Genomic DNA, 50,572 nt, shown 5'->3' on the forward strand with positions numbered 1-50,572 from the left:
ATGCGCTCTTCTTCAGCGCGTGCGGCCTCTTCGGTAGCCCGCCGCTCGGCATCCTGCCGGTCGCGTTCCGCCTGAGCGGTGCGCAGAGCAGCAAGCTCGGCAGCATCAGCTTCCTGCTTTTCAGCGATGGAGATCAGCCGATCGAGGGCGGTGAGCGCATCCTGCTTAGCCAGGTCGGCGCGGTCCTGAAATTCTTCCCAAGACGCATCGACGACCGTCTCGTCGACCCTGACGCGTATCTCCTTCAGATCGTCGGAGGCGAGGCCAAGCGGCGTGCTGATGAACGAAAGCAGGGCATCGAGCGCGGACTGGTGCTTTTCGACGCGCGCTTCCTCAGCCTTTTCCCAGTCGGTCAGCGGCTGCCGGAACTTCGTCTGCAGGGCGACCAGGCGCTCTTCGATCTTGTTTCGGGTGGCATCCACCTTCTTCTTGTTCAGGCGCCATTCCTCGGTCAGGGCAAAACCCTGCTTGTCGAGCGCGACCTTGGTCTTTGCGATCTTGTGGGCGAGGGACTTGATCGCGTCCCGTCCAGCCTTGGTCGAGACGTCGGGAACGTGCTCGTTTACCTTCCTCAGGATCGCGTCATAGAGTTTGTCGAATTCCTTCTCGTCGGTGAATGTCGCTACATTCGGGACCGACGGCAGGGAAATGATAAGATCGGTGGAGACGGCTTGATCAGCCATGGGGAATGCTCTCCTGGTTGACGAGTGCGCGCTCCTTGAGGCTCTGCTCAGTCGGCGCGATAGCGATGAAAGTGAGGACGCCGAAGGCGGCCATGGCGAAGATGAGGGTGATCGCCTTGTTGACCGCGTCGGTAAGGCGGACGTGCTCTTCGAAGACAGGGGCGACGCGGCGGTTGATGTCGGCCAAACGGGCTTGGATGTCGGTCATGGTCATCATTGTCCCAACAGCCAAGCGTCGTCGGTCCGCTCACCCATGGCGATTGCCAAGCTGGCAGCGACGGCGCGATCTGCGAATGACGGTTCCTGCTCTTCGCGAAGGTCAATGGCGGAAACGGCGCGGTAGATGCTGACACGGTGGCCGCTGTGCTTGCTGTTGATGTGCATCCGCACGGCGTTATCGGTCGCGAAGAAATTCTTGCACTTGCCGCACAGGAAGTTCATTTGGGTATTAACTTTTCCCATTTTCGTCGGCCCTCACGCGTAGATCTGATCGGAGTCGGTGACGCCCATCTGCTCGCGGGCATAGGCGGCGTAGCGCGATGCCCAGTGCTGGTGGCCGGCGATGCGATCTTTGATGGCGACGACAATCGCCGGGTGAACGCTGATCCCGTAGCGAACATTGCCAGCCTCTTCGGCGGCGTTGAGCTGGTGCAGCGCGGCGAGACGTTCAGCCTTGTTACGCATAGAGCTGATCCTCATCACGGATGTTCATGATCTCGCGGGCGTAGCGGTACCGCTCCGAACGAGCCGCCGTCGCGCCACGCAGCCAGGATGGGCCGCGCCACATGTTGCTTGCGATGAAAGGAGCTGCGAGGCGGGCGTGAGACTGAGCCTCGATCGCCATGTATGCGTTGCAGTCGGCGATGGTGCGGGCTGCGTTCCAGCGAGCGTCGCGCTTGCTCTGCTCAGTCTCGATGTTGCGAGAAACGAACATTGTCAGACTCCTCTCGACTGCATTCTTGAGATTGTGCTCTGATCGACGCCAAATTTGGCAGCGGTGACGCTTTGGGGCTCTTTGCCTCTGACCAATCTGATTTGCTCGCGCTGGGCGTTTGTCAGCTTCGAAATGCCGTTGCGCTCGCCGTGGTTGGACGTGCCGTGCATTTCGCGATCAAACTGATTTTCGGAAGGGCTGGCCCAGCGAAGGTGCCTTGGGTTAACGCAGCCAAGATGACCATTACCGCACGAGTGAGCCGCATGGAGCTTCGCGGAAGACGGTTCGCCGTGAGCGAGAAAGCAAACATATCTGTTTGCTGCCCACGTTTTACCGTCCACTTTGACGGCGCCGTAGCCGCCATGCCCAAATGGCCAAAGTATGCACTCGTCGGTGTCATCCCTCTTCGAGACTTCGACGGCGAAACGCTGCGCCTCTCCCCACATGGCGTAGACGCCGGCTGGCGATCCGTTCCTGAGTAGGCGGTGGTAATGTCTGGAGCAGTATTCCCGGCGCCATGAGGGCCGATCGCAATCTTCGATTTTACAAACGGGCTGCATTCCATCCTCGCGCCGTGGCGTTTCGTTGATGGCTGTAATATGCGTTATGCATTCTTCTTCGTCAAGCATAAAAAATGCGAAATGCATTTATTTGCATGGGGAGTGCACCCGAAAGAAATTCCGCAATCTCATCCGACGGTTAGAGGAAAGCGGGCGCAGAGCGAAAAAACCGACTCGACTTCCGCGTGAAGATTTGCTTTTTAAAGCAGAACAAAAATAGAACAGACAGGAGAGAGAAATGTTGCGTACTGCTCCCGTTGACCACCCGGACGCCATGCGATTGGTGGTTGAGCTTTCGAGCCTATATGTCGCCTGTGATGACTGCGGGCATGCGCGCACGCTGGGGCTATCGAACCTGCGGAGCGCAGCCGATCTCGGTGTTCATAATTACATGCAATTGTGCCGGAAAATTCGGTGCAGCGAATGCCCAAAGACGCCGCCGGCACTGCGAAATCTGACCATCCGGCCAAGGTGGATCGAGCCGATTATGCTTCAGACGGTGGCGTGAAAAACGATCTTATGTACTGAAAACACTTTGTCTGTTTCGAATTCCAGCTCGTTTCGCTCGCCTTCATCCGGGTTGTGCTGCCAGAGCCTGGTCGCCTTTGCGGACTTCGAGATGAAGCGCTTGATGTAGCTCTCGCGGCCGTTCTCTTCATCGGTGATGATCTGCACTACAACATCGTCGCCCTGGCGAACTGGCTCGTGCGGATTCAGCCACACGGTCTCGCCCGCATAATAGCGCGGCTCCATGCTCGTCCCATAGACGCGGACCGCATAGGCACCCTCAACTCCTTCAAGCATCGGCGGCGTAAAGACGCGACCGACTTCCGTGCCGTTGAGCACGAACCGGCCATTAGGTCCTGCCACAGTCTGCCCGAGCAACGGTAGCGACTGATCGCCAGGGAAGGCCTGATATCGGGGCGGGAAACTGGCGTTCGGCTTTGTTGTCTTTGACCCGCTCTTGATCTGAATATGGGTCGGTCCTTCAGGACTATTGATCGTAAGGTCGTCGACCATCGGCCCGTCGCCTTTCGCGCGCATCAGCCAGTCGAGCGATATTTTGTATCGACGCGCATAAAGATCGGCTTCGCGGACAATGCCGCGCGTTCCGTTCTCGTGTTGCGAGTAGGTCGGGTAGGGAACGCCGAGGGATTCCGCAGCTGCCTTTGCGGTTTTGAAGCCCGCGGCCAACCTTGCAGCCTTCAGGCGCTGTCCGATCTCAATGTCATCTGCCATAGGCACGTTTTATCCAAAAGAAAAATGCATTTGGCATTGACTTAAAAGAATGCGTAAGGCATTTAATATGCATGATGCGCGAACAGACCCCCACCAAAGACCATATTGCCAACGCGATGCAGACCTTGGGCCTAAACCAGCCGCGGTTCGCCGACGAGCTGGGTGTTGACCAAGGCACAGTATCGAAGTGGATCAACGGCAAGGCTAATCCTTCAGGTCCGGTCCTGAAGCTTATTGAGCGGATGCTCAAGGAGCACGCAGCATGACCGCCGAAGCCCAGACCATTCCCGATATCATCATCCGTGAAGTCATGGAGCAGGCGCAGGTATTCGCCTCGACCTATTCGCTCGTCGGCGGTCGCTTCGATGACGGTTCCAAAATGCAGCAGGCCGATGAAGAGAAGGCTGAGCTTGAACGGCTCATCCGTCTCGCGATCTGGGCTGGCACGAAAGCGGAGGCTTGAGCCATGACCGCCGACAAGCAGCTCAAAGCCTATATCGATCGCGTCCTCCGTTTGAAGGAAGAACAGGACACGATCGGCGACGACATCCGTGAAATCTATGCCGAGGCCAAGGCTGCCGGCTATGACAAGACCATCATGGGCAAGCTCGTCGCCCACCTGCGCAGGGAGTTGAAGCAGGGTGCAGGCGCGGTCGCCGAGGCCGAAAGCATCTTCGACACGTACCTCAATGCCTATCAGCGCGCATCTGGCATGCAAGTTGCAATCGCGCATACGCATGCGTCCGAGGCTCACGATCCGGAAACCGGCGAGATACTCGAAGACATCGACCCACGCCTCGCCCAGACCATCGTTACCGGCATGCAGACCGAGACCGGCCGCAAGGCGCTGATCGCTGCTGTCGACATCATGATCGCCTGCGAAGATGCGGAAGAACAGAATGCACCAGAGAGGCCCTCGCATAACGATGAGCCATCCCCAGAGGTAGGTCCGCAAGCCGAAGCCTCTCCTGCCGGGACCGGAGCCGGGACGCTTGCGGATCGTGAGGGCCGCCACGAAGGGGAGGCGGCTTCGGTCGACCTCCCCACCAATTCCGAGATCGATCCGACTGAGGATCGCGAAGAAGACCACAGCCTCGACGGAAACGCCGGCGCCAACACAGGAGGCCGTCATGTAGCCGCTAAAGCAAATCGCGCCGCAACGGCCGGGGCTCTCGTTCAAGTCGCTCCGGCCACCAACGGCATCGTCTTTGAGACGTGCCCACCGAAGCCCATGAAGTCGCTGTCCTACGCGCACTGCTTCCCGGAACTTTCGAAGACGGAATATCAGTGCCTCGCTGGTGACATCGCTTTGAACGGCGTGCTTGAGCCGATCGTCCGCATGGGCGACGTCATCGTCGACGGTTGGAACCGATACAACGCGGCTCGATCGCTCGGCATCGAGTATCCGGTCACGAGCTACGGCGGTGATGATGTTCTGCTCGATGTGATCCGCTGGCAGCGCTCTTCCCGCGACTGGACGCCACAGCAGGAACGCAAGATTGCAGCCGCGTTGGCGAAGGTCGTCCCGCATCGCTCCGAAGATATCGCCGCAGCATTTCATCTTGTCGACGAGGAGGAACCCGCATGATCGAAACAAAATCATCCCTCGATATCCATGCCGAAGTTTCCCGTCTCAGCGCAATCACGACGCACGACGGGACGGTCATCATCAATGATCCGGAAGTTGGCTCTGTATCAGGCCGATCTCGTGTCGAAGCCGAGCAAGAAATCGTGCGCCGGAAGGCAGCGCTTAAGGAGAGGGCAGCATGAGCATGTTTCTTGGTCATCTCGGACTGGCGCTGATCGTCGGCGCCTTCTTCCTCTGCACCGTGATGGCTCTGGCGCGCAACTCCGGCGGCATCAGCCGGGAAGAGGAAGTTGAACTCTACAAGAGCCGCTATCCGGCGAACCAGAACTGACGGGTTACCCCCTCCGCCCGTCACAGCTGGTCCAGGTCATTCTCCCGAGCGCCTGGACCAGCAACCCTTATCCGGATCCGCTTATTCGCCAGTCGCATGACGACGGCTTGAGTGGCGGAACCGAGGCTTTCGAAAGGTGCCGAAGCCTCCGGCGGAGAGGCTTCGGCGGCAGGGCTAGGCGGAACGGGTGCCCTGCTGAACTGAACAATTTTGTCGTCCATCGACGGAGTAGAAGATGAAGGCCTTGAGATCAGATTTGACATTTTCATACCTCTCCGAGTGCTTCCATCTGGACGCGGATAGGGGCGTTCTGATTTGGAAGGTTAGGCCGGTTGAGCACTTCGCTTCGCGGCGGGCGATGACGTTCTTCAACAACCACAGGGCGGGCACGGTAGCCGGAACGGTCAAAACCGATGAAGGGCGTGCAAGAGCTGTCGTCCAGCTGAACCGGCAATGCGTTTTCGTTCATCGCGTGATCTACGCGCTGCATCACAGCATCGACATCGATGATGTTCCAGACGTTATCGACCACGAAGACCGGGACACCTTGAAAAATCGTCCGGGCAATTTGCGTGAGGCGACCCCCACTCAGAACAATTTCAATCGGATTTTGCCGTTGGGCCGATCCGGCGTCAGGGGCGTCACCTATCAGCCAAAATTCAAGACTTGGCGCGCCCGCGTGAAGAAGGGCGGACGGGAAATTAACCTCGGCTCGTTCCCGACAAAGGAAGAGGCCGGCGCAGCCTGGAAAGCCGCAGCTGAGACGATCCATGGCGAATTCTTTGCCATCCAGGCGGCGGAAGCCTGAGCCGGAGAGGGTCGCGGACCGATTGGCGTCGGCTTCGTTCCCCTCTCCATCACTATCGATCCTGTGCATCTGAATGCTCCCTCAACACGAGCACCAATCGCACAGGAGACCGACAAGGTGTTGTCAAACAAAGACAAGGAATTGGCAAACAGGGCCAAGGTCATGACTGACGCTTTTTACGCACAAAACCTTTTGAGAGAGGCCTTTCCGGAGAGCCGTTATGGCTCGGTCAAGGGAGCGATATTCGCGGCATATCGCTTCGTCCGTCCGAAGGTCTCGAAAGAACTGACGCCGAGAAGAATTCGATCGATCCGGGAGGGGACAGCCCGTCGGATCGATGCAGAAGAAATGGAAGCGCTCAAGGCAGCGATCATCGAGGAGGCCCACCGTGAGCAACAGGAATTACGCGCCCGTCTGGCTGCGCTGGACAAAAAGGTTGCCGCTTTCAGCGAGAGCGTGGCTGGCCGCGCGGTGGCGGGCGCGGGCGAATAAGTGGGCCGATCGGGCCGAATGGATCATGGGGGACTGACAGTGCAGCAGCTTTCCATGCTCGATCTGATGATGCCACCACCGCCTCCACCGGTGCGCAAGCCGTATGCGCCGCCACCGCGCCGTGACTTTATGACCCGCGCCTATGGTGTCGATACGGTTATGGAGATCGCATTGGATGAGCGCGACCCTATCGAAATAGAGGTCCGCGGCATCCCGACACTCATCAGATTTTCCTCTGTTTTCCAAACCTACGCCGTCAAGCCGCCGGGATCTGCATATTGGTCGGAAACGGGCTTTCACAGCTTTGCCGGTCTTCATCAGATCGCCGGTACCAATGAATATTCTCCCGACGAAATCCGCCAGATCATCGAAGCCATGATCGATAGCAAGCACGGGTGCGGTGGCAAGCTCACCAAGTGGTGGCCGTTTTATTGCCTGCAATGGCGGCAGAGCAAAGATTTTGCCGATCGCAGCGAGCGCTCTTCCACATGGGATCAGTGGGGGTCGGAGAAGCAAGCTGAACATTGGGCCAGTCACGACGCAAAGCAGTCCGCTGCGCTCGAACGCATGGCAGCGGACGGAATCGATCCCGACGAAGTTTGGAGGACGCGCCGATGACCCCTCCCGAAGAGATGATCGCTTGGCTCGACCGTCGCATTGCCTCCGCAATGGCCTGGCTCGACGACCACGGCAAGGGCTCCAAGAAGCCCCGCCCAGACCACGAGATCGAAACCAAGCTCGACGACGTCGCGAAGTTCGAAGAGGTCAAGGCCGCTTATCTGAAGGCTTTGGCGAAGAGGGATGCGGCATGAGCCAGAACACCTCTTCTGCCGTCATGCAACAGCGCAGCGAACCGCACGACAGCCTCGACGATTTCCCGACGCAGCCGTGGGCAACTCGAGCGCTATGCGAGCACGTCCTCTCCGGATGCTATCTCAGGAATAAGACGGTGTGGGAGCCAGCATGCAATCGCGGCCACATGTCGGTGCCGTTGCTCGAATACTTCGGAGCGGTGTGGGCATCAGATATCCACGACTACGGCACGCCCGGCAGCTTCCAGCATGATTTCCTCTTCCCGGTGATGCCGCTGTCGGAATCGCCCGGTTGGATCATCAGCAACCCGCCTTTCCGGCTTGCCGAGCAATTCATTGCCAAGGCGCGCGATCTGGCGACCGAGGGAGTTGCCATGATTGTCCGGACTTCCTTCCTGGAAGGGGTAGGGCGATACGAGAACCTGTTCAGCAAGACCCCGCCGTCGATCGTCGCTCAGTTTTCCGAGCGCGTCCCGATGGTCAAAGGTCGTCTGACCGCGACCGGTTCAACAGCCACATCCTATTGCTGGCTTGTCTGGATCAAGGGCGCTGGTAGCACAAAGCTCGTCTGGATTCCGCCGTGCCGCAAGAAGCTTGAGCGCCCCGAGGACTATGCAGCTTATCGCGAGGTGGCAGCATGACCACCTTCCTCGAAGCCTACGCCATCCACGGGCCTGACGTCGAGCGTATCGCCGAAGCCCTCGGCATCACGCCTCCAGAAGCCGATCGCCTCATCAACGAAGCGCTTGAGCGTCGGCACCAGCAGCGCGTCCAGCGCGGCCGGAGGCGCGCATGACGGAGCGCATGTCAGCCAAACAGTACCGTGAGCAGTTCCTCGAGCCGAAGTCTGTTCCGTCGGCCCGGATCATCATCACCGATATGCCGCCTTCTGCAAACGGGCTCCGCAAGAGCTTTATCAAGGACGGCAAGGTCATCAGCGTCAAGAGCGATGGCTATGCCGACTGGCGGAAGGCAGCGGTCGCAGAGATCACGTCTCAGGCCGTCGGCAAGGTCAAAGGCCCATATCGCCTGTCGATCGTTGCCCAGCGCCATTGGCGCTCGAAGCGCGCCAGGGACATCGACAACATCATCAAGCCCATCTCCGATGCGCTGGTGAAGGCTGGGATCGTCCAGGACGACAGTCTGGCGGAATGTGTCACCGCTCGGTGGGTTGATGACCTTCAAGGTCATGCCGCCGTCATCGATGTCGAGGTGTGTCGATGAGCAAAGAACTCTTCGTCGTGCCGATGGATCTTGAGAGCGCCAACGACTGGGTGTCGTTCTTCCATCGGCATCACCCGCCTGTCGTCGGCCACAAATTCAGCCTCGGTTGCATGAAGGACAACGATATCGTCGGCGTCGTCATTGTCGGTCGACCCGTGTCGCGCGTTCGTGACAATGGCTGGACGTTGGAAGTAACGCGCCTTGCGACTGACGGCACGAAGAACGCTTGCTCGTTCCTATACGGCGCAGCTGCGCGGGCTGGGTTCGCCCTCGGTTATCGCCGGATCGGAACCTACATCCTTGCCAGCGAACCGGGAACGACGCTGAAGGCTGCCGGCTGGCGTCAGATCGGCGAAGTCAAGGGGCGGTCGTGGAGCGCTCCGTCTCGCCCTCGTGTGGATCGCCATCCCACGCAGGACAAGCTGCTTTTCGAGAGGTCCGCATGAGCGAGCGTCCTTTCATGCAGCTCTACGTCTCCGATTTCATCGGTGACACCCTATCGCTCTCAACAGAGCAGATCGGCGCCTACATGCTGCTGCTGATGGCCATGTGGAATGCTGGCGGCCGTCTGCCTGCTGACGAGGCGAAGCTTGCCCGGGTCGCCCGCATGTCAGTCAAGAGATGGAAAGGCATTTCTGATGACTTGATGTCATTCTTCGAGGTCGACGGCGAGTTCGTCCGCCATAATCGCCTGACGAAAGAGCTTCAAAAAAGCGAGAGTAAATCTCAATCGAGAGCCGCCGCGGGGGCAGAGGGTGGGCGCGCTAAAGCATTGAAAGACAACGAGGCGAGGCTGGCAAATGCCATGCCTACGCCACAGCATCTTCCAGATACCATAACCAGAGTTCCTTCGGAAGACGCGCGCGCGCCCGGGATCGATCCTCAATTCGAAAGATTTTGGGATGCCTACCCGAACAAGACCGGCAGGCCTTCGGCGGAGAAAGCATTCTCCCAAGCCATCAAGCGCGCCAGCTTCGACGAGATCATGACCGGTGTCAGCGCCTACGCCGCGAAGACCGATGATCGCCAATGGTGCTCGCCCGTCAGATGGCTCTCCGACGACCGCTGGAAAGACCAGCCGGCAAAGCCGCCCGACAAGCCGCCGGCGCCAAGGCCGGGCACGAACGGCTTATCCCACCTGCAGAAGTTTCAGTCCAGAGAAGAGTACCTAGCCGCCGAAAAGGCGCGAGCAGAACGGAGTTTCAGATGAATTTCGTAGACAGAGAATTCACAAGCGCAGCGGAGATGCGAGCACATGCGGCCGCCGTTCATGCCCGTTGTTTCAATCCTCCCGTGCGGCTCGTCCCGAAGCCTCAATCTATCGTCGAGGAGCCGGCAATCCCGGTCTTTGCCAGGCAGCTTCCGACCTGGGAAGCAGAGGCAACCAGCTTCGACGCCCATGTTGTCCAATGGCGAAACCGAATGGGCAACCAGCCCAAGGCCTACCTGAAGGATCGTTGCCGCGAGCTTGGTATCCCGTATGCGGTTATGGTCGGGAAAGACCGGCGGCGCAAGGTGTCAGACGCCCGTCATGTTCTGGTCTGGGAGATCCACGACAAATTCGGCATGAGCTTCCCGGCGCTTGGCCGCCTGTTCGGTGGCAGGGACCATACGACAGCGCTTTATTCCGTCCGCAAGGTCGAAGCGATGCGGGGTGCAGCATGAGCACCATCACGATCAGCGAAGACGAATTTCTGCGGCTGAAGGAAAAGGCGGGCGAGACGGTCAAGCAAGGTGATCCAGCCCATTGCCGCGAAAACGGCCACACGTGGAAATTCTTCGGTGGCGCCAATGCCGGATGCGGGCGCGATTGCAGATGCTCTATCGACGTCCATGTGTGCGTTGTCTGTGGCGATTGCGACTATGGCGAAACCGAAGAGGCCGACGAGATCCGCGCAAAATGCGAGGAAGAATACGGTCCTTGGCCTTCTGACGAGGAGATCGCAGCATGACCCGTCTCGCTCGAGTCGACATGGATGCCGTCGCTCCGCTTTATCCAAGCGACAAGCTCGCCGGCCGGGTGGCGGGCAGGGGAGAGCATTTCGAATGGTCCCCGCCGTCAACGTCCGTCCATTCTTCTGATCCGATCCCACATAGGGCGCCGACCGCTGCTGAGCGGACAATGCCAGAATTTGTCGATCTGACGGGCATCAAGTCCGGACGGCTCTCTGTGCTTGGCATGGCCGTGGATGTTTCCGCGAACGGTACGCGTTGGGTGGTCCGCTGCGTCTGTGGCGCCTACGAGCTTCGGCGCACGAGATACATCAAGGCTTGCGCAGCTGGCGAGAAGACCGGGAACAACGAGCCGATGTGTGAATCCTGTGCCTACACGAAAAAGCTCAGGCAAGGTTTTCACAATCCGAAGAAGGCGGCAGCGGCAGCGCAGGCGATCATGGAGGCGGCCCGATGAATGACGCTAGGCCTCATCCGCTCAAACATGAAGACGATGAGTTCTGGAAAGCCATCAGGAGGCTCCCGCAGCCCGTCTCGTGTTTCTCAAATGGCGCTTGCTGCCCATGGTGCGGAGGGCTGAACAAAACCGTCACCTTCGGAATGAACAACTGCGAAGAGTGCGGAAAAGCATACGCTTTCGGCTATCCCGACTGGCATAGCGAAAAAGATCCGGTGAGCTGGGTTCCTTTCCCGTTTGCCGAGTTCACCGCTTGCGGCAGCCGAGCAGACCTCATCCCAGAGTTCAAGCCGAACGAACGGCTTCAGCAGATCTACTTCCAAAAATCCGAAGAGCATCTCGGCGTCCACGCCGACATGACCAAGGCAAACTAACCGAGCGGCGGCTCGCGAGAGGAAATGAAAATGGCGGCGATGAAGCTTAAGGAACAGGACACTCGAGATTTTGGCGACATTGTCGCTCAAAGGCGGAGACGACTGGTCGGCAACGACTGGTATGCGATCCGCGCTGCGCCTGGCACACAGCGGATGGCCCGCTATGTCGAGGGTGCACCGATCAACCGCGTTGGAGAGAGCATCATCGAGCGCAATCTCCGCAACGAGGGCATCAGCGTCTATATGCCGGCCTATTGGTACGAGAGCATTCACCACCGAACCCGGAAGGTCATCCAGCGCCGTCTCCCGCTGCTGGTCGGTTATGCCTTCGTGAACCTCGAAAACCTGAACTTCGAGAAGGTGCGCGACGTCGACGGCGTGGTGTGCTTCCTTCGGTCCGAACTCGGTCCGATCAGGTTCAGCGGAGACGATCTGTCCATCATCGCAGCTGAAGAGCTATCGCGCCGGCAGGAGTTCCGCCGCGAACGCATCACCCGAATCCAAACCGAGACGGCCGGCCAGGTGATGCAGCTCCGCGGCAATCTCCGCAAGATCATGCCCAAGGGCAGGGGCAACCGTATCAACCTCAAGGATCAAGCGCTTATCGCCATCAAGGGCATGAAATCGGAGATGCAGAGCAAAGTCATGGGGATGCTGCTGCAATTGGAACAGTTGGAGGCATATGAGGGGCTTGAAACCATAGATCGTGTTGCGTAAGATCGTCAGTGATTTGCGGTGTTCTGTTCGCGGACCCATCTGATGGGGAATACTCGCCGGCCGCATGTCTCTCAAAAGCATCACTTATGCTCATTGGAGAAATGCGCCTTGGCGTTCATCGTTGACGGTGTGGCTCACATCCCTCTTCAGAAATCGAAAGGCCGCGACCGAATGTTCGCGCTTGTCGACGAGGAAGACTACGATCGCGTGTCGAGTTTCAAGTGGTATGCGGTCGCTTCTGGGAAGACCTTTTACGCCAGAGCCACTAGCGGGCTCCTCGCCGCCCATCTGTTCGGGATGCATTCTTTTGTCATGCGGGCCCAAAAGGGACAGCGCGTAGACCACGAAAACGGGAACGGCTTGGACAACCGGAAGGTCAATCTCCGAAAAGCCACAGCCGCTCAAAACGCGTGGAATTCCTTCAAGCGCGACGACCCGTGCAGTTCGAAGTTCAAGGGCGTCATGCTCACCAGTTCGGGGAGATGGGCGGCCTCGATCACTCGAAACGGTGATCATGAGGTAATCGGGCTCTTTGATGATGAAGCCACGGCGGCCCGCGCCTACGATGAAAAGGCGATATTGCTGTTCGGCGAGTTCGCCAAGACCAACGAGGCCATGGGCTTATTCGATGGCGATCGGGCAAGCCGGGTCACGGCATCAGACATGATGTTTGACCCGCGATCGATCGGCGAGTTCAAGGCGGCGACGCCCGGCCGAATTTTCGACGGCAATGAAAACGTCGGAGACCGCGCTGCCGTCGGGGTTGTGATCGGCCTTTGCACGCACCCTCGCACCCGTCAAACCATGTATAGGCTCGATACAGGGGCCAAGGTGCACATGGATGCCTACATGGGCCGGCATCCATCATCCGAGGAACTGGCGTTCATGCGCGCCGGCCAAAAATGAATTGCTTCATGTCGGAGTAGAGCAGCCCGGTAGCTCGCTTGGCTCATAACCAAGAGGCCGCAGGTTCGAATCCTGCCTCCGCAACCAATCAGCCCGTCGCCCGCTCAGCCGGTCGGCGGGCTTTCTCGTCCAACCAAGCAGAAAGGAAAGAGCATGCGAATTGTTCGAAGTCTCCTCTGCGCGGGCCTCGCCATGATGGCGGTCGGCCTTTGCGCAGCGATGCCCGCAGCCGCAGCGATCCCGATCAATGTCAATGTGATCGTCCAGCCTCTGACGGCGAAGGAATATCCGGCGCCGGCCATCGTCGTCGACCATGAAGACGTCTCGATGTTGCCGAGTGTCATGCCAGCGATCGCAGGCGACGGCGGCGGCCGAAGTTCCATCTTCGACGACAGCCTCTCGTTTGACGCCACGTCCACGCTCGTCGAAGCCTACCAGCATATCGACCCTGACATCGCCGGCTGATCACATCCGAATGACGAATACCGAAGAGCTGGGCGATGTCCCGGCTCTTTTTGTCCCGATGTTCATTTCTGCTTCCTCACCCGAGGGCGAAGAAATCAACATCAGATCCGCGTCCGGCGGCTTCCGGACCAACAGAGGAGAAGACGCATGAGCGCACCCACCGTAAGAGCCAAGTTTCGTTGCAGCGGCAAGGAAGGCAACACCTGCTTTTTCCACACCGTCTGGTCTGAAGACATCCAATCGGAGAATGGCCGGTTTACCGTCGCCACCCCATGGGGCGAGCTTCGCATGACCGTCGACAATCCGAGCGCCGCCATCCAGTTCGAGCCGGGGCAGGAATACTACCTCGACTTCACGCCTGCCGCCTGAGATCGGAGAGGAGCGTCCATGTCAAAGACCACCAGGGCGCTCCTCATCCTCGCCGTAGTTGTCGCGGTGGCTTCGTTCGCGGCGACCCTCGTCGGCTGCGTCAGCTACCAGCCGCCCGGGCGGGATCTATGGCGGGCGCTGTAGATCAAAGGCCGGTCGTGATTGCGGTCATTCCGCCTTTCGTCGCGGCAATACCTTTCGCTCGCTCAAGGATAGCGTACCGCTCATCCTGTTCCTTGTGTCGGAACTCTTCTTTTGCGGAGTCCGTGATCCTGTAACGGCCACAGGTATCGCAGATCACCTCGGTAGTATCACCCATTTTGGGCAAAGCCTCCTTGGTAGTTCCTTCGCATACAGGGCAGGTGTTGTTGTTTGTCCAAGTCATCAGCTCTCTCCCAAGGTTAAGCCATGCCAGTCCTAAAAAACGCGCGGCATGAGAAGTTCGCGCAAGAGTTGGCCAAAGGCAAGACAGCAGATGACGCATATGCGTCCGCCGGTTTCAAGCCAGACCGGGGAAATGCATCTCGCCTACAGCATAAAGACAACATCGTACAACGCGTGACCGAGCTTTTGGAGTGGGAGCAGGTTGTCGAGCGGAAAGCCACCGAAAAGGCCATCGAAAAGCTCGCCATCACGAAAGAGCGCGTTTTGGAGGAGCTGGCCAAGATCGGGTTCTCTGACATCCGCAAGGCCATCAAGTGGCAAGGCACGCTTGTCACCGAAGAGGATAACCCAGACGGCGGGGATGTTCTCGTGATCAAGAATGTCGTCACCAACAACGTCCAGCTCGTTTCCAGCGATGACATCGATGACGACACGGCGGCAGCAATCGCCGAGATTAGCCAGAATTCGACCGGCGGCATCAAGCTGAAGCTTCACGATAAGAAGGGTGCGCTGGTCGACATCGGCAAGCACCTCGGCATGTTCGTTGAGCGTCACGAGCACACTGGCAAGGACGGCGCCCCGATACAGACCGAGACGAGAACATGGCGGGAAGTGCTGCGCAGCGAAAAGAGCTAGACGCTACCACCCACCTTACGAACCCCGCCCTTCACGATTTTTGGGAGCAGGTTTTCCTCGGGCAGGCGGACATCGCGGTCCTTCATGGCGGACGATCAAGCTCAAAGACGAGAGACACAGCTTGCCAGTTGGTGCGCCTTGTCGACCACGTCGCCGTCAGGATGCGCGTTCTCTGCATCCGTCGCTTCCAGAACCGTATTCAGGATTCGGTCTATACCGAACTGAAGTGGGCAATCGCTCATCTCGGCCTTGAAGCGGCCTACGACGTTCAGAAGACGACGATCATTCACCGGCGGACCGGTGCGGAGTTCATCTTCTACGGCATCGAGCGCAACCTTGAAGACATCAAGGGCACGTCCGACGTCGATATCCTGTGGGTCGAGGAAGCGGAGAAGCTGACCGAGGACCAGTGGACGGTCATCGGCCCGACGATCCGCAAGGAAGACAGCCTGGCGATCCTGCTGTTCAACCCCAAGCTGGTCACCGATTACGTCTGGAAGAATTTCGTCATCAACGTGCCGCCGCACTGCGTCGTGCGCAAGATCGACTACACCGAGAACCCGTTCCTCTCGCAAAAGGCGTTGCGCGACATCGCTGCTATGCGGGAGCGCAGCCCGGAGATGTTCGAGCACGTCTACGGCGGCGTGCCGCTCGGCGACAGTGAGCTTTCGATCTTCAAGCGGAAATGGCTTGAGGCATGCGTCGACGCCCATGTCGTGCTCAAACTCTCGCTGACCGGTCGGAACATCATCGGCTTCGACCCGGCTGACGATGGTGAGGACAACAGCGCGACGGCCGACAAGATCGGCGGCATCTTCATGGATGCTGAAGACTGGTCATCGGGTAAGGATGAGCTCGTCCAGAACGCCAAGCGCGTCTGGGCCAAGGCGAAGAACGCAGATGCCACGGTGTCATATGACACGATCGGCGTTGGCGCTTTCGTCGGCGGCTACATCGACGAGCAGAACGAAGTGAACAAGGCCAGCGTCGAGCACTTTGCTTTTCACGCCGGTGGCGCGGTCATGGACCCGGATAAGCCGAGCGACGCGCTGAATGCCAACAGCCCGCTGAACAAGGATGAATACCTGAACCTGAAGGCGCAGGCATGGGCCAATACAGCCCGCCGCGCCATGCTCACGTTCAACGCGGTGACGCGGGGCCAATCGATCAAGCCTGAGGACGTGCTGTCGTTCTCGTCTGAGATCGATGCCAAGAAGCTGGACGCGCTCTTCACCGAGCTTTGCGTCCCCTGGTGGGTCGAGACAGAGGGCAAGAAGCGCGTCGTGCCGAAGGCCAAGCTCAAAAAAGATTTGGGCGTGAAATCTCACAACCTGGCTGATGCGGTGATCGCAGCCGACAACGTCAACATCGAAGTCGGTCCGACCGTTGCGATGTTCCTGAGGAATAAGAACCGATGAGCAATGTCCTGAGGCTGGCAAACTACGCCCAGCGCCGGCTCGGCAGCATGTTCCCGGCCTTCTTCCCCGGCGCGAACGTCAAGCATGACTATTACAAGGATTTCGGCTGGCCCGAGACGCTCAGCTTCGACCAGCTCTATCGCATGTACCTCCGCAACGGGGTGGCGACCGCCGGCGTGGACAAGACTGCGCTGAAGACGTGGCAGGACGCGCCTTTCCTCCTCGAGCAGGAGCGTGACGGTTCGGAGAAAGGCAAGAGGAAAGAGACGCCGCTCGAAAAGGAGATCCGCAAGAGGTTCTCTGCGCTGCGCCTGTGGTCCAAGCTGGCCGATGCCGACCGCATGGCGATGGTCGGCGGATATTCCGGCGTGATCCTCCGCCTGAGGGACGGTAAGGTGTTTGATCAGCCGGTCGACACGGTCCCCGGCGGTCTCGATGGCCTCTATAAGGTCGACCCGGTCTGGAAGGGACAGTTGACCGTTGCGGAATACGACACCGATTCTCGATCGGAGACATACGGCGAGCCGGTCATGTACCAGTTCAACGAGGCGGCTCTAACCGGCGATGCGAAGCAGAATCGCCAGCTTCGCATTCATCCCGATCGCGTCCTGATCTGGTCGGACGACGGCACGATTTACGGCCGATCGATCCTTGAGCCTGGCTTCAACGACCTGATCGACATGGACAAGGTCAAAGGCGCGGGTGGTGAGGGCTTCTGGAAGAACGCCAAGTCGGCGCCCGTTCTCGAAGTCGACAAGGAAGCCAAGATTGCCGACATGGCGAAGGCCATGGGCGTCACGGTCGAAGAGCTTGCCGACAAGATGAATGACCAGGTGGCCGACTATAACGCTGGCTTCGATCAGTTGCTGATGCTCATGGGCATGCAGGCGAAACAGCTCAACGTCACGCTCCCATCGCCCGAGCATTTCTATGGCGTGCCGCTCCAGTCCTTCGCCGCGTCGATCTCCATGCCGGTGAAGGTCCTGGTGGGCATGCAGACGGGCGAGCGGGCCAGTCAGGAGGATGCGGACGAGTGGGCTCAGACCTGCATGTCGCGCCGGGCCAACGTCACGCACCCGAACATCATGGAGCTTGTCTCCCGCCTGCAGCGCTTCGAGATCCTGCCGGAGAAAGACTGGTTCATCGACCAAGCCGACCTTACCGAGGCGTCGATGGGCGAGAAGATCGATCGAGCCGTGAAGATGGCCGACGTCAATCAGAAGACCGGTACCAGCGAGTGGGTGTTCACCCCCGAGGATATCCGCGGCGCGGTTGGCTACGAGCCGTTGGCCGAGAGCGACAAGTATCGAGATGAAGCGCCGGATGAAGAAACCGACGCATCTCTCGGAAAGCCCACACCCACAAAGGAATAGTCGACATGCCCCAGGTGCGTGTGAACGTCAGGTCACTGGCGAACGTGAAGGCTGTCCGCAAGGAAAAGCGCAATGGCCGCGATGTCGTGATCGTCCCGAGCGCCACCCTGCCGGACGACATCATCATGAACGGGATCAAGTACCCGTCCGAAGAGATCGAGAAGAGCTATCTGACGCTCAACCGGTCGCCGGCGCCGCTCGGTCACCCGCTTGTCAACGGCAAGTTCATCTCCGCCCGGGACCCGGAAGGCGTCAACATCGGCCATATCGGGGCATGGAATGAGAACGTGCGCCGGGAAGGCGGCCGGGTGCTGCTCGACAAGGTGATCGACGTCGAGGTCGCTAACCGCTCGGAAGGCGGCAAGGCCGTCCTGGCTGCGATCGAGGCCGGCGGCCCGGTCCACACCTCGACTGGGCTGCTTGCCACCATGGAAGCGGTCAACGCCGCTGATCATAAGCGCATCGCCCGCAACATGGTGTTCGACCATGACGCAATTCTGCTGGGCGAGGAGGGTGCTGCCACCCCCGACCAGGGCGTCGGCATGCTCGTCAACGCCAAGGGCGAGATGGAAGACATCGAGGTCGTCAACTCCGCTCTGACGGATGCTGCCGATCAGGAAATCGACTGGGCGGGAACCCGCCTCGTTGAAGCTCTCATGCGCCGGAAGAATGTCGGCCTGTGGGAGAAGACCAAGACCGCAATGATGGAAGCCTTGGGCTTCAACGAGCGGGAATCCTCAACCAACACGAAGGAAGACGAGATGCCTGTCACCGACGAGCAGTTCAAGTCGCTTTCCGATGAGGTCAAAGCCCTCTCGGGAAGCATGGGAAAGATTGGCGAGACCATCGCCAACTCCGTAACCGCAGCCCTCAAGCCGGTGCTCGACGCACAGGCCGAGATGGTTGCCAACCAGAAGGCCAAGGATGACGCCGAGCATGCCGAGCTCGTCACCAAGGTCGTCAACGCGAAGCTTCTCGATGAAGCGACCGCGAAGGCAACGCCTCTCGTAACGCTGCGCGCGCTGGCGCCTCAGGCCGAAAAGAAGCCCGCAGCAGCGCTGAACTCCGCCTTCAAGGGCAGCGAACAGAGCTCGGGCTTCAAGCTTCCGAAGGGAGACAAGTAAATGGCTCGCTATAACAAGATCTTCGGCGGCCCTGTTCAGGAGAACATGCCGCAGGTGCACGAGGCGATCTGCGATACCGCAGTTCTGCCGGGCACTCTCGTCGTCCGCACCGCCGGCAAGTTCGTGCCGGCTGTAGCAGCCAGCAAGGGCCGCATGTTCGTCGTCCAGGACAACTATCTCGCCCTGAAGGACGTCGACACGGCTTGGCCGGCCGGTGACCGCATCATCGGCATGGAACTAATCGACGAACTTCTGTTCCGCGGTCGTGTCCCGACCGCCACCAGCATCACCCAGGATGCCCCGCTGTCCGCTAACGCGGCCGGCAAACTCATTCCGGCGACCACGGGCACCTTTGTCGTGGCCTTCGCGAACGAGACCTACAACAACACCTCTGGTGCAGACCAGCTTGTCAGCGTCCGCGCTGCCAAGGGCTACACCTTCGCATAAGGAGCGACCGACATGCGCTATTTTGACGAACAGCTTGTCGCGAACTCTCGCGATCATGCTCGCTGGTGGGGAGAAGTCACGGCAGACCGTGAACACTTCCACCGCATCGAGGACCACATGGCGGAGCTTCACAACTCCGCTGCCATCCTGCCGCGCGATGCATGGCAGGAACTGGACGACACTACCCGCCGCGTGATGCGCTCGGACGAAGGTTCCGTCTGGATGGACGACCTTATGCCGCTGGCAAAGCCGGTAAACATCGGCAAGATCGTGGTTCTCAACCGCGTTTCCGGCGACGCCGGCGTGGTCACCCGGTCTCTATCCGGCCAGGTCCCGGTCGGCCTCGATAAGGTCGGCTATGACTACCGGGGCACCGTCGTTCCCGTCTTCTCGTCCGGCTACGGCCGCGAGTGGCGCGAATGGAATACCCTGCAGTCCGAGAACTTCGATGCTCTCTCCGACGACCAGGAAGCCATCACGGCGAAGATCCGCCGCGACAATGCGCTCTTCTGCCTCAATGGTGACCCGACCATCGTGTTCCAGGGTTACACGGCTTACGGCATCAAGAACTCGCCGTATTCCAAGACGATCAACCTCGGCGCTGGCGCCGGCGGTGCCAACATCGACCTGACCACGGCCACGTGGGCGCAGCTTGATGCGTTCTTCACCGGCCCGTTCGGCGCGATGCTGGATGCCAACCTGATTGCTGGCCCGGTCAACCTGTATGTCTCTCCGGAGATCATGCGGAACCTCGATGCGCAGATCAACCCTTCCGCCGGATCGACGCTGGGAACTCGCCTCGAGCAGCTTATGAAGAACCGCCGCATCAAGAAGATTGCGGTATCCTTCGAGCTGACGGGCAATCAGTTCTTCGGCTTCGTGCCGTCGGCTGATTACATCCGCCCACGCGTTGGCATGGCGACCAACACGACCGCGATCCCACGCAACATGCCGACGGCGAACTATCAGTTCCTCGTCATGAATGCGCTGGGCATCGAGATCCGCGCCGACATCAACGGTCGATCCGGCGTCTTCTATTCGGTCGTCGTCTGATCCTTAGCCTCGCCAATCACGGCGGGGCATCCCCCTTATAATTCAGGAGAAATCCCATGCGCATTCGCATCAAAGCGCCTGCGGGCCTTTCCTCGTCTGGCATCTATGGCGCCGACGGCAAGGAACTCGAAGTCGGCACGGAACTCGACGTCGAAAAAGAACCAACCGATCTGGTTGGCCGCTACGAAGTCGTCTCTGGCTCGACTGAAGGCAAGGAGCCGGTCCTCAACGACTCCGCCTACAAGGTCGAGAGCAAAGGCGGTGGCTATTCCGTCATTACCAAGGACGGCGAGCCTGTCACCAAGGGCCTGCGCAAAGACGATCTCGAAGGCTTCGACACCCTGTCCGAAGAAGACCGGGCCGCCTTCGTCGAGCTTCACAAAAAAGACGCCTAAACCCTTCCACCCTCCCGAGAATCCAGAGCAGCCAAGGAGATCACGATGGCTCTTTCACCGAATCTTATTGCTGCTCTGGTCGGAGCGGGCGTTATCTCGCAGGGCGGCGGGGGGCCAAGCAACCTTGGTCTGTTCAACTTCAAGACTTCCCAGTTCACCAAGACAAAGGCCATGAAAACACGCGTGCAGGCTGGAACTGGACGAGGGAGGATATGCGTCCCCGGCGACAGTACGGCTTGGGGTGAAGGTGGTGGCGATAGCGGCAGCAATAACCGCGTCAATGCCAAGCTCAGGGCGTGGCCTACAATTCTCGCACAACGCCTTACCAGTAACGGGCTATCATCGAACTGGGAAGGGATCTACGGCAGCGGCGGCGTTGCCGTGGCAACCGTTCCGATCGCTACGCATCGGTCGCTCTACTATGCCGGGATGAACGCGCGCGCCGCATGGGATGTGGCAGCAGCAGCTCGGCTCGGCGGCGTCTGGTTTCAGAACTCGACCGATGGCGGCATCTTCTCCTATACCTCGACGATCCCGGTCAACCGCTTCGAACTCGCCGACATCACAGCGGCCGGCGGCGGAGTGATCAGCTACAACATCGATGGCGGTGCCGAAACGCAACTCACACAAACCAACGCCACGGCAAGCTTCAGGCTGACCACGGTTGATGCCGGTGCCCCTGGAATTCACACCATCAACATCACAAGGGTGAGTGGGACCGGCTTCTTCGTGGGTCTCCGCGCTTGGAATGAAGCTGTCCCGCAGGTCGATGTGCTCAATTTCGGTATGGGCTCATCTGTGGTCGCGGATTGGGTGGTGAACACCGTCGCCTATTCGCCGCTTCCGTCCTTGGCTACAATGTGCGCTACTGCGGATCTGGTGATCTTGCCGTTCACGATCAACGATGCGATCGTTCCTACGAGCACGGCATCTTATAAGGCTAGCCTGCAAACGCTCATCAACACGGCAAAAGCCGGCGGGGCTGACGTTTTGTTGCAGACTGGAAATCCGTGCAGCCTTGCCGCCGACGCTGACGCAAACCAGCAAGGCATTCGTCAAGCGATGAAGGATTTGGCTTTGTCGAATGATCTACCAATGATCGACCTCTTCGACCTCTACGGCGATTATCTCAGCATGGTGGCGCGCAATCTCATGTACAATTCCCGCCACCCTAATACGGCCGGGTATGCAGATATCGGGAACTTCGTCGCTGACACAATTTGGCGGTTCGCCGCCTAATATCGCTCTTCCTGTCCAGAACTGATCGGATAATCTCACATGGCTGGATACGGCGACGATGCAGGCTTCACGGCCTGGCTGAGCGATAACGGCTATACGCTGCCGACAAACCCGGTACCGCCGTCGGCGGCCGTCTTGCGCAACCGTGGCAGCAACTACATCGATGCGGTCTACGGCTCCCGCTTCCTCGGCTCTGTCGTGGATGCCGCGCAGGAGCGTCAGTGGCCGCGCGAGGGCGCGATCGTCAACGGCAAGCTGCTTCCGTCGAATGTGGTGCCGGCCGCTGTCATCAACGCCTCCTATCAGGCTGCATATCAGGAAGCGGTGTCGCCCGGTTCGCTGTCGGTGGTCGGCTCTGCCTCGTCGGCGGTGAAGCGCGAGAAGGTCGGGCCGCTGGAAGTGGAATACGCCACAGCCGAATCCGACGGCACGGCATCCGGCATCACGCCGCTGATCTCGATCGTGGATGGAATGCTGGCGCCTTACCTTCGCTGCGAGGACCTGCTCTATCTCGGCATCCTCTCGATCGGCGGCTCTCGCTGTGGCTGATCCGCTCTTCACGCGCCTGCAAAGCGTAGCGCAGCGCCTCATCACGAAATACGGCCAGGCTGGCAAGGTTCGCCGCGTGACGCCGCCTGACCCTGTTACTGGCGGCGATGGCACGCCAACCGATTACAATTGCCGCCTGTTTCCTGCCACCTATGACCGGCGCTATGTCGACGGGACCAACATCCTCGCGTCCGACAAGCAGCTCTACATCGGCTCGATCGGGATCGGCGTCTCGCCAAAGGTTGGCGATGTCGCGATCGGCGCCGACGGCACGGAATATCACATCGTCCATGACGATCCGAACAACTACGACGGCCAGGTCAATGTCGTCTTCATCTGCCAAGGAAGGACAGCAACATGACGAATGTCTTGCTCACCAAGAAATACAAGGGCCGGGAAGCCGGTTCGATCCTCACGGACATCGCCGATGGCGAGGCGACCGCACTCGAAACCATCGGTGTAGGGCAGAAGCTCAAGGAAGAGCAGCCGGCGCCGAAGAAGGGCGGCAAGGAGAGCGCGGAATGAACCGGCGTGGCTTTCTGAAGGGAGCCGCCGTAGCGATCGCCGCCGCCCCCGCATCTGCCAATGCTGCTGTTTTGAAGGCTGACGGCATTCGCGTTTCGTCAAACAAAGATGATCCTGGCTATCGCGCTTGGTGCATTGCCAAGGGGGACGGCAAGAAGGTTCGGGTATATCTCGATGGGGTCGAACAAAAGGTCGCTTCCATGGCGGACGAGGCACGCGGCGAAGTCCGCCGTGCTGTCCTCACTCCGAACGGTAATCTTGCAATTGGCAACGATGAGGTTCTGGAAGAGATCGTATACGGCGATGTGCGGGTGACGATCGAATAATTGCCACCCTTCATCAGGCCTCCATCTCGTAGATCACGTCATGAACAGGCCTGAGGTCGTAATGGTATTCCGCCGCCCCGCTTTCGCTGAACACAACAGGTCGAGAGATGTGGGTGCTATAGGTCTTGCCCTTGTGTTCAACATAGGAGGGCAGCGGCACGGCTGTCACGACGCTTTTCAGCCGGTAACCTGGCTCGCGGAATAACATGGTCTTTGATTTGTCGCGGACTTTTATGAGTGACATTGCCTATATCTCCTGCGCTGGCGAAGGATAAACCAGATGGCCACCCTTCGCCAACAACTCCTTGAGCTCGTCGACAAACTGTCCCCGGTGCTTGAGAAAGCCTTCCTCGACGCGATCGACGACATCAAGAGCGAGATCGTCCTTCGCGAGGTCGTGGCGAAGCTTGAGGCTCGTGACATCGAGGGCGCCATACAGGCGCTGCATATCGATCCGGCCGCCTTCCGGCCGCTGTCTGAGGCGATGAGGCAGGCATACGATGCCGGCGGCTTGCTGACCTCGCAGAACATGCCGCGGCTGGCCGACGCGTTCGGAAACCGCATCGTCTTCCGCTGGGACATGAGCAACCAGGGGGCAGAGGCGAACATCCGCAATCTGTCGTCGACGATGATCACCAACATCAGCGAGCAGACGGTCGCGGCGGCTCGGCAAACCATCGTCGAAGCCTATTCGCAGGGCGCTGGCCCGAACAAGATTGCTCTCGACCTGGTCGGCCGGAAGTCGGCGACCACCGGCAAGCGGGAAGGCGGCATCATCGGCCTGAATGGGCCGCAGGCAGAGCTTATCGAGCGGACGCGGATCAATCTGCTGTCGGGCGAGCCGGCGCTGATGCGGAAGTATCTGACGCTCAAGACACGCGACAAGCGTTTGGACAAGGCCGTGCAGCGCGCTATCGCCGCCGGCAAGCTGCTGGACAAGGAAACGCTCGACAAGGTGCTCATGCGCCTGCGGGATCGGAACCTGCGCCTGCGTGGCGAGACCATCGCCAGAACCGAGACCGTCACGGCTGTCATGTCCTCGAAGCATGAGGCGTTTCAACAGGCGCTATCGAAGTCGGGCAGGGATGCCACGCTTGTCACCCGCAAGTGGCGATCGGCCAGCGACCGTAAGGTCCGCCACACTCATGAGGTCCTGAACGGCCAAGAGGTGAGGGGCATGGATCTCGCTTTCCAATCTCCAAGCGGCGCGTTGCTGCGTTATCCTGGCGACACCTCGCTAGGCGCCGGCGCTTCCGAGGTTGTCGGCTGCCGCTGTGACGTCGAATACAACTTCGACTTTGCCGAAGCGTTCGCGCGGTCTCGGGGGCGGTAATGACCGGCTTTGCAGCGGCGATATCCGATTGGGCGCGGGAGACGGAAGGAGCCTTTGAGGCCGTCTTCCACGCATCTGCGCAAGAAGTGTTCAATGCTGTCAGGCTGTCGGTCAAAGACGGCGGCCGGATGCCGATCAAGACGGGCAACCTTCGCCGGTCGTTTCTCGCGTCCACGGCGGCGATGCCATCGATCAAAGAAGGCGCTGCGACCTTTCCGGATATGGGCGGCGCATCGGAATTGACGATTGCCGGCGCCCCGCTGGGCGCGACTGTCTACATCGGCGCCCAGGCTGCATATGCGGCTCGGCTCAATTACGGGTTCGTCGGCGAGGATTCCCTCGGTAGGACTTACAATCAGACTGGATATGGCTTCATCGAGGCAGTCAGCCAGCGTTGGCCGCAGATCGTGGCGGCGGAAGAGGCTAAGGTTCGCGCTCGCTTCGATCAAGCTTGACGCCTTCGGAGAGCGTCAGGAACGCCGTCTGGATGATCGTCAGATCTCGGATGGCCATCGAGAGCACGTCTTGAGCATGCTTCGTCCGAACGGTCTTATTCAGCAACGACGCCAGCGCCTGGTGAAGCAGGTCATAGACTTCCTCGTCGCTGAGCGGGTGATTATCGGCCATAGGAGAGCAGTAGCAGATGGCTGACACAGCTGAGAAGAGCATATTTCAAGCGCTCCTCATCCAGATGAAGACGCTGCCTTTGCCTTCCGGCATGACATTGGCCGGGAACGTGGTCCTGCCAGGTGTCCAGTTCACCCCTCAAGCGACCACGAAATACGTCAGCTTCGAGGTGCACTTCAACACTTCGATCAGGACTGATTTGTCGCTTCAGATCGAGCCGATCAGGCAGGGCTTCATCCGAGGCAACGTCCTCTGGCCAAAGACCAGCGCGCAAGTCGATGCGATCGATCTAGCAGGGATCATCTGCTCGCTTTTCTCCGCCGGCACGAAGCTCCTGCAGAGCGGCAGGCAAGTCCGCTTCGACCAGGATCCAGAAGTCGGTGTGGTTGTCACCGGAGATACTCATTTCACCGTGCCAGTGACAGCTTTCTGGCAATCCTACCCGTTAGTTCCGGCCTGATTGGCCTGCCACCTCGCACCTTAGGCAAGTGCTCAATCAGACATGAAGGAAGACCATCATGCCCCAACTGTTTCCAGTGGCTGGAAGTCATTTTGACATTGGCCCGGCCGTAACCATCGTCCCCGATGACGCCGACCTCGACGCAACGGATTTCGCTTCCGTAGCCTGGCAAGAGGTCAAAGGCTGGCAGACGATGGGCTCGATCGGTGACAGCAAGACGCTGATCTCCGAGGACATCATCAATTCCGGCCGCACTCTCAAGGCTGCGGGCACTCGCAACGCTGGCTCGATGCAGAACTCCTTCATCGTTCAGCCGCTCGATCCCGGCCAGATCGCGATGATTGCGGCATCCGAGACGCCGTACAACTATCCGTTCCGCGTCCGGTTCGACGATGCGCCGCCGATCCGGTCCTCCACCGCGACCATCACTATTGCTGCTCCTGGCGCCGTCACGTGGACAGCGCACGGCCTGGCAGTCGGTGATCAGGTCAAGTTTGCGACCACTGGCGCTCTTCCCACCGGTCTGACTGCCGGCACCACCTACTACGTCAAGACGGTGACAGACGCCAACTCGTTCACCCTTGCCGCCACTCCGGGTGGTGCGGCGATCACCACCACCGGCACGCAGTCTGGCGTCCACACCATCTCCTCGGTACCGACGGGAACCACGAAGATGTTCTATGGCATCGTCATGAGTGCTCAGGAGCAGGGTGGCGGCGCGAACACCGCTCGCCTTTTCCAGCCGACTGTCGAAATCAACAGCGCGATCGTAACCGTCGCAGCCACGGGTGATTGATGAGCAAGAACGCAGAGGACTTTTTCGATCTCTCGGCCTTCGACGACAACCTTCGGCTCCAAGAGGAAGGGATCGACGTCAAGATAGTCGGTCCCAACGGCAAGGAAACTGATCTGGTGATCACGGTTTGCGGTCCGGATAGTAGCCGGGCCCAGGCCGCTTCACAGGCCTTGCAGAAGGAGATCGAGGCAGAGGCCGCGAAGGAAGGCAACACCGACCTCAACAGCCCTGAAGACCAACGTCGCCGGCAGATCAGCTACCTCGCCAAGCTGACGAAGGGGTGGAATAAGCCGATCGGACAGGATCGGCTTGCCTTCTCCGAAGAGAACGCGGTGGCGATCTACACGAAGTATCCGCTGATCGAGAACCAGGTCCGGTTCACGGCCGATCGACGCAGCTCTTTTATAAAAGCCTGACGGCAAAGCTTGATAAGGCTCTTTGCGATCAGCTGTCAGGCAAAAAACCACGCGTCCCGGTAGCGGGGCGCCACGTCTGGGAATGGTTCTGGAAGATGGACCGAACCCGGGAGGGGACAGGCTACGGAATCAACCCTCTGCAGCCAGCCCAAATCGCCGCATGGTTTCGATTGCGGCGTATTGCTCCCCATCCTTGGCATTTGGACGCAATCGATAAGCTCGATGCGACCCGGATGCGCGTCTATTTCGAGAAGAAGGACGACAAGGAGCCGGAGCAGGTTTCGAGCCGTCCACTGACGTCCCGCCTATTCGATGCCCTGTTCCCCGCAAAGAGGTAAACGCCATTGTCCGTTGCCCAGTTAGGATTTGCGATCGATTCCAGCCAAGCGGCTGGTGCGGCAGCAGACCTCGACAAGCTGACTTCGTCTGCCGCCAAGGCGGAACAGGCTGCGCAGCGCACGGGCGCCGCCGGCACGCGCATGTCGCGCGGGTTCGCCGACCTCAATCCAGCCTTGGACAAGATCGTCGGCTCTCTCGGCCGTCTCGAAGGCATCACGACCTCGATCGACAAGCGTCTTGATGCGATGACCAGCGCCGCCGGCCGCGCTGCGCGTGCCAATCAAGTTCTGGACAAGTCTGCGATCGAGGCGAGCACCGCTTACAAGCAGCTTGAGGCATCCCTGAACGCCGTGACGGCTGCACAAAAGAAGGGGGACGCCAGCCTCGCCACCTCGCTTTCCGCGATCGAGAAACAGCGTGAGGCCATTGCGCGGCTGAATGCCGAACTGCAGAAGCTTCGCGCTGCACCCGCACCAGCCCCAGGCGGTCGCCCGTCGCCAGCCAACAATAACGGCAGCCAGGGGAACGTCGGAAACATCGCCGCCCAGTTCTTCGACATTGGCACCACTTCTGCATTCATGAACCCGGCGACGGTAGCCATCCAGCAGGGTCCACAGCTTGCTCAGGCGTTCGCCGGGCAGTCTACAAAGCAGGCGCTCGCCGGCCTTGCTGGCGGTCTCGCTGCGATCGTCAGTCCGCTTTCACTCGTCGCAATTGGCCTGACCGGTGCCGCCGCTGCCGCCATTTCCTACGGCGTCAGCGCGCTGACCGCGAGCGACGACACGAAGAAGCTCGAAGACGCGATGGAGCGTCATGACGGCATCATGAAGCGGCTGGAGGAGCGGTACGGCTCCCTCATCGACAAGGTGAAGGGCTACGGCATCGAAAGCACCCGCATGCTCTCGATCGAGGCCAGCTCGGATATCCGTGGGCTGCGCAACGCGACCAAAATCACCGGCGAGGAATTCTTCTCTGGCATCGGTACCCAAACGCGCGGCGGTTATGTCGCCGACAATTCGATGTTCGGTTCCGGTTTCATGGCGTTCAACGATGCCATCACCAAGCTGCGCAACGAATTCAAAGCTGGCCGACCGGATTTTGAGGCCTTCTACGACAGCATCTACAAGACGGCGCAGACCGACCCAGCATTTGCAAAGAAGGCCGACGAGCTCGCAAAGCTGGTCGCGCAGTTCCGGGAAGGCAGCCGCGCCCTTGAGGAGATGGAGCGCATCCAGCGCCGCCTCTTTAACGACGTTGGCCCGAACGGCATGCTGCTATCACAGGGCCCGACGAGCCGCGATGACATGGGCAATCTTGCCCTGTGGCAGTCGCAACAGAAGGTTGCCGCACAGCGCAGACAGCAATCCTTCGACGCTCAGGTTCAGGGCGTCAATGCTCGGTCTCCTCAGGAACGCGCCGCTGCTGCCCGTGCATCGGCAGCTGCACAGTACAATGGCGACGAATCTGTAACCGAGCGCCGTGTTCGCATAGAGCAGGCAGGAGCACTGGCGCTTGTTCAAGCGGAACGCCAGCTGGCAGATGCCCAGCGCGACCGCGCTTTGAACCTCGACAAGACCCTCCAGGATCAGCAGCAGGAGATTGACCTCGTCGGCAAGACCGGCGGCGCGGCCGCTGCGCTCCGCAAGGAATATGAACTGACGTCCGCGCTCAGGATGGAAGCGGCCCGCCAGGGGATAGATGTCGACCAAAAGGAACTCGACCTCATCCATCAACGCGCCCAAGCGCTGGGTGAGCTAACGGACAAGTATAATCAGAGCCGTTTCAACTTCGAGATGGGTCAGCAAACGGCGGACGCCCGACTTTCTCCGCGCGATCGGCAGATCACGACCACGCTGCGTCAATATGGGTTGCCGGAAGACCTGGGTGGATCGAATGCCGCGATGATCGGCAAGCAATACGACTGGCAGCAGGCGAAGGATATGGCCAAGGGCTTCGGCAGCGCCTTCAGCAACGAGCTTGTCTCTGGCAGCCACGACATCGGCAAGAGCTTCCTGAAGGGCTTCGAATCCGCTGTGACAAGCCAGGCATCTAAGCTCTGGGAGAAGTTCTTCGACGGTATCGGCAACATGTTCGCCGACATGCTCACGGGAACGAAGGGCAGCGGGGCGGGTTCCAGTAGCGTTGGGCTGGTTGGCGGCGTTGCTTCTGCCGTTATGGGGCGGGGCGCTTCAAACAACAACCAGGTCACATCATCCGGATCTGCCGTCGATCTAGCCTCTGGGCTTCTTGGCAAAAACGAAACGTCGGGCCGTGTCGACATCAATTCCTTCCTCAAAAAGGGGGGCGTAGACATTGATGCGGCACGCACAGCTTGGTGCGCTGGCTTCGTTAACTCTTCGTTGGAGCAGGTTGGGGTTGATGGCTCCGGCTCATTAGTTGCAAACTCATTCCAAAAATGGGGCAAGGCTGTCGACCCAAGCAGTGTTTTGCGTGGCGACGTGCTTCTTCAATCTCGTGGCCTTGGCGCGAATCAGAAAGGCGGCCATGTCGGTCTAGCTACCGGATCGTCTCGTATATTCGACGGCCAGCGGCAGCTTGAAATGCTCTCCGGCAACCAAGGTGATGCAGTCAGCAATGCATGGGTGAACGCTTCTGAGCTTCAGGTCCGTAGGGCAACAGAAGCTGCAGATGCTCTTGGTGGGCTGGCTTCATCTTCGGGGGCGGCTACCCAAGGTCTTGGAAAACTCGGGCAGTCATTGTCGACCAGCTTTTTCCCAGCAGCCCCCTCTGCCCCGGCGCAGTCCGGCGGCGGCGGACTATTCGGTTGGCTCAGTGGGCTCTTTGGAGGCTTCAAGCCGATCGGCGCGCAAGCAACGCTGGCGGCATCCGGTGGCATCTCGGGCCTGTTCGCAGATGGCACGAACTATGCCCCTGGCGGCATGGCGATCGTCGGCGAGCGCGGTCCTGAACTGGTGAACCTTCCGCAAGGATCGCAGGTCTTCAACACCAATCGCAGCGCTCAGATGATGGGCGGCGCCGGCAACGACAATGCGGCGGCGTCTGCGCCTCGGAAGCTCGAAGTCCATGTCCACGGCGGGAGCGGGGACGAGCATGTCCGCGAGCTCGCCAGGCAGGGCGCACAGGAAGCGCTCTATCAGGACAAGATCGACCAGACGCGCGGCGGCTTCGGCAATACGCAGAAGAAATTCAATACTCGGAAGGGCTGACGATGGCCGTCTATATCAATCAGCCCATGTTCCCGGTGGATTTCCTGCGGCCCAAGCAGGCGCGCTTCGATAACCCGGGCAGTGGCTTTGACGGCGGCGTCAATGGCGTCGGTGAGCCGATCAGCGTGGAAACGTCTGGTGGCGGCATCATCACGGCGACCTATTCGGAGATGGTGCTGGAAGGGCCAGACGAGCGCTTCGAGGTGCTGAACTGGCTCGGCGCCCGTCTCAATGGCGGGTTCCGCTTTATCAACGTGCCTGTGGTCAACGACAAGATCGGGCCTTTCCCGGTCATCAGAGGTACGCGCCGGCCGATCATCAGCGGCATCCCGCATTCGGATGGCGCTCTGTTCTCCGATGGCTCCGGGTATTCCCAGACGACCGTCTACGGCGAGGTGACGGAGGATGCAGCCCTCAATGCCGGCATTCTCTCGTTGCGCGTTTACGGAGCGGCTCGGGGCGTCTTCAGGTGGTCCGATTGGTTCTCCATCCATCATCCTACCAAGGGATGGCGGGTGTACCGGTCATGGGAACTGATTGACCAGACCGATGAAGAGAACCCGGTCTATCGGCTCGCTCTCGCTCCACCACTTCGCGAAGCGGTCACCGTCGGCACCCGGGTTGAGATCGCACGGCCGCGCTGTGTGATGAAACTTCCCAAGGGCGTGACGATCCCTTGGGAATATGCGGGGTGGTATTCAGCGCGTCCTACTGTCCAATTCACGGAAGCGTTCTGATGGCCTACTCGGTCGAATACGTTCCGGCTGCGGTCGTCGAGGAGATGCGCGGCAGCCATCAGCTCGGCGTGTTCCTTCGCATCGACACGGATCCGGCGCTGCACATGTGGTTCGGCGTCAACGATGTGCCGATCGGCTTCGACGGCATCGATCCGGATGGAACGGTCTATCTCGGCGGCGGCCGCCTCATCGGCGTGCCCTCGCTCGAGGTGCTGGTCAACGGCACATCCGACGCGGTTGACTTCTCGGTTTCCGGCATTGACCCGGTCACCGGGGGCAAGATGCTCGACAGCATTCCGCCCGTGCGTGGAAAGTTGGTGCAGGTCGGATTGACGACGCTGGACCGATATTACCAGCCGATGAGCAGCATTATCCCGATCTGGACCGGTGTCGCCTCGCATCCGAAGGAGGCACGGGCGCCGATCAGGGAAGGAGAGACGGCAACTTTATCGCTCAGCCTGGCAGTGGTTGCCGGCGAAAATACCAGATCGCGCCCAGCAAAGGTTCTCTGGTCAGATGCCATGCAGCGCTCGCTGTACCCGACCGACGCCTTCTGCGACGGCACACCACGGCTTGCCCGCGGCATCCAGCCGAAGTGGCCGGTATTTAGCTGAGGTTTCATGGACATCCACGAATTTCTTGACCTCCCGCATCGATTTCGATGGGGCGGAGTGGGCGGCGACGATTGCATGACCTTCCCGGCCTCTTGGGCATTGAGGTGCATCGGGATTGATCCGGCCGCCGATCTTCGCGGAACCTACCGGACAAAGGACGAGGCCCACGCCATCATTGCGAGCCATGGAAGCGAATTGGCATTCATGGACGTGCATCTCGTCCCGATGGGCGCAAAGCGCATCCAGCAGCCGCAGACAGGCGACATTGGGCTGATCAAGGCAATGACCGGCGAGACGGTGGCCGACCAGATGGAAACCCTGATTGGCGCGATCTGCTTCGGTCCCCTCTGGGCCTGCATTCATCCTGTCGGTGTGCGAGCAAAGCCAGCTGAATTCGTTGCTGCATGGAGATTGCCTTGCTGAGAGATGAGCGGTTCTATCAGCAGCGGTTCAGTGATCCGTTGCAGCGTCTCATCTGGGGAGAGATGCTTCGCAAGACGTCGACGCTTTATCCGATCGCCCGTCGCGACCCGATATTCACGCCACTCTTCACGGCGATTTTCGGGGCTTCATTTGCGGCTACGGCGGGAGGAGCCCTTGTAATCGGCGGCCTGTCGGCAATTGCCACCACCGCGATCTCGATCGGCATACAGGCACTCTTTGCTCCAAAGCCGCCAAAGCCGGAAGACGGGAAAATTCCTAAGGTTCAGTCCATTCCCTACAGGCAGTGGGGTGTGGGGCGCGTCCGTGTCGCGGGCGCCTACATGCTTTGGGAGGCGGTCGGCAAGAATCTGTATGCCGTGCAGGCCATCGCGGGACACCCTATCAAGCGCATCAACAGATGGTGGCTCCATGACGATGAGATCGCGTTGGAGGCAGACGGCACGATCGAGGACGGAACGAATTACCGCACGAACGTTCGTCTTTTCTATCGGTATGGCGTGACGCCGGAGACACCGTATTGGGACATAGCCGCAGCTCTCGCGGGCCAAGGCGTGTGGACGACCAGTCACCGTGGAGATGGACAGGCCTCGATCGGGATGATCGCGACCAGCGACAAGGCAGAGCGGCAGAATAAGACATTTCCTTATGGGCCCCCGCAAGTCTCAGTCGAAGCCGATCTCGCTCTTTGCTGGGACTTCCGAGACCCCCTTCAGGATCCGGAAAACCCGAACACCTGGGAGTGGACGCGCAACGCTGCGGTAATCATGGCGTGGCACCAGTGCTTCAACGAGTTCGGCCATCGCCGGGACTATAAGCGCGCAATTCTGCCGGTGCTCGACATGTGGCAGGAGGAGGCTGACGTCTGCGACGAGCTGGTACCGCTGGCGGCGGGCGGCTTTGAGCGGCGCTATGAGTGCAACGGCTTCGACACGACGGAGAACGACCCGAAGGCGGCGACGAACGCAATCCTCTCCTCTTGCGACGGCTGGATATGCGAGCGCGGCGACGGGGCTCTCCTGTTCATCGTCGGCAAGTTCAGGGCAAAATACCTCACCACACTGACGGACGCCGATATCGTCGGCCATCAGATCGAATATGACGTGCTCTTCGAGGACGAATGCAATCGCCTCATTCCGAAATTCTGCTACCCGGAGATCGGCTATGCCACGTCCGATACCGATTATTTCGAGGATGTTGGCGCTCAGCTGACTGCCGGTCGCGTCCTGGCGCAGGAGGCGAACTATCAGTGGGTGCAGCAGTGGCGGCAGGCTCGTCGGCTTGGCAAGAGAGATTGGCTGCGCCTTCAGCAGAAGGTTACAGGACAGCTCAACGTCCGGCTGTCTGGCATAAACTCGGTCTATAGCCGGTGGGTCCGCATCGCAGCGCCGAACATGCTGCCGAGGCTTGACGGCAAGATCGTCGAGAACCGCAAGTCGGTGCTCTCGCTTCTGCAAGGCGGCTTCGTGATGGATATCATGCAGCACCCGGAGAACATCGATATCTGGAATCCCGCGATCGACGAAGGACGGCAACCATCAACGCCGCCACGGACCAGCCCGGAGGGCGCTGCGACTCCTGTCATCAATCTCGTCCAGGCGCGGCCGAACGGCGATAGCGTCTACATCCGGGTCGTCATCATTGACCCGGAAGACGACAGCCTCATACCGGTTATCCGCTATAGATTGGCGGATGCGGGCTCTGGCCTTCCCGGGGCGTGGATCGAGCAACGCTTCCCGAACCCTGTGCCGGCCGGCGGCTTCATCGACATGAGCACGACCGTCGTGCCGTCGAACAAGCTTCTGGATGTCCAAGTCGCCTTCATCGCCTCCGATGGCGACTATGGCCCGTGGTCGATCACTGCAAACGTCACGTCGACGGTGGACCCGACGGCGCCGGCATCGCCGATCAACATGACGACCAACAACGCATCTGGAACCGTCACAGTGGCCGCGACGGCGGCGAACGACAACACCCGATACCTGGTCTTCAAGCGCGGCACGACGGGGCAGAGCTTCGCCGCCGCAACGCTGATCGGCCAATACAACGTCACTGCCAACCAGACGATCAGCTTTCCGAACACACCCGGCACTGGCACTTGGAAATACTGGTGCGGCTCTGAAAACGCATCCGGCATTCCATCGCCTTCGCAGGCATCATCCACCATCACAATCTAAATCGGAGTCGACATGGTCGAGACCGCAAATAACATTTGGGCTGACGGTCCGAGTGCAGACCCCTATGAGCCAGACAAGCGACAAATCCGCGAGTGGGGAACATGGGTAGAAGGTTCCATCACGGCCTTTCTTGCCAGTGGCGGCAAGGTCTATGCCACGCGAGCGGCTCTTTACGGAGACCTTTCGCAGACGGCTAACACGATGGCGTGGGTCCTTAGCGACCCGACAGCTGCCTACAACGGCATCTACCGGAAGAACGGGGCGGCCAACTCAGGTTCCTGGACGCGACTTGGCGACCTCCCTTATTCCTTCATCGTGGCGACTGATGTCGGGGCCGGTACGCCGAACGCTATTCAGGCGACGACGAGCATCCCGGTCAGCCAATCTGCCTTGATCATCCTTGGCGTCTTCGAGGCGAATGACGGATCTCCGGTCACCGTCTCGTTCAACGGCGGATCGCCGCTCACCGTCAAGACAAATTCCGGCAATAATGTCGTAGTGGGCGGCCTGATCGCCGGGATGCAGTTGCTCGGGGTCGTTTCCGGCGCGACCTTCCGCCTCGTCAGCGATCAAGTGTCATCGGCCATTATCGCCACAGCAGAAGACGCGGCAACTCGAGCCGAGACGGCTGCCGATGAGGCGGCAGACTGGGCAAACCTTGCCAAAAACAATTATGTCCAGAACAGTTTCACCGGCGACGGCACGATTACGGACTTCCAGCTTTCTGTCGATCCTGGAAGCGCCAACAACATGTTCGTCAACGTTGGAGGCGTCTCGCAGCCAATTTCGGCTTACACGCTGGAGCATTCTGGCGGGAATGCTTACCTACGGATTCCATCTCCGCCGGTTCCAGCGGGCATAGAGATCGACGTCCGTTTCGGCAATAAGATCACAGTAGGAGCTCCAAGCGATGGCTCGATCACCACGGCCAAGCTGGGGGGCGATGCAGTCACGGCCGCCAAGATGTCGGCGGCGGATGCGGCGAACATTCGCACGAAAATCGCGGCGGCGGGCTCTGGAGACGCATTGACCAATGCTCAGATGCCAACGGGAGCGGTCGTTCAGTCTGTCCTTGTCTCAAGCATCGCAAATACGGCGTTGTCCGCCACAATCCCCCGCGACAATACTGCCCCGCAGATCAGCGAAGGAACGCAGATCCTCATTGGCTCTATCACGCCACGGTCGACGAGCAACAAGATCCGCGTCCGTTTCTCTGGATGGTTCGAGGCATCTGCGGTCCTCCATGTAATCGCGGCAATATGCGTGTCGTCCCAGACGGATGCTATCGGGGCGACGATGGTAACTTCTGCCGCCACCGCTGGTTACGGCACGCCCATGGCCTTCGAGGCCGAATTCACTCCCGGATCTACTTCATCGCTTGACGTCTCCGTTCGGGCGGGTCCGGCGGACTCGACACCGGGGAACGTGCGATTTTCATCGGCAAGCGGCGCTCACTTCCTTGGAGCGGCTGGCAAGATAACAATGGTCATCGAGGAGGTTAAAGCCTAATGGTTCAGAAAATCCCATCGACCATGACGCAGAGTGGCCTGCCGCCTCAGTTCCTGGTGGGCTTTGAAACATATCGAGATCCGACGACCCCAACCAAGCGCATCGTTGTCTCTCCGGGTTCATGCAGATCGCAGCTCAATGACGCCGATCTCATCCTGACCAGTGGCATCATGAAGCGCCTAGACCAAACGTGGGCAGCAGGTTCTGGCAATGGCGGCCTTGATCAAGGAACGCTTACCGCGAGTGTCTGGTACCATTGCTTTGTAATCATGAACCCGACTACAGGCGTCGTGGATGTTCTATTTTCGGGCTCGATCACAAACCCGTTGCTTCCGACCGGGTTCACCATATATCGCCGCGTCTGGTCTGTCCGGACCGATGCTTCATCGAACATCATGCCATATACGCAGACGGGCGACTGGTGCGCGTGGGGGTCTCTGTCGACCGAATACACCGGCAATTTGGGGGCATCGTCTACTGTAGTGGCGATGCGAGTGCCGATCGGAATGAAAATCGAAACGCAATTCTTGATCCTCACGTCTGGCGCAGGTGCCGGTGAGATCGGACTTATGGACCCGGATTCCGGCGACCCCAACTCAGGCCGGTTCTATACCGTGATGAACAAGCAAGCCTCCATCTCTGCTGCGTATCGCGGTCTCGTATTCACCGATGTGAACGGCAGAACTGTCGGCTGGGCCGATGCCAATATCACCGCTTCGATCCAGACCATCGGCTATCGTGACCCGAGGGGCAAACTATGAAAGAGATCCGTATTGCGACCTGTGGAACATCCCTCACTTTTCAGGGGGACTACTTTAACCTGTGGCAGCGTCAGGTCGAGCGCGGCCTTCACGAAGGAAAAGAGACATCGGCGCGGATTTATAATTTCGGGGAAAACGGCCAGGACAGCGCTGGTGGCTTGTTCTATTTATACAGAGCCTTGCAAACCCGCCCCGAAATCGTCGTTCTCGAATACAACATGAATGACGCATATATCGTGCGGAATATCTCGGTTGCCCAAGCTCAGTCCAATCATATGAGCATGATTTCGCAGCTCCGGGCGAACGACGCCAATGTCAAGATATGCCTGATGATCATGAACCCACCAGTCACCGGGGGATCAATACCCCTTTCAGACCGAGTGAACTGGGCTGCCTACGCGCAAATGTACCGTGATATGGTGACCGCCGACCCTGCGTTGACGCTTATCGATCTGGCTCCTGGTTGGGCAGGGGTTACAGTGTCTGAAATCCCAGACGGGGTTCATCCGACCAAGGCGGCCGTGTCAACGCGGTCCGTGCCAACGATGATTTCATCTCTGCGACCTCTGATAAGCTAGCGCATCAGGCACAGCCTATTGTAAGTGATGATTATGCTGCGCACGATATCCCTTGCCGTCATCTGCTTTTTAGCCATTTGCGGCGCTGCCCTCTGTTCACCTTTGACAGGTCGAGAGAACCTCGCCGCGTTCTATTCTGCGTTGGTGAATGCGCGGGAACATGGGACGACTGTCGATATCCATATAGTCGGGGATAGCAAGGTTGCTGGCGTCGGCGTAACCGATGGCTACAGGTTCGATCAGCTGATCGCCGCCGGCGCTAAAGGCTATCCACTGGATGTCACATTTGACGGTTTCGGCGGCCAGAACTCATGGCTTTGGGCGAACGGCAAGGTTGAAGACTTTATCGATAGGCACAGCGGCGCCAGTCTTCTGATCATCGATTTCGGCACCAACGAAAACTTCAAGGTCGCCGAAGGTGGCGTGCAAAGTCTCGAACAGGTGAGGGCAAACCATCTGGCCGCCATCGCCAAGATCCGGGCACATCGATCGCCATCGCAGCTTTCAATATTGATCCTTGGGCAAACGTCCGCGAATAATTGGAACCCGAATTACAAGCAGACGCTCGCGAGCATGACGGCCATCAACGGCGTGTTGCGAGAGGTTGCCCAAGAGACGAACTCAGCGTTCTTCGACCCGCTTGAGCTATTCCAGCGCGCGCACTCCGAGGCCGGTTGGATGGATCAGCTGCCGACGCCATTATATGGCGACGGCAACGTACACCCCGGCAACGCAATGAATTTAGCAATGGTCGGCATTCTCGCCGACGATCTCTTCCCGCTTCCGTACCGGTTTGGGGAAGGTCATCCTCAATTGATGAGCAGATGGGTTCCGGTTGACCCTGCCATGCCGCCGCGGGTAGCGATCAGAGACGATCTTGTCATCCTCGACGGCATGATCACCGGCGGCAAGAACAATCTCGACGATAAGCTCATCGCCCTTCCGATCGGCTATCGCCCTCCTGCCGATCGCTATGTGCTTGCCCCGACTTCGACGAGGGGAACGTTCGTCCAATTGCGGATAGGTGCGGATGGGTTCGTTCGCATCGCAAGCAAGTACCGAGGGAGCTACGTCTCGCTCGACGGAATATCCTTCCGCGTCAACTAGCGCATAGCGCAACCCTAACACAACTTGGAGACTACCCATGAATCGAGCGCATTTCTATGCGGGCGTTCGCTCGTCGTTGTTCGGCGGCTCGCTTGCCCAATCTCAGGTCGAAGGCATGGAAGCCGTGCTCGACGAGGCAAGCAAGTCGTTCATCGATCCGCGGTGCCTTGCCTATATGCTCGCCACCGCTTTCCATGAGACCGGCCGGACGATGCAGGCAATCCACGAGCGGGGCGGGGCGGATTATTTCTTCCGCATGTACGATCCGAAGGGCCAGCGCCCAGCAGTGGCCGCCCGACTCGGCAATACTCAGAGCGGCGACGGCGTCAAGTATGCCGGCCGCGGCTTGGTGCAATTGACGGGCCGGCGGAACTACACCCTATTCGCCAAGCTCACTGGTGTGGACTTGGTCAATGATCCCGATCGGGCGATGCAAGACGACATCGCCGTGCGCATCATGTTCGTTGGCATGGATCGCGGTCTCTTCACTGGCAAGAAGCTCGCCGACTATTTCACGTCGAAAAGCTCGGATTGGGTGAACGCCCGGCGGATCATCAACGGCACCGACCGGGCCGACGTCATCGCCGGCTATGCCAAGGACTTCTATAACGCCCTGCAGGATGCCGCCTGATGCGCCGACCGCTTGAGGCGAAGAAGAGCGGAGAGCCTGGCTGGTCATGGCGTCGAGCCGTGATCTTCCCGCTGATCGTCTTTGCCTGCTGGCGGCTGATGGTCATGGAGAACGCTCCGGACACGGTGGTCAATCAGACGATCGCCTGGGGCTGGATCGTGCTGATCATCTCGCTGGCCTTCTTCTATACCGGTTTCGCCACCGCCCAGGACATCGCCGCGATCCTCGCCACGCGAACGGGCCTACCATACGCAACGCCGCCGGTTGCCGTCGATGGGGAGCCGGTCGGCTATCAGCCAGAGCCATACGAACCGCCGCCCCGGCCTTTCGATCCTCGCGACAACGGGAACCGCTAATGTTCGCCTTCTTCGCAAATCCCATTGGCAAGGTCGTCGGCGCCGTCGGCCTATGTGTGCTCGCTTTCATCGGCTTCCGCATATGGCTTGCCGCCCACGATGCGAATGTGCGCTCCGGATATGTGCTGCTGGCCGAGAAAACTGCAGCCGAAGCCAAGGCCGCCGAGATGGAGCGCCAGCGCAACGCCGCCGCGCAGGCGACCGAAGAGCACCGCAAGCGCCTTGCCGCGGCTGAGGCTTCCGAGCAGGCCGCCAAAGACACCCTCGAAAATGAGATCAGATCCTATGAGCTTCAACTCTCCGAGAAGAACCGCGCTTGCGCTGTCACTGCTGCTGATCGTGACTGGCTGCTCCGCCACTGAGCGCCTCAACCGTGCGGCTACCGCGAAAGGACAGGCGCAGGCGGGTGTGCTGCTTCCGGCGCTTCCGGATGATCTGCGCAAACATGAGCCACATGCTCCGATCGTGGAGGGGCAGCCGGTGATTTCCATCCTGGCACGAGAAAGACAGGCGCTCGATCGGGCGAACGGGCGCCTGCAACGAACAGTCGAATTCTACGACGACATCAAGACGCGCCTCGGCGCACGATAGCAATGGATGGCAGAGGGCAGGGCGCGCAAAACGATGGCGGATGACATGAACAACGGCAATGGCAACGGCACCAGCGTATTCGACCCTATGGCCTCGTGGGCTCGGCTTTCCGAGCGCGTGGAGAACCAAGGCAAAGACATTGTGGATCTCCGGTCGAATATGAACACCGGGTTCCAGGGCGTCAATGCGAACCTTTCTGCCCTGTCGAACGAACTCCGCAGTTCAAGCAAAACCCAGTGGCCAGCCATCTGGGCTGCGCTCAGCGTAGGCGTCGGTATTCTCACCGGCCTTGGCTTCATGGCCTTGCAGCCGATCAAGGACAACGTCTCGCAGATCCGAGAAGACGCAAAAGCGCAATCTATCTCTACGGGCTTATCGATCGCCTCTGTCGTCGACAAGATGGTCACGCAAAAGGAGATGGAATGGCGCACAGCTCGAGGCGCCGAAGATCGGAAGCGCCAGGATGATGCCGTTATCGATCTCCGCACAAATACTGTCAGCCGAAACGAGTGGTCGGAGCGCAATCACGCTCGCGATGGAGAGATCACCGAACTCAGCCGGCGCATCGATGAGCTGCGGCAGCAGGTCGGCGGCATTTATGGGGCGACGGACGTGATCAAGGATCTTCAGAACGAAGTAAAGATGCTGCGCCAGCGACAGTTTGAAGAGGCGATCGCTCAAGGGAGAAAGGCTCCGGAGTGAGGCTTACCAGGTGGCTGCGTTCCATGCAGTTGCCGCTCGCCACGTCTCATGCTCGCGCTGGCGGATCGGGTCGCGGAAAAACGGCGGCGTTTCGATTGATATCGTCTTGCTGCAGCTAGCGCAGGAGATGGTCGAGATAGGCCCGTAAACGGCGATCGGCTTGCGTCCGCAACATGGGCGTGGATCCGGTGTCGTATCGTCGATCATCACTCTGGTGTGCCGCATTGCTTCCTATCGACCACGGTTTGGCCGACCATGCAATTCCAGCAGTTTCTCATAGTGCTCCTCGACCCTCCGGCATGCCTCCCGGGAGTTAGCCTCCCATCCGCTGTGAGGCACGATGTGTTTCCGCACCCAGGGGAGGTGGGTAATATTCCACTTCCACATACCTATCTTGGTGTGGCTCGTTTGGTCTAGCTGGATGCGGCCGAACGACTGTTCGCCGTCGAAACCGCTGAAGTCCTGGTGTCCTTCACCTGGCCAGGTCTCGCGCCATTTGTAGATCGGCTGGTATACATCTTCCATTGCGTGGACTCATCCATCGGTAGACAGCATTTTAAGCACTTGCTGATGTGATGGTTCCATGACCAAACCTCCGAAGTCAAAACCGCTCCTGCAGGATGCTGATAAGCCGGTTCAATCCCGGCCGCGCAAGCCGCGAAATCCCGCGCAGCCAAACCTCCCCCTCGACCCTATGCCGGATCGCATTGATCCGTGTCTCGCTCTCCTCAAGCCAAAGCCGCCCAAAGGGCCGCAATGGGCCTTCGAGGTGAAGTGGGACGGCTACCGTCTGGCCATCCACATCGAGCCGTCTGGTGTCCGCATCCTGACGCGCGGCGGCCATGACTGGACCGACCGCTTCCCCGCGATCGCCGCCGAAGCGAGGCGCCTTCCTGTCGCCACGGCCATCCTGGACGGCGAGGCTGTTGTGTTCGACGAGCAAGGCCGGTCGGATTTCGGCAGGCTTCAGCAATCGCTTGGCGGCCGTGGTGGCAAGAGAATGTCCCGCGAGGCAGTTCTGCTCGCTTTCGACCTGCTCTATTTCGACGGCCGGGACCTTACCGGGACAGAGCTGACCGCGCGGCGCCACCTCCTCGAGGGGTTGGTGCCGGCCGGCGGCGAGGAGGCGATTCGGCTATCCGAGGAGATCGAGGCGGACGGAGAGACGCTCCTCCGTATCGCCTGCGAGCATGGGCTCGAAGGGATCATCGCCAAAGATCGCAACAGCCCCTATCGTTCCGGCCGAGGCGGCGACTGGCTGAAGATCAAATGCGTCCAGTCCGACGGCTTCGCGATCGTCGGATACGAGAAGTCGACGGCAGCGTTCGGAGGCATCGGCCGACTGCTGCTCGCGGCGCGCAAGGGAAACGAGCTCGTCTATGTCGGGGGAGTTGGGACCGGGTTTAACGAACGATCCGCCGCCGAGCTCCGCGAGCAGATGGATAGGCTTATCATCGCCAAGCCAGCCGTCGATACCGGAAGGAAGCGGAACGCCGTCTTCGTCCGCCCTGAGCTTGTGGCTGAGATAGAATATCGGGCCTGGACGCATGACGGTAAGCTACGGCATGCGTCTTATAAGGGGCTGCGCGAGGAGCAGGATATGGCCGAGGTTTACGAGCTGACATGATCCAGTGGGAGCGGGAATGGTTTACATCGTGCCCGGATTATTCAACAAAAAGCGGGTCAGTAATTGTAAACGGATTCACTGAAGGCCCTGCAAATGCTAAGTTTAACGTCTGCCTTCTAAGCAGGTTGTCGCAGGTTCGATTCCTGCAGGGGTCGCCACAAATCCAATGACTTGAAGCCGCCGCGTGACCAGCCCGAAGGGGCCCGGTCACGCGGCGCTCACATTGACCGCCGTCCGGCCAATCCCGCGTACGGCGGCCGGACGGGCGTCCCTAAAGCGCGTCGCGATCTTTCGCTCCTCGCGCTTTAGGTCTCTGTTTTCGCGCATGTCGTTGTCGCAAAACCGCTGCGCACTTTTGCGCGACATGCTTTAGCTAGAAGGATTGAGTCCGGTCGCGCAGCGGCCGGTCCTTTGCGCGACCGAACCGTCACGGGCCTCCATCATCTCGCTGATTAGTGGGCTTCGTACCGCTCTCCAAGTTCGTCGACGATCAGCAGCGTGCGGCCGCACAACTGCTTCTGGAAACGGAGGACTCGCCGCTAAAGCACGATGCGTAGATTCAAAGAGTTAGAGCGCCGTGCGTCCGAAAGGACGCACGGCGCTCTATACCGGTGCGGAATTATTGTTCGAACTTATCTCGCAACGCTAGAAACGCGGCGCCACTTTGATCACCGGCAACCTTCCGTTCGACGAAATGGACGGAGACCTTGGGATTCGAGCGCCTGACCGGCGCTTTGCTGGACCGCATCACCCACCACGCAACATCCTCGAGATGAACGGCGACAGCTATCGCCTCGCGCAAAGCCGCGCCCGAAAGGCCGGCTGACACCTGTCGAAAAATCGCGGCGCGCAGATTGCGCGCCGCGTGGCTGGTTTTTACTCCGGCGTCGACATATCTCCGGATTGTTGGCACGATTGTTGTGGCGATCGGACGACCGCCACAACGGGTACGGCCTACAGAAGAAAATCGCCTGTCCCCAGGTGGACGAGGCCCTTCATCTGAACCTCGAAATCACGAACGCCGTCGCCGTTCAGGTCGCCCTGGATAACGGTAGCGTCGTTCGCGGATCCAGCCTTGTCTTCATAGTGCCAAGCGAGCGCGCCAGCCTTGTGGTCGAAAGAGGCATCCTCCTGCGCCAGGAAATGGAAGGTTCCATTGCCCTGCGCAGAGCCATTCGCATCTATCGCCGAGAAGTCCATCTTATCGACGCCGTGCTGGAAGTCGGTGATGACGTCGCGGTTCGAGCCGGACCCGATTTCCGTCGGTGCTTTGAAGACAAACGTATCCGCGCTGACGCCACCGGTCATGATGTCCTTGCCGGCACCACCGATGATGACGTCCGTGCCGGCGCCGCCGTTCAGCTTGTCCGCGCCGGCCCCGCCATCGAGAACGTTGCTGCCGCTATTGCCGGTCAGCACGTCGTTGTAGCTGGAGCCAGTCAAGTTTTCGATGCTGACGAACTTGTCGCCGGTGGCATGCCCGCCCGATGCGGCCCCAGTCGCCAAGTTGACGTTGACCCCGCCGGAGCCCGCATAGCCCGCCGTGTCCTGTCCGGTACCACCATTGATGACGTCCCCGCCGGCGCCGCCGCTGAGCTTGTCCGCGCCAGCCCCGCCATTGAGAACGTTGCTGCCGCCATTGCCGCCGGTCAGCACGTCGTTGTAGCTGGAGCCCGTCAAGTTTTCGATGCCGGCGATCTTGTCACCGGTGGCTTGCCCGCCCGATGCGGCCTTAGTCGCCAAGTTGACGTTGACCGCGGTGGAGCCCGCATAGCTGGCGGTGTCGTTGCCAGTGCCGCCGTCGAGCACGTCCGCGCCGGCGCCGCCCTTCAACACGTCACTACCGCCGAGACCCTTGAAGGTTTCGTTGCCGCCGTTGGACTGGCCGGTGTGTGGCATGATGTCGTTGCCGTTGGTCCCGACGAATTCCTTCGTCGGCGTGGTTGGCGTTCCCGGTTGTGTCGGTGTGGTTGGCGTTCCCGGTTGCGTCGGCGTGGTTGGCGTTCCCGGTTGCGTCGGCGTGGTTGGCGTTCCCGGTGCTGCGCTGGAGCTCGATTCGTAGGCACCGACATCGACAGTTCCAACGACGCGAGCGTGGCCGTCCAGATCGTCCGAGGCGACGCCGTACTTGTTGGTTCCGTGGTCGATCGCCAGCGAGCCGGAGCCGAGGTGGAAGTTATCGCTCGCTGCCCCCGAGAATTTCGGGTCGACGCCGAGCTGGTTGCCGTTCGCCGCGCTCGGCATCGCGTTGCCGCCGTCGGTCTTGACCGAGGCCTGGCCGGCCGTGCCGTTGTAGGTGATGTTGTTGGCCCAGACGACGTTAGTGTTCTTGTAGCTGTCGGTCGACGTGTTATCGATCGCGGTGTTGTTCTTGTTCAGCGATGGGTCCGCCACGGCGATGTTGTTGACCCAGGTGTTGTTGCTCGACGCCGAATTGCTGAGCTCGCCGCGCCAGGTACCACTATTCGCCGGGTCCTGATTGTTGTGGTATGCGGTGTTGTTTTTCACCGTGACGGAGTCGCTCCAGGTAACCTGGATGCCTTTGCCGCCGTTCTGGTAGACGAGGTTGTTCTCGACCAGGGTCTTGAACGTGTAGTTCGGATGACCGCTCGCCTGCGTGCTCTGGAAATCGTCGATGATGATGCCGTTGCCATCGGTGTGCGCACCCGACTTCGTGACGTTGTCGTGCGAGATGTTGTTCCGCACGATCGTCCGGTAGCCCTCCGTCGAAGTATCGCCGGTGATGTTCCGGTTCTCGTAGATCGAGATGCCCGAGAACCAGCCCGTCGATGCGTTATTGTAGGTCTCGTTCCCTTCGATTTTGATGAAGTCCGACTGGTTGAACTGGATGCCGGACTCGCCGCTGCCGTGGACCTTGTTGTTGAGAACTGAGATGTGGTGGACGTTGTTCGCTTCGATGCCGTCGCCTTTGGCGCCGCCGATGTCAAAGCCGTCGATTGTCACGTAGTTGGCGTTGACGCTGATCGCGTTCCACGAGCCCGCGGGCGGCCGGATCAGCGCCCCGCCGGGCACTTCCGAGCGCAGCGTGATGTCGGCTGCCGCCGAGCCGTCTTTGTCGAAGTTAATAGCTTCGTTGTAGGTCCCCGCCTTCACCACGACCTCGTCGCCGGGCTTAAGGTTCGCCGACATCGCCTCGCTGATCGTGCGAAAGGGAGAGGAGGTGCTGCCGTTGCCGCCGTTGCTGCCAGTTGTCGCTACGTAGTATGTTGTCATGGTCTTGTTCCTCAACCCCCGCCCGTTAATATTTGTGGTTAATCCTGCTTTACGGCGGCAGGTTATAGGGCGACATTTTGGAGGGCGCAACAGCAACGCAACAGTAAGTGCTTGAGAAGCATAGCCTTATTGCTGCCACAATATCCGAATCGATCCAAAGTTACGTTTTGAAATATTTGGTGAATTTCGAGTCGCCCAAAATGTGGCGGTATTAATATCTCGCCTGCCGCGAGTTATTCTTTCTGCAACCAGAGCGACATGCGTCCATTGAAAACTTTAGAAAAACCTGATGCGCGTGGCTGGATTGCTCCCGCCAAATGCGGAATCGACATTTTTTTCTGAATTCGGCAATTTTGGGCAGCATCGCCTTACGATTGGTGCTGGTCGAGGTGGTAATGGGAGGTCGACAGTATCGATTCGACCAACCCATTGCCCAGCATTTCAAGCGCCACCGCGTTCCCGCCGAGACCATCGGGCATGCGGTGTGACTATACTTTGGCTGCGGACTGATGCCTGGTCCAGGAGCGTGAGACTGACTGAAAGGCGCCTCAAGAGCCATCGTCGCTATTCTCTCCAAAGCAAGTTCGCGGAGCGTGTTCACATTTCGTTCCTGTGGTGCTAGGCTCACCTTCCGCGACGGGCGAGGGGAGGCCTTATGGATCAAAGGGGCAAGTTTGAGCGACTGAAGGCGCTTCACCAGGGCGACAGGGCTTTTGTCATCCCGAACCCATGGGACGCCGGTTCGGCTCGCCTGCTCGCGAGCCTTGGCTTCGAGGCGCTTGCGACTACCAGCGCGGGTTACGCCTTTTCCAAAGGCAAATTGGATTCATTTGCGAGCCTTGGACGGGATGAGGTCCTTGAGAACGCCGCCGAGATCGTTGGCGCTGTTGATCTTCCTGTGTCTGCCGACCTTGAAGATGGCTTCGGTGCGTCGCCAGAAATCTGTGCGGAAACCGTCCGCCTGGCCTGCGAAACCGGACTTGTCGGCGGATCAATCGAAGACGCAACAGGCAATCCTGCTGCCCCGATCTACGACCTATCGCAGGCCGTTGAGCGCATCCATGCTGCCGCGGAGGCTGCACGCGGTCTACCTTTCCTTCTCACTGCGCGGGCGGAGAATTATCTTTGGGAGAGACCCGATCTGGAGGACACCATCGAACGGCTGCAAGCATTTTCGGCCGCCGGGGCAGATGTGCTTTACGCCCCCGGCTTGCCTGATATCGAGGCAATCAGAACCGTTTGTGGGGCCGTGGACAAGCCAGTCAACGTGGTCATGGGTTTGAAAGGGCGAAAATACTCGGTTGCCGAACTGTCGAGCGCCGGAGTACGGCGCGTGAGCGTCGGCGGCTCTTTCGCGCGGGCAGCGCTGGGTGCGTTGATGCGCGCCGCTATGGAGGTCAAAACAGCCGGTACGTTTGAATATGCCGACGACGCGCTCTCCGCTGCATTCGCCAGCCAACTGATGTCACGGGAGAAGCGGCGGGACAGGCTATGAGTTGGGCCGAGAAGCAAAGGTTTCCTCAAGGGACCGCTGCGGCAGTTGGTCTGTCTGCAGCAGGCCGTCCCGGACGGAACGTCACGACGACTTTTTTCGCGCGGATGAAACCATCCAACCCGTAACAGGGCTGGAGTTCGATTTCGATGTCTTCCGGTCCTTTTGGCAGGGCATAGTAGCCGGCTCGGCCACGATCTGTTGCGTAGCGGAGGATGAGACCATTGATCACGTTCTGGTGGCTGAAGCCGTCCAGCTGCAGGTCCATGATATCTTCGAAGGCGAAGGTGACGACTGCGTGCTTGTCAAGGATGCGGTATCCATCTTGATCAACGGCATCGGTGCAAATCCAGCCGTGTATCTTCAGCTCGCAGATGCCGGTGCGATTGAGTGTGAGGCTCAAAATTTCCGCGTCATGAAGGGTCGGCTTCTGGCCGAACCACGCCAGCAGTTCCGGACCTCCGGCTATCTTCTCGTAGGTCATCTCATCTCACACGGCAGATTGGTGATGGCATACAGATAGCCATCTGTCGCCGGCCTGCGAGCCTGACACCGCAAGCCTGTTTAGCGACCTTGAAAAATTTTGATCAGCTTCGGTGTGAACCTGTGGCTTTTGATGTCAACGAAATCGTCATAGGTGGCGCGACCAGAAATCATCGCTGCGAGAAGCCGGCTGCAGGCAACCCGCGGAGCATCTTTGTCCGAAGCGTTTGTCACAAGACCAGCATTGTGACGGGCGTTTGCATCGAAGCTCTTCACGCAAATATTGACTGCTTCATTTCTCGCTCTTGCACTGCCCTGCGTTAATGTGACGAAAGAATCATACTCCTGACGCGTTGGCGTGCAGGCAGTCAGCAATCCCATGGCAATCAATACTGTCACGATACCAGCGCGCATTATTATATTATTCCTTTGATGACCCATTGATCGACGTTTGATGTTTATTTCGATTCGTGTGACGCGGGATAGACCATCTGCGAAATTGCGAAGGCCGATCAGAAGGCAGAAATGCCTTGCATCAAACGCGCTTGAAATGGCGAAGCCAGGAAGATGTGCGCGGCTCGAATTCGGCAGTCGTTCCATTATTCGTTAAAGCTCAGGAACGCGGTGCCCCTATCTGTTCGAGCGGCGGATTTGCACTGCTCGAGCGTTTCCGCAAATTCTTCTCTGGAATCTGCTTGAGCGATCTCAGTGAACGACTGAGAGGTAACGGATGCCGGCTTCATCCGCCGCTCTCATCAGCGCTTCCCGTGCGGCGTTTGGCGGCGTCGTGCCGCGGATGGCGTCGAGGCATGTCCTGACCGCCACGACGTACTCCTCGCCATCATCGCCCGGCCATTCGGAAATGAGCATGGTGGCTGCATCTCCGAGGGTTCTGACGATGCTGTATTTTTCCTGGCCGCTCATGAGGATCCTCAGCGCGGGAAACTGATGCGATGTGTACCGATTCATTACATTTGGTCCTTGCATCATAAACATATTAGTAACTCTGCAAGAAGCGTTCCAACTGACGCCCCAGGATGATTATCTTCTATGAATCGGCAAAGCAGTCGGCAACGCTTCTCCAGGCAGGAAGCCGGGAACTTGTTTTAAACACATTGCCGTCATATTGATTCATCTATCGAAATTGCTTGTCGAGCTTGGTTTGCGCCCCGGCGTCCCAGCTGATCTTTCCTTTCAAAATCGATTTCTGCGCCGTCCGGCAGCAGCCGGAGGGTGATTGTCATGCCGGTTGAGGGGGAATCGTCATGAATGCAGTCAATTCTTTGATTGACGCAAGCCTCCGCCAACACCATCGCCGCTGCCTGATATGCCTTCGGTCTTTGACCGCGGATGTCAGTGGCGGCATTCCGGCTGGGTTTTCCAGCCATTGAGGAGAATTTCATGAGCAAGACCAATGCAGAGGCACTGTTGCGCAAAGCGCAGCGCCAGGTTGCCAATACCAGCGGCGGCGGCCATCTCGGCGGCACCAACTTCGGTCAGGGCAATGACGCCAAGACCTCGTCCGGAAGCGGCAATCGCCCGGCGGGCAAGGGTCGGCCGCCAGCTGGCGGCAAACGCTGACTATAGCGCCGCGCGTCTTTCCGATTTAAGGAACTATGCAGAGGTCGCGATTGAAGACAGCCCCGCCAAAATGGCGGGGTTTTTGTTTGATAGGCTTCTGAAGGGCACGGCTCTTCTCAGCGATCCAGGAAATGTTCGAAGTAGATCTGGGGGATGGGATAGGCGTAGACGCCTCTGTCGACGAAGCTGCGCCTATAGAGGCAATTTCTGAGAGCCGCATTGTAATGCAGGCTTCGCGGGTCCGGCGAGCCTCGTCGCCATGAGCTTGCCTCCGGCACGCAGCGTTGCAGTGCCTTGTCGTATCGAGCCAGGAGGACCGGGTCGGTGTCGACCCGAATGCCGCTATAGGATTGATAGTTTGAAGGAGATTCTGCGGCCGAAATACAGGCAAGGCTAAGTGCAACACCAACGACTGCCATCAATCTCATCGGATTTAATTCTCCCCTGATCGATTATCGAAGTATCGAGCCGAACGTTATTGGTTCCAGTGCCTGCGGGCAAGCGGACGCCCTGTTCCGGCGTCCGCATCTGCCCGAGACGTTACCCGCACAGCTGCCGCCACAGAAATGGCGGCAGCTATCCGTCATCGATCAATCCAGGAGGTCGGCCGGTACCTTGCCGCCGTTTTCCGAAAGCCGCTTCATCAGCGCCTTGTGCAGCCACATGTTCATTTTTGCGGAATCGTTGGTGTCGCCGGTATAGCCGAGTTCGGCGGCAAGTTCCTTGCGCTCGGTGAGGCTGGCATCCATCCCGACGGCTTTCATCAGGTCTACGATCGAGCGGCGCCAGTCGAGTTTCTGGCCGCTCTTCTTCACGGCAGCGTCAAGGATCGGGACGATATCGACTGTGGCTGTGCCTGGCGCGGTGGCCGTGGGGACCGGCTTGCTCTGCGGAGCAGAGGCCGCAGGCGCCGGACTGGGGGCAGCCGACGGTGAGGCAGGCGCTTGCGCCGGCTCTGTCTTCGGCGCGCCGGCAGCAACGGGTTCGGCTGCTTTCGCCTCTCCGAAGATTGCATGTTTGATCTTGTCGAAAATGCCCATTCTAAACCTCCAGTTCCATCAGATGAGAACAAGCTGAAACATGGACTTCCCGCCTGATATATCCAGACGGAAGGGGAGTTATTTTTAGCAATCTAAATCGGAGGTGGAAAAGTCCATTCGGGGGAAGGGTGTAGTCGATCTACACGAAAACGCTGCAAATGGATCAATCAGGGCCAATCGTATCGCGAACTGAGATTTGCTTGCTGGCTCTAAGTTTCCTGGTCCAATGGGGGTGGAAATACTCCGTCGGCTCTCCAGGCGCTGCGAGATATGTTTGCTTTTGGCACAGTCTGTCAGATAATTCGTATTCCAATAACCGTAAAACATCATCGCACGCCCCCGAACCGACTTGCCGCGCCGTCTCGTGAAAC

Annotated in this window: 76 protein-coding genes, 2 tRNA genes and 1 pseudogene (1 of these 79 only partly in view); 61 read left to right on the forward strand and 18 right to left on the reverse strand. The window is 59.4% G+C overall.

Annotated elements, in window-relative coordinates; translation table 11 throughout:
* The 7 genes from AC245Y_RS08975 to AC245Y_RS09005 form a co-directional block, all read right to left on the reverse strand.
* A protein-coding gene (locus AC245Y_RS08975) for a hypothetical protein (protein WP_017993897.1) crosses the window boundary here: on the reverse strand, positions 1-683 show its 5' portion. 397 nt of this gene lie to the left of the window's left edge; only the first 683 of its 1,080 coding nucleotides appear in the window; it begins with the start codon at positions 681-683; its stop codon lies off the left edge, out of view.
* Positions 676-891 carry a hypothetical protein gene (locus AC245Y_RS08980; protein ID WP_157628330.1) on the reverse strand — a complete coding sequence of 72 codons (216 nt, stop codon included), beginning with the start codon at positions 889-891 and terminating at the stop codon, positions 676-678. The genes AC245Y_RS08975 and AC245Y_RS08980 overlap by 8 nt, the downstream gene beginning before the upstream one ends.
* Before the next feature lie 5 nt (positions 892-896).
* Positions 897-1,124, reverse strand: coding sequence for a hypothetical protein (locus AC245Y_RS08985; RefSeq protein ID WP_017993899.1), 228 nt, complete (start codon positions 1,122-1,124; stop codon positions 897-899).
* A 33-nt stretch (positions 1,125-1,157) separates the two neighbouring features.
* Positions 1,158-1,367: a hypothetical protein gene (locus AC245Y_RS08990; protein ID WP_017993900.1), complete on the reverse strand. Its 210-nt coding sequence runs from the start codon at positions 1,365-1,367 to the stop codon at positions 1,158-1,160.
* Positions 1,360-1,617, reverse strand: coding sequence for a hypothetical protein (locus AC245Y_RS08995; RefSeq protein WP_017993901.1), 258 nt, complete (start codon positions 1,615-1,617; stop codon positions 1,360-1,362). Before AC245Y_RS08995 ends, AC245Y_RS08990 begins: the two co-directional genes overlap by 8 nt.
* A 2-nt stretch (positions 1,618-1,619) precedes the next feature.
* Positions 1,620-2,246 carry a hypothetical protein gene (locus AC245Y_RS09000; RefSeq protein ID WP_487762865.1) on the reverse strand — a complete coding sequence of 209 codons (627 nt, stop codon included), beginning with the start codon at positions 2,244-2,246 and terminating at the stop codon, positions 1,620-1,622.
* A 423-nt stretch (positions 2,247-2,669) separates the two neighbouring features.
* The gene (locus tag AC245Y_RS09005; protein WP_017993903.1) at positions 2,670-3,416 is read right to left on the reverse strand and encodes a LexA family transcriptional regulator; all 747 of its coding nucleotides are present in this window, start codon (positions 3,414-3,416) and stop codon (positions 2,670-2,672) included.
* A 71-nt stretch (positions 3,417-3,487) separates the two neighbouring features.
* Between AC245Y_RS09005 and AC245Y_RS09010 the strand changes: the two genes are divergently transcribed.
* From AC245Y_RS09010 to AC245Y_RS09125, 24 genes are all read left to right on the forward strand, one after another.
* Positions 3,488-3,682 (forward strand): helix-turn-helix domain-containing protein, encoded by a 195-nt coding sequence (locus AC245Y_RS09010; protein ID WP_017993904.1) that lies wholly within the window; start codon positions 3,488-3,490, stop codon positions 3,680-3,682.
* On the forward strand, positions 3,679-3,879 hold the full coding sequence (locus tag AC245Y_RS09015) for a hypothetical protein (protein WP_017993905.1): 201 nt from the start codon (positions 3,679-3,681) through the stop codon (positions 3,877-3,879). Before AC245Y_RS09010 ends, AC245Y_RS09015 begins: the two co-directional genes overlap by 4 nt.
* A 3-nt stretch (positions 3,880-3,882) precedes the next feature.
* Positions 3,883-5,004 (forward strand): GapR family DNA-binding domain-containing protein, encoded by a 1,122-nt coding sequence (locus tag AC245Y_RS09020; protein ID WP_017993906.1) that lies wholly within the window; start codon positions 3,883-3,885, stop codon positions 5,002-5,004.
* Positions 5,001-5,186, forward strand: coding sequence for a hypothetical protein (locus AC245Y_RS09025; protein ID WP_017993907.1), 186 nt, complete (start codon positions 5,001-5,003; stop codon positions 5,184-5,186). The genes AC245Y_RS09020 and AC245Y_RS09025 overlap by 4 nt, the downstream gene beginning before the upstream one ends.
* A complete protein-coding gene (locus AC245Y_RS09030; protein WP_017993908.1) occupies positions 5,183-5,335 on the forward strand; it encodes a hypothetical protein in 153 nt (50 codons plus the stop codon). The genes AC245Y_RS09025 and AC245Y_RS09030 overlap by 4 nt, the downstream gene beginning before the upstream one ends.
* Positions 5,336-5,570: 235 nt before the next feature.
* Positions 5,571-6,143: an HNH endonuclease gene (locus tag AC245Y_RS09035; RefSeq protein ID WP_080635450.1), complete on the forward strand. Its 573-nt coding sequence runs from the start codon at positions 5,571-5,573 to the stop codon at positions 6,141-6,143.
* A gap of 117 nt (positions 6,144-6,260) precedes the next feature.
* Positions 6,261-6,635 (forward strand): hypothetical protein, encoded by a 375-nt coding sequence (locus tag AC245Y_RS09040; RefSeq protein ID WP_080635451.1) that lies wholly within the window; start codon positions 6,261-6,263, stop codon positions 6,633-6,635.
* A gap of 39 nt (positions 6,636-6,674) precedes the next feature.
* Complete coding sequence (locus AC245Y_RS09045) at positions 6,675-7,253, forward strand: hypothetical protein (RefSeq protein WP_157628332.1); 579 nt, start codon at positions 6,675-6,677, stop codon at positions 7,251-7,253.
* Positions 7,250-7,447: a hypothetical protein gene (locus AC245Y_RS09050; RefSeq protein WP_017993912.1), complete on the forward strand. Its 198-nt coding sequence runs from the start codon at positions 7,250-7,252 to the stop codon at positions 7,445-7,447. The genes AC245Y_RS09045 and AC245Y_RS09050 overlap by 4 nt, the downstream gene beginning before the upstream one ends.
* The gene (locus AC245Y_RS09055; protein ID WP_017993913.1) at positions 7,444-8,088 is read left to right on the forward strand and encodes a class I SAM-dependent methyltransferase; all 645 of its coding nucleotides are present in this window, start codon (positions 7,444-7,446) and stop codon (positions 8,086-8,088) included. Before AC245Y_RS09050 ends, AC245Y_RS09055 begins: the two co-directional genes overlap by 4 nt.
* Positions 8,085-8,243: a hypothetical protein gene (locus AC245Y_RS09060; RefSeq protein ID WP_017993914.1), complete on the forward strand. Its 159-nt coding sequence runs from the start codon at positions 8,085-8,087 to the stop codon at positions 8,241-8,243. Before AC245Y_RS09055 ends, AC245Y_RS09060 begins: the two co-directional genes overlap by 4 nt.
* On the forward strand, positions 8,240-8,671 hold the full coding sequence (locus AC245Y_RS09065; protein WP_017993915.1) for a RusA family crossover junction endodeoxyribonuclease: 432 nt from the start codon (positions 8,240-8,242) through the stop codon (positions 8,669-8,671). The genes AC245Y_RS09060 and AC245Y_RS09065 overlap by 4 nt, the downstream gene beginning before the upstream one ends.
* The gene (locus AC245Y_RS09070; RefSeq protein WP_017993916.1) at positions 8,668-9,117 is read left to right on the forward strand and encodes an XF1762 family protein; all 450 of its coding nucleotides are present in this window, start codon (positions 8,668-8,670) and stop codon (positions 9,115-9,117) included. The genes AC245Y_RS09065 and AC245Y_RS09070 overlap by 4 nt, the downstream gene beginning before the upstream one ends.
* Positions 9,114-9,881 carry a YdaU family protein gene (locus AC245Y_RS09075; protein WP_017993917.1) on the forward strand — a complete coding sequence of 256 codons (768 nt, stop codon included), beginning with the start codon at positions 9,114-9,116 and terminating at the stop codon, positions 9,879-9,881. The genes AC245Y_RS09070 and AC245Y_RS09075 overlap by 4 nt, the downstream gene beginning before the upstream one ends.
* Positions 9,878-10,336 (forward strand): helix-turn-helix domain-containing protein, encoded by a 459-nt coding sequence (locus tag AC245Y_RS09080; protein WP_017993918.1) that lies wholly within the window; start codon positions 9,878-9,880, stop codon positions 10,334-10,336. Before AC245Y_RS09075 ends, AC245Y_RS09080 begins: the two co-directional genes overlap by 4 nt.
* Positions 10,333-10,623: a hypothetical protein gene (locus AC245Y_RS09085; protein ID WP_017993919.1), complete on the forward strand. Its 291-nt coding sequence runs from the start codon at positions 10,333-10,335 to the stop codon at positions 10,621-10,623. Before AC245Y_RS09080 ends, AC245Y_RS09085 begins: the two co-directional genes overlap by 4 nt.
* A gap of 20 nt (positions 10,624-10,643) precedes the next feature.
* On the forward strand, positions 10,644-11,081 hold the full coding sequence (locus AC245Y_RS09090) for a hypothetical protein (RefSeq protein WP_017993920.1): 438 nt from the start codon (positions 10,644-10,646) through the stop codon (positions 11,079-11,081).
* Positions 11,078-11,455 carry a hypothetical protein gene (locus tag AC245Y_RS09095; RefSeq protein WP_245274014.1) on the forward strand — a complete coding sequence of 126 codons (378 nt, stop codon included), beginning with the start codon at positions 11,078-11,080 and terminating at the stop codon, positions 11,453-11,455. The genes AC245Y_RS09090 and AC245Y_RS09095 overlap by 4 nt, the downstream gene beginning before the upstream one ends.
* A 30-nt stretch (positions 11,456-11,485) precedes the next feature.
* Complete coding sequence (nusG, locus tag AC245Y_RS09100) at positions 11,486-12,172, forward strand: transcription termination/antitermination protein NusG (RefSeq protein ID WP_017993922.1); 687 nt, start codon at positions 11,486-11,488, stop codon at positions 12,170-12,172.
* A 108-nt stretch (positions 12,173-12,280) separates the two neighbouring features.
* The gene (locus tag AC245Y_RS09105) at positions 12,281-13,078 is read left to right on the forward strand and encodes a hypothetical protein (protein ID WP_017993923.1); all 798 of its coding nucleotides are present in this window, start codon (positions 12,281-12,283) and stop codon (positions 13,076-13,078) included.
* A gap of 9 nt (positions 13,079-13,087) precedes the next feature.
* Positions 13,088-13,165: transfer RNA gene (locus AC245Y_RS09110), tRNA-Met, on the forward strand.
* Positions 13,166-13,231: 66 nt separating this feature from the next.
* Positions 13,232-13,543, forward strand: a complete 312-nt coding sequence (locus AC245Y_RS09115) for a hypothetical protein (RefSeq protein ID WP_017993924.1) — start codon at positions 13,232-13,234, stop codon at positions 13,541-13,543.
* Between the two features lie 147 nt (positions 13,544-13,690).
* Complete coding sequence (locus tag AC245Y_RS09120) at positions 13,691-13,912, forward strand: hypothetical protein (RefSeq protein ID WP_017993926.1); 222 nt, start codon at positions 13,691-13,693, stop codon at positions 13,910-13,912.
* Between the two features lie 18 nt (positions 13,913-13,930).
* Positions 13,931-14,056: a hypothetical protein gene (locus AC245Y_RS09125; protein ID WP_017993927.1), complete on the forward strand. Its 126-nt coding sequence runs from the start codon at positions 13,931-13,933 to the stop codon at positions 14,054-14,056.
* Between the two features lies 1 nt (position 14,057).
* Here AC245Y_RS09125 and AC245Y_RS09130 read toward each other — a convergent pair whose 3' ends face one another.
* Entirely contained in the window at positions 14,058-14,297 is a 240-nt protein-coding gene (locus tag AC245Y_RS09130; protein WP_017993928.1) for a hypothetical protein, read from the reverse strand.
* Positions 14,298-14,320: 23 nt separating this feature from the next.
* Between AC245Y_RS09130 and AC245Y_RS09135 the strand changes: the two genes are divergently transcribed.
* From AC245Y_RS09135 to AC245Y_RS09190, 12 genes are all read left to right on the forward strand, one after another.
* A complete protein-coding gene (locus AC245Y_RS09135; RefSeq protein WP_026157337.1) occupies positions 14,321-14,932 on the forward strand; it encodes a terminase small subunit in 612 nt (203 codons plus the stop codon).
* 128 nt (positions 14,933-15,060) lie between these two features.
* A complete protein-coding gene (locus AC245Y_RS09140; RefSeq protein WP_017993930.1) occupies positions 15,061-16,350 on the forward strand; it encodes a phage terminase large subunit in 1,290 nt (429 codons plus the stop codon).
* The gene (locus AC245Y_RS09145; protein ID WP_017993931.1) at positions 16,347-17,723 is read left to right on the forward strand and encodes an anti-CBASS protein Acb1 family protein; all 1,377 of its coding nucleotides are present in this window, start codon (positions 16,347-16,349) and stop codon (positions 17,721-17,723) included. Before AC245Y_RS09140 ends, AC245Y_RS09145 begins: the two co-directional genes overlap by 4 nt.
* 5 nt (positions 17,724-17,728) lie before the next feature.
* Positions 17,729-18,847, forward strand: a complete 1,119-nt coding sequence (locus AC245Y_RS09150; protein ID WP_017993932.1) for a hypothetical protein — start codon at positions 17,729-17,731, stop codon at positions 18,845-18,847.
* A complete protein-coding gene (locus AC245Y_RS09155) occupies positions 18,848-19,294 on the forward strand; it encodes a hypothetical protein (RefSeq protein ID WP_017993933.1) in 447 nt (148 codons plus the stop codon).
* A gap of 12 nt (positions 19,295-19,306) precedes the next feature.
* The gene (locus AC245Y_RS09160; protein WP_017993934.1) at positions 19,307-20,347 is read left to right on the forward strand and encodes a major capsid protein; all 1,041 of its coding nucleotides are present in this window, start codon (positions 19,307-19,309) and stop codon (positions 20,345-20,347) included.
* A 56-nt stretch (positions 20,348-20,403) separates the two neighbouring features.
* Positions 20,404-20,742 carry a hypothetical protein gene (locus tag AC245Y_RS09165; protein WP_017993935.1) on the forward strand — a complete coding sequence of 113 codons (339 nt, stop codon included), beginning with the start codon at positions 20,404-20,406 and terminating at the stop codon, positions 20,740-20,742.
* A gap of 45 nt (positions 20,743-20,787) precedes the next feature.
* Positions 20,788-21,981, forward strand: a complete 1,194-nt coding sequence (locus AC245Y_RS09170; protein ID WP_080635453.1) for an SGNH/GDSL hydrolase family protein — start codon at positions 20,788-20,790, stop codon at positions 21,979-21,981.
* A gap of 39 nt (positions 21,982-22,020) precedes the next feature.
* Positions 22,021-22,530, forward strand: a complete 510-nt coding sequence (locus AC245Y_RS09175; protein ID WP_017993937.1) for a DnaT-like ssDNA-binding protein — start codon at positions 22,021-22,023, stop codon at positions 22,528-22,530.
* The gene (locus AC245Y_RS09180; RefSeq protein ID WP_017993938.1) at positions 22,523-22,891 is read left to right on the forward strand and encodes a hypothetical protein; all 369 of its coding nucleotides are present in this window, start codon (positions 22,523-22,525) and stop codon (positions 22,889-22,891) included. The genes AC245Y_RS09175 and AC245Y_RS09180 overlap by 8 nt, the downstream gene beginning before the upstream one ends.
* Entirely contained in the window at positions 22,888-23,055 is a 168-nt protein-coding gene (locus AC245Y_RS09185; RefSeq protein ID WP_020486967.1) for a hypothetical protein, read from the forward strand. Before AC245Y_RS09180 ends, AC245Y_RS09185 begins: the two co-directional genes overlap by 4 nt.
* Complete coding sequence (locus AC245Y_RS09190; RefSeq protein WP_020486968.1) at positions 23,052-23,381, forward strand: twin-arginine translocation signal domain-containing protein; 330 nt, start codon at positions 23,052-23,054, stop codon at positions 23,379-23,381. Before AC245Y_RS09185 ends, AC245Y_RS09190 begins: the two co-directional genes overlap by 4 nt.
* A gap of 13 nt (positions 23,382-23,394) precedes the next feature.
* On the opposite strand, the gene AC245Y_RS09195 is transcribed toward AC245Y_RS09190, so the two are convergent.
* On the reverse strand, positions 23,395-23,625 hold the full coding sequence (locus AC245Y_RS09195; RefSeq protein ID WP_017993940.1) for a hypothetical protein: 231 nt from the start codon (positions 23,623-23,625) through the stop codon (positions 23,395-23,397).
* 36 nt (positions 23,626-23,661) lie between these two features.
* Between AC245Y_RS09195 and AC245Y_RS09200 the strand changes: the two genes are divergently transcribed.
* Together AC245Y_RS09200 and AC245Y_RS09205 are read left to right on the forward strand one after the other, a co-directional pair.
* Entirely contained in the window at positions 23,662-24,714 is a 1,053-nt protein-coding gene (locus AC245Y_RS09200) for a phage minor head protein (protein ID WP_017993941.1), read from the forward strand.
* Positions 24,714-25,169: a hypothetical protein gene (locus tag AC245Y_RS09205; protein ID WP_017993942.1), complete on the forward strand. Its 456-nt coding sequence runs from the start codon at positions 24,714-24,716 to the stop codon at positions 25,167-25,169. Before AC245Y_RS09200 ends, AC245Y_RS09205 begins: the two co-directional genes overlap by 1 nt.
* On the opposite strand, the gene AC245Y_RS09210 is transcribed toward AC245Y_RS09205, so the two are convergent.
* The gene (locus AC245Y_RS09210; RefSeq protein WP_017993943.1) at positions 25,138-25,341 is read right to left on the reverse strand and encodes a hypothetical protein; all 204 of its coding nucleotides are present in this window, start codon (positions 25,339-25,341) and stop codon (positions 25,138-25,140) included. The two genes, AC245Y_RS09205 and AC245Y_RS09210, sit on opposite strands and share 32 nt — an antisense overlap.
* A gap of 16 nt (positions 25,342-25,357) precedes the next feature.
* On the opposite strand from AC245Y_RS09210, the gene AC245Y_RS09215 reads away from it, so the two are divergent.
* The 18 genes from AC245Y_RS09215 to AC245Y_RS09300 are packed head-to-tail and all read left to right on the forward strand — an operon-like array spanning position 25,358 to position 40,744.
* Complete coding sequence (locus AC245Y_RS09215) at positions 25,358-25,801, forward strand: phage tail terminator-like protein (RefSeq protein ID WP_017993944.1); 444 nt, start codon at positions 25,358-25,360, stop codon at positions 25,799-25,801.
* 58 nt (positions 25,802-25,859) lie between these two features.
* On the forward strand, positions 25,860-26,597 hold the full coding sequence (locus AC245Y_RS09220; protein WP_017993945.1) for a hypothetical protein: 738 nt from the start codon (positions 25,860-25,862) through the stop codon (positions 26,595-26,597).
* Positions 26,597-27,013, forward strand: coding sequence for a hypothetical protein (locus AC245Y_RS09225; protein WP_017993946.1), 417 nt, complete (start codon positions 26,597-26,599; stop codon positions 27,011-27,013). Before AC245Y_RS09220 ends, AC245Y_RS09225 begins: the two co-directional genes overlap by 1 nt.
* A 32-nt stretch (positions 27,014-27,045) precedes the next feature.
* A complete protein-coding gene (locus tag AC245Y_RS09230) occupies positions 27,046-27,351 on the forward strand; it encodes a phage tail assembly chaperone (protein ID WP_432431643.1) in 306 nt (101 codons plus the stop codon).
* A 6-nt stretch (positions 27,352-27,357) separates the two neighbouring features.
* Positions 27,358-30,540, forward strand: coding sequence for a phage tail length tape measure family protein (locus AC245Y_RS09235; RefSeq protein WP_017993948.1), 3,183 nt, complete (start codon positions 27,358-27,360; stop codon positions 30,538-30,540).
* Positions 30,541-30,542: 2 nt separating this feature from the next.
* Entirely contained in the window at positions 30,543-31,277 is a 735-nt protein-coding gene (locus AC245Y_RS09240; RefSeq protein WP_017993949.1) for a hypothetical protein, read from the forward strand.
* On the forward strand, positions 31,277-31,891 hold the full coding sequence (locus AC245Y_RS09245) for a hypothetical protein (RefSeq protein ID WP_017993950.1): 615 nt from the start codon (positions 31,277-31,279) through the stop codon (positions 31,889-31,891). Before AC245Y_RS09240 ends, AC245Y_RS09245 begins: the two co-directional genes overlap by 1 nt.
* A gap of 6 nt (positions 31,892-31,897) precedes the next feature.
* Entirely contained in the window at positions 31,898-32,314 is a 417-nt protein-coding gene (locus AC245Y_RS09250) for a DUF6950 family protein (protein ID WP_017993951.1), read from the forward strand.
* Entirely contained in the window at positions 32,296-34,509 is a 2,214-nt protein-coding gene (locus AC245Y_RS09255; protein WP_017993952.1) for a phage tail protein, read from the forward strand. The genes AC245Y_RS09250 and AC245Y_RS09255 overlap by 19 nt, the downstream gene beginning before the upstream one ends.
* Positions 34,510-34,521: 12 nt before the next feature.
* On the forward strand, positions 34,522-36,018 hold the full coding sequence (locus AC245Y_RS09260; RefSeq protein ID WP_017993953.1) for a hypothetical protein: 1,497 nt from the start codon (positions 34,522-34,524) through the stop codon (positions 36,016-36,018).
* A complete protein-coding gene (locus AC245Y_RS09265; RefSeq protein WP_017993954.1) occupies positions 36,018-36,779 on the forward strand; it encodes a hypothetical protein in 762 nt (253 codons plus the stop codon). The genes AC245Y_RS09260 and AC245Y_RS09265 overlap by 1 nt, the downstream gene beginning before the upstream one ends.
* Positions 36,776-37,357, forward strand: coding sequence for an SGNH/GDSL hydrolase family protein (locus tag AC245Y_RS09270; protein WP_017993955.1), 582 nt, complete (start codon positions 36,776-36,778; stop codon positions 37,355-37,357). The genes AC245Y_RS09265 and AC245Y_RS09270 overlap by 4 nt, the downstream gene beginning before the upstream one ends.
* A gap of 33 nt (positions 37,358-37,390) precedes the next feature.
* Positions 37,391-38,464, forward strand: a complete 1,074-nt coding sequence (locus AC245Y_RS09275; protein WP_157628333.1) for an SGNH/GDSL hydrolase family protein — start codon at positions 37,391-37,393, stop codon at positions 38,462-38,464.
* Positions 38,465-38,501: 37 nt separating this feature from the next.
* Entirely contained in the window at positions 38,502-39,095 is a 594-nt protein-coding gene (locus AC245Y_RS09280; RefSeq protein WP_017993957.1) for a glycoside hydrolase family 19 protein, read from the forward strand.
* A complete protein-coding gene (locus tag AC245Y_RS09285; RefSeq protein WP_017993958.1) occupies positions 39,095-39,451 on the forward strand; it encodes a hypothetical protein in 357 nt (118 codons plus the stop codon). Before AC245Y_RS09280 ends, AC245Y_RS09285 begins: the two co-directional genes overlap by 1 nt.
* Positions 39,451-39,813, forward strand: a complete 363-nt coding sequence (locus AC245Y_RS09290; RefSeq protein WP_017993959.1) for a hypothetical protein — start codon at positions 39,451-39,453, stop codon at positions 39,811-39,813. Before AC245Y_RS09285 ends, AC245Y_RS09290 begins: the two co-directional genes overlap by 1 nt.
* A complete protein-coding gene (locus AC245Y_RS09295; RefSeq protein ID WP_017993960.1) occupies positions 39,791-40,042 on the forward strand; it encodes a lyase family protein in 252 nt (83 codons plus the stop codon). Before AC245Y_RS09290 ends, AC245Y_RS09295 begins: the two co-directional genes overlap by 23 nt.
* Before the next feature lie 6 nt (positions 40,043-40,048).
* Positions 40,049-40,744 (forward strand): hypothetical protein, encoded by a 696-nt coding sequence (locus AC245Y_RS09300; protein WP_017993961.1) that lies wholly within the window; start codon positions 40,049-40,051, stop codon positions 40,742-40,744.
* 231 nt (positions 40,745-40,975) lie between these two features.
* Here the strand turns inward: AC245Y_RS09300 and AC245Y_RS09305 are convergent, their stop codons facing one another.
* On the reverse strand, positions 40,976-41,269 hold the full coding sequence (locus AC245Y_RS09305; RefSeq protein WP_017993963.1) for a hypothetical protein: 294 nt from the start codon (positions 41,267-41,269) through the stop codon (positions 40,976-40,978).
* A 58-nt stretch (positions 41,270-41,327) separates the two neighbouring features.
* Here AC245Y_RS09305 and ligD point away from each other — a divergent pair, with 58 nt between their 5' ends.
* From ligD to AC245Y_RS09320, 3 genes and pseudogenes are all read left to right on the forward strand, one after another.
* Entirely contained in the window at positions 41,328-42,371 is a 1,044-nt protein-coding gene (gene ligD, locus AC245Y_RS09310) for a non-homologous end-joining DNA ligase (RefSeq protein ID WP_017993964.1), read from the forward strand.
* An 83-nt stretch (positions 42,372-42,454) separates the two neighbouring features.
* Positions 42,455-42,529 (forward strand) — tRNA-Arg (locus tag AC245Y_RS09315).
* A 449-nt stretch (positions 42,530-42,978) separates the two neighbouring features.
* Positions 42,979-43,197, forward strand: a pseudogene (locus AC245Y_RS09320) (ATP-binding protein); the annotation flags it as partial.
* Between the two features lie 128 nt (positions 43,198-43,325).
* On the opposite strand, the gene AC245Y_RS09325 reads toward AC245Y_RS09320, so the two are convergent.
* Positions 43,326-45,605 carry a right-handed parallel beta-helix repeat-containing protein gene (locus tag AC245Y_RS09325; protein ID WP_026157339.1) on the reverse strand — a complete coding sequence of 760 codons (2,280 nt, stop codon included), beginning with the start codon at positions 45,603-45,605 and terminating at the stop codon, positions 43,326-43,328.
* A 655-nt stretch (positions 45,606-46,260) separates the two neighbouring features.
* Here AC245Y_RS09325 and AC245Y_RS09330 point away from each other — a divergent pair.
* Positions 46,261-47,100: an isocitrate lyase/PEP mutase family protein gene (locus AC245Y_RS09330; protein WP_017993966.1), complete on the forward strand. Its 840-nt coding sequence runs from the start codon at positions 46,261-46,263 to the stop codon at positions 47,098-47,100.
* Between the two features lie 25 nt (positions 47,101-47,125).
* Here the strand turns inward: AC245Y_RS09330 and AC245Y_RS09335 are convergent, their stop codons facing one another.
* The 4 genes from AC245Y_RS09335 to AC245Y_RS09350 all read right to left on the reverse strand — a co-directional run bounded on the left by AC245Y_RS09335 (position 47,126) and on the right by AC245Y_RS09350 (position 48,983).
* A complete protein-coding gene (locus AC245Y_RS09335; protein ID WP_012757293.1) occupies positions 47,126-47,581 on the reverse strand; it encodes an Imm50 family immunity protein in 456 nt (151 codons plus the stop codon).
* Between the two features lie 80 nt (positions 47,582-47,661).
* Complete coding sequence (locus tag AC245Y_RS09340; RefSeq protein WP_012757294.1) at positions 47,662-47,994, reverse strand: hypothetical protein; 333 nt, start codon at positions 47,992-47,994, stop codon at positions 47,662-47,664.
* Between the two features lie 291 nt (positions 47,995-48,285).
* The gene (locus AC245Y_RS09345) at positions 48,286-48,576 is read right to left on the reverse strand and encodes a DUF982 domain-containing protein (protein ID WP_017993967.1); all 291 of its coding nucleotides are present in this window, start codon (positions 48,574-48,576) and stop codon (positions 48,286-48,288) included.
* A gap of 125 nt (positions 48,577-48,701) precedes the next feature.
* Complete coding sequence (locus AC245Y_RS09350; RefSeq protein ID WP_155739810.1) at positions 48,702-48,983, reverse strand: hypothetical protein; 282 nt, start codon at positions 48,981-48,983, stop codon at positions 48,702-48,704.
* On the opposite strand from AC245Y_RS09350, the gene AC245Y_RS09355 reads away from it, so the two are divergent.
* On the forward strand, positions 48,982-49,161 hold the full coding sequence (locus AC245Y_RS09355) for a hypothetical protein (RefSeq protein ID WP_003559012.1): 180 nt from the start codon (positions 48,982-48,984) through the stop codon (positions 49,159-49,161). The two genes, AC245Y_RS09350 and AC245Y_RS09355, sit on opposite strands and share 2 nt — an antisense overlap.
* A 116-nt stretch (positions 49,162-49,277) precedes the next feature.
* Here AC245Y_RS09355 and AC245Y_RS09360 read toward each other — a convergent pair whose 3' ends face one another.
* Positions 49,278-49,589, reverse strand: coding sequence for a hypothetical protein (locus tag AC245Y_RS09360; RefSeq protein ID WP_012757296.1), 312 nt, complete (start codon positions 49,587-49,589; stop codon positions 49,278-49,280).
* 162 nt (positions 49,590-49,751) lie between these two features.
* Positions 49,752-50,201: a DUF3597 domain-containing protein gene (locus AC245Y_RS09365; RefSeq protein WP_017993969.1), complete on the reverse strand. Its 450-nt coding sequence runs from the start codon at positions 50,199-50,201 to the stop codon at positions 49,752-49,754.
* Between the last annotated feature and the right edge of the window lie 371 nt (positions 50,202-50,572).

The organism is Rhizobium sp. SRDI943 (genome assembly GCF_057653695.1).

What these genes read in the sequence shown, in the direction of transcription:
- AC245Y_RS09195 (WP_017993940.1), bottom strand. Translation starts at nt 23,625, where the DNA reads ATGTCACTCATAAAAGTCCGCGACAAATCAAAGACCATGTTATTCCGC.
- AC245Y_RS09305 (WP_017993963.1), bottom strand. Translation starts at nt 41,269, where the DNA reads ATGGAAGATGTATACCAGCCGATCTACAAATGGCGCGAGACCTGGCCA.
- AC245Y_RS08995 (WP_017993901.1), bottom strand. Translation starts at nt 1,617, where the DNA reads ATGTTCGTTTCTCGCAACATCGAGACTGAGCAGAGCAAGCGCGACGCT.
- AC245Y_RS09185 (WP_020486967.1), top strand. Translation starts at nt 22,888, where the DNA reads ATGACGAATGTCTTGCTCACCAAGAAATACAAGGGCCGGGAAGCCGGT.
- AC245Y_RS09135 (WP_026157337.1), top strand. Translation starts at nt 14,321, where the DNA reads ATGCCAGTCCTAAAAAACGCGCGGCATGAGAAGTTCGCGCAAGAGTTG.
- AC245Y_RS09280 (WP_017993957.1), top strand. Translation starts at nt 38,502, where the DNA reads ATGAATCGAGCGCATTTCTATGCGGGCGTTCGCTCGTCGTTGTTCGGC.
- AC245Y_RS09225 (WP_017993946.1), top strand. Translation starts at nt 26,597, where the DNA reads ATGAGCAAGAACGCAGAGGACTTTTTCGATCTCTCGGCCTTCGACGAC.
- AC245Y_RS09215 (WP_017993944.1), top strand. Translation starts at nt 25,358, where the DNA reads ATGGCTGACACAGCTGAGAAGAGCATATTTCAAGCGCTCCTCATCCAG.
- AC245Y_RS09345 (WP_017993967.1), bottom strand. Translation starts at nt 48,576, where the DNA reads ATGTTTATGATGCAAGGACCAAATGTAATGAATCGGTACACATCGCAT.
- AC245Y_RS09025 (WP_017993907.1), top strand. Translation starts at nt 5,001, where the DNA reads ATGATCGAAACAAAATCATCCCTCGATATCCATGCCGAAGTTTCCCGT.
- AC245Y_RS09260 (WP_017993953.1), top strand. Translation starts at nt 34,522, where the DNA reads ATGGTCGAGACCGCAAATAACATTTGGGCTGACGGTCCGAGTGCAGAC.
- AC245Y_RS09250 (WP_017993951.1), top strand. Translation starts at nt 31,898, where the DNA reads ATGGACATCCACGAATTTCTTGACCTCCCGCATCGATTTCGATGGGGC.
- AC245Y_RS08980 (WP_157628330.1), bottom strand. Translation starts at nt 891, where the DNA reads ATGACCGACATCCAAGCCCGTTTGGCCGACATCAACCGCCGCGTCGCC.
- AC245Y_RS09190 (WP_020486968.1), top strand. Translation starts at nt 23,052, where the DNA reads ATGAACCGGCGTGGCTTTCTGAAGGGAGCCGCCGTAGCGATCGCCGCC.
- AC245Y_RS09300 (WP_017993961.1), top strand. Translation starts at nt 40,049, where the DNA reads ATGGCAGAGGGCAGGGCGCGCAAAACGATGGCGGATGACATGAACAAC.
- AC245Y_RS09080 (WP_017993918.1), top strand. Translation starts at nt 9,878, where the DNA reads ATGAATTTCGTAGACAGAGAATTCACAAGCGCAGCGGAGATGCGAGCA.
- nusG (WP_017993922.1), top strand. Translation starts at nt 11,486, where the DNA reads ATGGCGGCGATGAAGCTTAAGGAACAGGACACTCGAGATTTTGGCGAC.
- AC245Y_RS09350 (WP_155739810.1), bottom strand. Translation starts at nt 48,983, where the DNA reads ATGAAATTCTCCTCAATGGCTGGAAAACCCAGCCGGAATGCCGCCACT.
- AC245Y_RS09255 (WP_017993952.1), top strand. Translation starts at nt 32,296, where the DNA reads ATGGAGATTGCCTTGCTGAGAGATGAGCGGTTCTATCAGCAGCGGTTC.
- AC245Y_RS08990 (WP_017993900.1), bottom strand. Translation starts at nt 1,367, where the DNA reads ATGCGTAACAAGGCTGAACGTCTCGCCGCGCTGCACCAGCTCAACGCC.
- AC245Y_RS09200 (WP_017993941.1), top strand. Translation starts at nt 23,662, where the DNA reads ATGGCCACCCTTCGCCAACAACTCCTTGAGCTCGTCGACAAACTGTCC.
- AC245Y_RS09035 (WP_080635450.1), top strand. Translation starts at nt 5,571, where the DNA reads ATGAAGGCCTTGAGATCAGATTTGACATTTTCATACCTCTCCGAGTGC.
- AC245Y_RS09175 (WP_017993937.1), top strand. Translation starts at nt 22,021, where the DNA reads ATGGCTGGATACGGCGACGATGCAGGCTTCACGGCCTGGCTGAGCGAT.
- AC245Y_RS09360 (WP_012757296.1), bottom strand. Translation starts at nt 49,589, where the DNA reads ATGAGATTGATGGCAGTCGTTGGTGTTGCACTTAGCCTTGCCTGTATT.
- AC245Y_RS09090 (WP_017993920.1), top strand. Translation starts at nt 10,644, where the DNA reads ATGGATGCCGTCGCTCCGCTTTATCCAAGCGACAAGCTCGCCGGCCGG.
- AC245Y_RS09145 (WP_017993931.1), top strand. Translation starts at nt 16,347, where the DNA reads ATGAGCAATGTCCTGAGGCTGGCAAACTACGCCCAGCGCCGGCTCGGC.
- AC245Y_RS09095 (WP_245274014.1), top strand. Translation starts at nt 11,078, where the DNA reads ATGAATGACGCTAGGCCTCATCCGCTCAAACATGAAGACGATGAGTTC.
- AC245Y_RS09065 (WP_017993915.1), top strand. Translation starts at nt 8,240, where the DNA reads ATGACGGAGCGCATGTCAGCCAAACAGTACCGTGAGCAGTTCCTCGAG.
- AC245Y_RS09340 (WP_012757294.1), bottom strand. Translation starts at nt 47,994, where the DNA reads ATGCGCGCTGGTATCGTGACAGTATTGATTGCCATGGGATTGCTGACT.
- AC245Y_RS09270 (WP_017993955.1), top strand. Translation starts at nt 36,776, where the DNA reads ATGAAAGAGATCCGTATTGCGACCTGTGGAACATCCCTCACTTTTCAG.
- AC245Y_RS09290 (WP_017993959.1), top strand. Translation starts at nt 39,451, where the DNA reads ATGTTCGCCTTCTTCGCAAATCCCATTGGCAAGGTCGTCGGCGCCGTC.
- AC245Y_RS09010 (WP_017993904.1), top strand. Translation starts at nt 3,488, where the DNA reads ATGATGCGCGAACAGACCCCCACCAAAGACCATATTGCCAACGCGATG.
- AC245Y_RS09060 (WP_017993914.1), top strand. Translation starts at nt 8,085, where the DNA reads ATGACCACCTTCCTCGAAGCCTACGCCATCCACGGGCCTGACGTCGAG.
- AC245Y_RS09150 (WP_017993932.1), top strand. Translation starts at nt 17,729, where the DNA reads ATGCCCCAGGTGCGTGTGAACGTCAGGTCACTGGCGAACGTGAAGGCT.
- AC245Y_RS09055 (WP_017993913.1), top strand. Translation starts at nt 7,444, where the DNA reads ATGAGCCAGAACACCTCTTCTGCCGTCATGCAACAGCGCAGCGAACCG.
- AC245Y_RS09050 (WP_017993912.1), top strand. Translation starts at nt 7,250, where the DNA reads ATGACCCCTCCCGAAGAGATGATCGCTTGGCTCGACCGTCGCATTGCC.
- AC245Y_RS09125 (WP_017993927.1), top strand. Translation starts at nt 13,931, where the DNA reads ATGTCAAAGACCACCAGGGCGCTCCTCATCCTCGCCGTAGTTGTCGCG.
- AC245Y_RS09000 (WP_487762865.1), bottom strand. Translation starts at nt 2,246, where the DNA reads ATGCTTGACGAAGAAGAATGCATAACGCATATTACAGCCATCAACGAA.
- AC245Y_RS09365 (WP_017993969.1), bottom strand. Translation starts at nt 50,201, where the DNA reads ATGGGCATTTTCGACAAGATCAAACATGCAATCTTCGGAGAGGCGAAA.
- ligD (WP_017993964.1), top strand. Translation starts at nt 41,328, where the DNA reads ATGACCAAACCTCCGAAGTCAAAACCGCTCCTGCAGGATGCTGATAAG.
- AC245Y_RS09075 (WP_017993917.1), top strand. Translation starts at nt 9,114, where the DNA reads ATGAGCGAGCGTCCTTTCATGCAGCTCTACGTCTCCGATTTCATCGGT.
- AC245Y_RS09070 (WP_017993916.1), top strand. Translation starts at nt 8,668, where the DNA reads ATGAGCAAAGAACTCTTCGTCGTGCCGATGGATCTTGAGAGCGCCAAC.
- AC245Y_RS09240 (WP_017993949.1), top strand. Translation starts at nt 30,543, where the DNA reads ATGGCCGTCTATATCAATCAGCCCATGTTCCCGGTGGATTTCCTGCGG.
- AC245Y_RS09275 (WP_157628333.1), top strand. Translation starts at nt 37,391, where the DNA reads ATGCTGCGCACGATATCCCTTGCCGTCATCTGCTTTTTAGCCATTTGC.
- AC245Y_RS09330 (WP_017993966.1), top strand. Translation starts at nt 46,261, where the DNA reads ATGGATCAAAGGGGCAAGTTTGAGCGACTGAAGGCGCTTCACCAGGGC.
- AC245Y_RS09030 (WP_017993908.1), top strand. Translation starts at nt 5,183, where the DNA reads ATGAGCATGTTTCTTGGTCATCTCGGACTGGCGCTGATCGTCGGCGCC.
- AC245Y_RS09355 (WP_003559012.1), top strand. Translation starts at nt 48,982, where the DNA reads ATGAGCAAGACCAATGCAGAGGCACTGTTGCGCAAAGCGCAGCGCCAG.
- AC245Y_RS09130 (WP_017993928.1), bottom strand. Translation starts at nt 14,297, where the DNA reads ATGACTTGGACAAACAACAACACCTGCCCTGTATGCGAAGGAACTACC.
- AC245Y_RS09160 (WP_017993934.1), top strand. Translation starts at nt 19,307, where the DNA reads ATGCGCTATTTTGACGAACAGCTTGTCGCGAACTCTCGCGATCATGCT.
- AC245Y_RS09205 (WP_017993942.1), top strand. Translation starts at nt 24,714, where the DNA reads ATGACCGGCTTTGCAGCGGCGATATCCGATTGGGCGCGGGAGACGGAA.
- AC245Y_RS09165 (WP_017993935.1), top strand. Translation starts at nt 20,404, where the DNA reads ATGCGCATTCGCATCAAAGCGCCTGCGGGCCTTTCCTCGTCTGGCATC.
- AC245Y_RS09015 (WP_017993905.1), top strand. Translation starts at nt 3,679, where the DNA reads ATGACCGCCGAAGCCCAGACCATTCCCGATATCATCATCCGTGAAGTC.
- AC245Y_RS09020 (WP_017993906.1), top strand. Translation starts at nt 3,883, where the DNA reads ATGACCGCCGACAAGCAGCTCAAAGCCTATATCGATCGCGTCCTCCGT.
- AC245Y_RS09210 (WP_017993943.1), bottom strand. Translation starts at nt 25,341, where the DNA reads ATGGCCGATAATCACCCGCTCAGCGACGAGGAAGTCTATGACCTGCTT.
- AC245Y_RS09005 (WP_017993903.1), bottom strand. Translation starts at nt 3,416, where the DNA reads ATGGCAGATGACATTGAGATCGGACAGCGCCTGAAGGCTGCAAGGTTG.
- AC245Y_RS09335 (WP_012757293.1), bottom strand. Translation starts at nt 47,581, where the DNA reads ATGACCTACGAGAAGATAGCCGGAGGTCCGGAACTGCTGGCGTGGTTC.
- AC245Y_RS09265 (WP_017993954.1), top strand. Translation starts at nt 36,018, where the DNA reads ATGGTTCAGAAAATCCCATCGACCATGACGCAGAGTGGCCTGCCGCCT.
- AC245Y_RS09325 (WP_026157339.1), bottom strand. Translation starts at nt 45,605, where the DNA reads ATGACAACATACTACGTAGCGACAACTGGCAGCAACGGCGGCAACGGC.
- AC245Y_RS09085 (WP_017993919.1), top strand. Translation starts at nt 10,333, where the DNA reads ATGAGCACCATCACGATCAGCGAAGACGAATTTCTGCGGCTGAAGGAA.
- AC245Y_RS09170 (WP_080635453.1), top strand. Translation starts at nt 20,788, where the DNA reads ATGGCTCTTTCACCGAATCTTATTGCTGCTCTGGTCGGAGCGGGCGTT.
- AC245Y_RS08985 (WP_017993899.1), bottom strand. Translation starts at nt 1,124, where the DNA reads ATGAACTTCCTGTGCGGCAAGTGCAAGAATTTCTTCGCGACCGATAAC.
- AC245Y_RS09155 (WP_017993933.1), top strand. Translation starts at nt 18,848, where the DNA reads ATGGCTCGCTATAACAAGATCTTCGGCGGCCCTGTTCAGGAGAACATG.
- AC245Y_RS09220 (WP_017993945.1), top strand. Translation starts at nt 25,860, where the DNA reads ATGCCCCAACTGTTTCCAGTGGCTGGAAGTCATTTTGACATTGGCCCG.
- AC245Y_RS09245 (WP_017993950.1), top strand. Translation starts at nt 31,277, where the DNA reads ATGGCCTACTCGGTCGAATACGTTCCGGCTGCGGTCGTCGAGGAGATG.
- AC245Y_RS09120 (WP_017993926.1), top strand. Translation starts at nt 13,691, where the DNA reads ATGAGCGCACCCACCGTAAGAGCCAAGTTTCGTTGCAGCGGCAAGGAA.
- AC245Y_RS09115 (WP_017993924.1), top strand. Translation starts at nt 13,232, where the DNA reads ATGCGAATTGTTCGAAGTCTCCTCTGCGCGGGCCTCGCCATGATGGCG.
- AC245Y_RS09285 (WP_017993958.1), top strand. Translation starts at nt 39,095, where the DNA reads ATGCGCCGACCGCTTGAGGCGAAGAAGAGCGGAGAGCCTGGCTGGTCA.